The organism is Kitasatospora sp. NPDC051170 (genome assembly GCF_044455705.1).
Classification (GTDB): Bacteria; Actinomycetota; Actinomycetes; order Streptomycetales; family Streptomycetaceae; genus Kitasatospora.
In genome coordinates this window covers 1-56530 of record NZ_JBITFA010000025.1, presented here as the reverse complement: position 1 = coordinate 56530, position 56530 = coordinate 1, and the positions used below count along the sequence as shown (strand labels likewise).

Here is a 56530-nt window from a genome sequence, read left to right as displayed (position 1 = left end):
CGCGCCGCCCGTCCCGGTCCCCACCCAGTCCGACGGCACCGCCACCGCGCCCCCGCCCGTCCTCGCCCCGCACCTGTTCCCCCGGCGCCCGCGCGGATTCTCCGGCCGGGAGGACGAGCTGGAGGCGCTGGACCGGGCCACCTCCTCCCCCGGCGCGCTCGCCGTGATCACCGGCAGCGCCGGCGTCGGCAAGACCGCCCTCGCCGGGTACTGGGCCCACCGGCGCCAGGGCGACTTCCCGGACGGCCGGCTCTTCGTCGACCTCTGCGGCTACAGCCCGATCCCCGCCCGGGACACCGGCGCCGTCCTGCGCGAGCTGCTGCTCGCCCTCGGGGTGCCCGCCGAGCAGATGCCCGGCTCGTACCAGGGCATGAGCGCCCTCTACCGCGAACTCACGTACGGGCGGCGGATGCTGCTGGTGCTCGACAACGCCCGGCACTCCAACCAGGTCCGCCCGCTGCTGCCGGAGGGCGACGGCTGCGTCACCGTCGTCACCAGCCGCGACCGCCTCGCCGGGCTCGTCGCCTCCGACGCCGCCCGGCTGGTGCCCGTCGCCGAGCTGTGCCCGCCGCGCGCCATGACCCTGCTCTCCGACACCCTCGGGCCCGACCTGGTGGCCGCCGAGCCCGAGGCGTCCGCCCGGCTCGCCGCCCTCTGCGACGGGCTGCCGCTCGCCCTGCGCCTGGCCGCCGCGCGGATCGCCAGCTGCCCGACCCGGGGCATCGCCGCGCTGGCCGACGAACTCGCCGACGAGCAGCGCCGGTTGAGCCTGCTCAACGTCGAGGACACCAGCATCGCCGCGACCCTGGGCCTGACCGTCGAGCACCTGGCCGAGCCCGCCCGCCGGATGTTCCACCGCCTGGGCACCCACACCGGCACCACCCTGGACAGCCGCACCGCCGCCGCCATCGCCGGCTGCCGGCTCGACCGCGCCATCGAGGCCCTCGACCAGCTCGCCGCCGCCCACCTGATCACCGAGACCGGCCAGGACGCCTACACCCTGCACGACCTCGTCCGGCTCTACGCCCGCAGCCTGCCCGCCGAGGGCGACACCGACGCCCTGCCCCGCCTCCTCGACCACCTGATGGGCACCCTGCTCGCCGCCAGCGCCGCCGCCGAACCGGGCAGCGAGCCCTGCTGCGTCCTGCCGCCCGGCGCCCGCCGGCCCACCGAGGTGCGGCCGTTCCCGGACCGCGCCACCGCCCTGGCCTGGTACGCCGCCGAGCGGGACACCCTGCGCGGCGCGGTGGAGGCGGCCGTCGCCGTCGGGCTCAACGACCGGGCCTGGCGGCTCGTCCTGCTGCAGTGGCCGCTGATCGTCTGGCAGGTGCGGGACGGCTGGGCGCCGCTGCTCGAACAGGGCCTCGCCGCCGCCGAGGCCGACCACGACCACGGCGCCCAGTCCCGCGCCCGGGCCCTGCTCGGCTGGGTCCTCACCGAGGAGGGCCGGCACGAGGAGGCCCTCGCCCAGCTGGAGCTCGCCCCCGACCTCGCCGCCCGGGCCGGGGACGTCACCGGCGAGGCCGTCGCCCTGATCAACCTGGCCGTGGCGCTCGTCCGGGGCGACCGGCTCGCCCGCATCCACGGCCTGCTCACCCGCGCCCTCGCCCTCACCGAGCGCGGCGGCCGCCGCGACCTCACCGCGCTGGCCCGCCAGCACCTGGCCGAGCACTGCCTGGCCGTCGGCGCCTTCGTCGAGGCCGCCTACCACGCCTCCCGGGGCCTGGCCCTCGCCGAGCCGCCCTTCCCGGCCCTGCGCCACGTCGTGCTGCACACCCTCTACGGCCGCGCCCTCGCCGCCACCGGCCAGCCCGAGCAGGCGCAGCACCACCTCTCCGAGGCCCTGCGCACCGCCCGTACCCACGACTACGCCGAGGGCGAGTCCGCCGCCCTGGCCGCCCTCGCGGCCCTGCCGGCGACGGCCACGGCGGTTTAGGGCGCGTCTTTCGGATCAGGCCGGGCGGGCGCCGCCGGGGCCGTGACGGGCACGACGTCGGCCCCGGCGCCGCAGGAGGCGGTGCCGGGGCCGCTGGTCGCGCGGGTGCTCAGCTCTCGCGGGCCGAGGCGTCGTCGATCAGGAAGGCGGTGGTCGGGCTCGTGCCGGTCTCGTGGGAGACGAGCTTCAGGCCGACCGTGGTACCCCAGCCGAGCTGGCCGATGACCGAGGAGAGGTCGACCGACTGGTACTGGTAGCCGCCGGTCGCGTTCCGGCTGGTCCAGGTCTTCAGCGTGCCGATCGGCTGCGCCGTGTACTGGTTGATCGCCACCAGGGACAGCGTGTCGGGCGCGGAGGCGGAGGTGTTGGTGGACTCGACGTCCAGCCAGAAGGAGAAGGTGGCCTGCCCGTAGCCCGGGTAGGTGTTCAGGTACGTGGTGATGGAGTCGTCGGTCCCGGTGTTCTGGCCGAGCCAGGCGTACCAGGAACCGGAGTGCGGCGCGTGCAGGCTGGACGGGGTGATGGTGTTGTACCCCGACGGGCTCCAGGCGTCCGTCATCACGGTGTGGTTGACGTCGGCCGAGCCGTTCTCGAAACCGGCGTCGGTGAGCTGCTCGATCGTGCCGCAGCCCGACCCGCCGGAGGCACTGAGGCTCTCCCAGAAGCCGGTGGACGCCGTCTTGCCCGCACCGTCCGCCGCCGTCACGGTGATCCGCTGGTAGCCGCTGGTCGCGGCGGCGGTGCCGGAGATCACGCCGCTGTGCGCGTCGATGGCCAGCCCCTGCGGCAGCCCGGTGGCGCTGTAGGTGAGGGCCGAACCGGTGCTGGACGCGCCCACCGCCGGGATCGACAGCGGTTGCCCGGCCTTGTCGGTCCGGTCGCACATGGTGCTCACCGAGACCGGCGGACTGGCGACGATCGGGTCGTCACCGACGCACAGGTGGTCGGAGTTGGACCACAGGGTCTGGAGCGGGAAGCTGCCCGTCGACAGGTTCTCGAAGAACAGTCCGCCGTTGGAGCCCTTCGGGATCCAGGCGCACTTGTCGCCGACCTCCTGGCCGGTGGCGTCGGTCCAGCCGCCCGGGGTGTTCGGGTCGGTCACCGTCTCCGCGTACTCGTGGCCGCCGATGATCCCGTAGCCGTCCAGCCGGCCCCGCGGGGTGTTCTCACCGAACCAGTTGGTGCCGCAGCCCGCCACGTCCGACAGGTACGGCATGTTGGTGTAGGCGAGTTGGCCGTACGGCGAGCGCTGGAAGTCGTGCCAGGCGCAGAAGCCCAGCTCCTTCCACTTGTCCGGGTCGGTGCCCTGCGGCGAGTCGATGATGTACTGGACGTTGCGGTTCTGCGCCTCCGTCAGATTGCCGAAGTGCTTGGCGGCGGCCAGCGCCTCGGCACCGAGCTGCGGCTCGGTGGCGGACTGCGGCGCGGGGGCGGCGTTGTCCACCCAGACGCCCGCGAGCACGCTCCCCGCCTGCGGGTACGGGATGTGCGCGGACCCGGCCGGGCACTGGACGGAACCGGTGGCGATGCCCTCGCAGTACTGGGTCAGGACGGCGCTCCAGCCGTCGCCGGCGCTGCCGAGGCCCTTGAAGAAGTCCTGCTGGTACGGGGCGGCCTGGTCAGGGTCCCCGGTCGTCGTGACGTCACCGGTCGAGTTCGTCGACGGGGTGCCCCACTGGGAGCCCCAGAGCACCAGGTAGACCTTGGGCGCGCCGATCACCACACCGGTCGACTCCTGGCCGCCCTTGTAGGTGACCTGGAGGTCGTACTCGTTCGCGACGTTGCCGTCGCCGTTCTTGCCGGTGCCCGGATCGGCGCCGTCCACCAGCTCGGGAGCCTTCTTGCCCCCGGTGTTCGCGGCGGCGACCGGGCCGGTCCTGGCTGCCTTGGCACGGTGCGGGCCGGACTTCTGCGGGGCTGCGGCCGTCTTCGGGGTGCCCGGCTGGGCGACCACGGTGACGGCCTGCGATGCGTGGGAGTCGGCCATCGCGGACAGCGGGCTGCTCAGCGCGGCGCCGGACAGCGCGGCCGCGAGTGCCACCGCGGCGGTTCGTCGGCCGCGCCGGACCCGTTCGGGCAGGCGGGATCGGAATCTGATCACAGGTCGGGTTCCGTCTCTCGTGACGTGGGGGGAGGAACGCAGAGTGCGGCGCGCACGCGGAGTCGACTGATCGCCGACGGACTGCGGTGGGGGACGGGGAACCGGATCTCACCCGGGCGCCGCTGTGCAATGCGCCATATGATATTTCACTGATGGGCGCGCACAAGGGTGCGCGCGTGACGCCCGACGGCGCCGCCCACCCGCGGGCGGACCGCCCGACCGCGGTCCGGCCACTCCCCCGTACGGCGCCGTGCCTGCCCCACCCGGCCCGGTCGCCCACGCACCGAAGCCGTCGGCGCCGGCGCGCCGACTCCGCGGGCGGGCACGGATTTTAACTGCGCCTTACCCGAGCCGACCTCGTCTTGGCACTCCGGCCCCGGAGGCGCCGACCGCGCTCAGCCGCGCTCAGCCGCGGACGGCGCCCGTGGCGAGACCGGCCGCGATCCGGCGCTGGACGAGGAGGAAGGCGACGACCACGGGCAGGGCGGTCAGGGTGGCGCCGGCCATCAGCCCGCCGTAGTCGGTGCCGAAACTGGTCTGGAAGGAGACCAGCCAGATCGGCAGGGTGCGCTTGTCGTTGCTGGAGAGCAGGACGTACGCGAGGACGTACTCGTTCCAGGCCTGGACCAGGCCGAAGATCGAGGTGGCGACGAGCCCGGGGGCGAGCAGCGGCAGGGTGACGCGCCGGAACGCGCCGAGCCGTCCGCAGCCGTCCACCATCGCGGCCTCCTCCAGTTCCGGGGGGATGGCGACGATGAACCCGCGCAGCATCCACACGGTGAAGGGGAGCGCGAAGGCGAGGTAGGTGAGGATGACGCCGGTCAGGGTGTCGGTCAGGGCGAGGTCGTTGAGCAGCAGGTAGACGGGGATGACCAGGGCGATCAGCGGGATCGTCTGGACGCACAGCAGGACGAGGATCAGCGCCCGGCGCCCGGCGAAGGCGAACCGGGCGACGGCGAAGGCCGCGAGGGTGCCGACGACCAGGGAGATCACCACCGTGCCGGCGCCGATGAGGACGCTGGAGCGCACGTTCTCCCAGAAGGTGTCGGAGCCCATCGCCCGGCGGAAGTTGTCCAGGGTGAACGTGCGGGGCCAGAACTCCGGTGGCACGTGGAGGATCTGGCTCGCGGGCCGGAAGGCCGTCAGGACCATCCAGTAGACGGGGAAGGCCATGACGGCGGCGCCGATCAGCCCGGCGGTGTTCGCGAGGCGGCGGTTGCGGCGGCGCCGGCTGTCGGTGGTCATTCGACCTCTCCCGTCCGGAGGATCTGGCGCAGGTAGACGGCGGAGCCGACGAGCAGCAGCAGCACGGTGAGGATGGCGATGGCCGCTCCCGCGCTGTAGCGGTTGACGGCGAAGGACTCGATGAAGGAGTAGACGCCGAGCAGGTAGTAGTCGCGTTCGGGCTGGCCGCCGCGCATCAGCCAGATCTGGCTGAACACGCCGAAGTCCCAGATCGCTGACAGGGCCGCGACCACCGTGAACAGCGGCCTGATCATCGGGAAGGTGACGTGGCGGAAGATCTGCGCTCCCCGGGCGCCGTCGACCCGCGCGGCCTCCTCCAGCTCGGGCGGCACCTGGACGACGGCCGCGTGCAGGGTGATGGCGGCGAAGGGGATCGCCCCCCAGACCACGACGGCGACGATGACGGCGTAGCCCTCCCAGGGGTTGTTGAACCAGTTGTGGCCGCGGAAGTCCGCGCCGGTGAGTTCGCCGAGCACCCAGTTGGCGATGCCGTAGTCGGCGTCGGTGAGCCAGCGGAACACCGAGGCGGCGACCATGAACGGCATGGCCCAGACGGCGACGAGGACGCCGACGATGATCACCCGCACCCAGCGGGAGACGCTGCGCAGCAGCAGCGCGAAGCCGAGCCCGCCGACCATGGTGAGCCCGGCGCAGACGGCGGCGAAGGCCACGGTGCGGGCGACGACCACCCAGAAGAAGCCGTCGGAGAGGACGGCCTGGTACTGGTCGAGGCCGACCCAGGGCGGAGGCTCGCCGGAGAAGAGCTCCTTGCGGGTCATGTCCTTGAAGGAGAGCAGGACCATGTCCAGCAGCGGGTAGCCGAGGACCAGCAGCAGGGTGCCGATCATGGGCGCGATCAGCAGGTACGGGGTGGCCCGTTTGGCCACCCGCCGCCGGCCGGGGGCCCTGCCCGTGCGCACGGGGGTGCGCACGGCGGGCTCCGCGGCCTGCTCAGTTCTTGTTGATGACGGCATCGATGCGCCCGTCCGCCGTCTTGGTGGCGTCCTCCACCGAGTGCTTGCCGGTGGCGATGTCCTCCAGCATCTCCTGGAGGATGTTGGCCTTCTCCACGGCGACCCAGCCGGGGGCCTGCGGGGTGACCCAGCCGCGGGTGGCGGCCTTGGCGGCGGGGCCGTTGACGCCCTTGGCGTCGACCTCGCCGAGCTGGGCGGTGTTGTTCGGCAGGGTGTTGGCCTTGATCAGGCGCTGCTGGGAGGTGCGGTCGGTGAAGAGCTTGATCCACTCCTGGGCGAGGTCCTTGTTCCTGGACTTCGCGGGCACGGCGAGTTCGGAGCCGCCGAGGAAGGGCGGCAGCGGTCCGCCGGAGGGGCCGGGGAAGGCGAAGGAGCCGAACTTGCCCTTGAGTTCCGGGTTGCCGCCGGACTGCGGGTCGGCGGCGGCGTCGGCCTCCCAGGTGTTGCCGTAGAAGGCGCCGACCTTGCCCTGGCCGACGACGGCGGGCTCGTCGCCGTTGTCCTTGGAGCGGTCGCCGACGTAGTAGGAGTCGATCAGGGCCTTCCAGGCTTTCAGGCCCTCGACGGACTTGGGGCCGGAGAAGGCGCTCTGCCACTTGCCGTCCTTCTTGACGGCGATCTCCCCGCCGGTGTCCTTGACGAAGGCGAGGGCGGCGTACCAGTAGCGGCCGGGCATGTAGAGCGCGGAGAACGCCTTGTCCTCGGCGCCGAACTTGGCCTTGAGCGCGTCGAGGGCGGCGATCAGCTCCGGGTAGGTGTCGGGCGCTTTCGCGACTCCGGCCTGCTGGAACAGGTCCGTGCGGTAGATGCCGACGCGGGCACCGACGTAGTAGGGCACGCAGTAGGTCTTGCCGTTGTACTCGCAGGGTTCACGCAGGGCGCTCAGCCATTCACCCGCGTGGTCGAACTTCGAGGGGTCCACGGGCGCGAAGGCGTCGTTGACGATGTAGTTGACCGTCTCGCTGTTGCCCATCTCGATGACGTCGGGCACGTCGTGGCCGGCCAGGGCGGCGTCCACCTTGAGGTTCTTGGTGGTCCACTGCTGGTACTCGACGGAGACGTCGGTGCCCGGATGCGCCTGCTTGAAACGGGTGTTGACGGATTCCACCAGATCCGGCCAGCTCTCCTGGGCGTCGACGGTCAGCCAGACCGTCAGCTTCCCGGAGCCCTTCGAACTGCCGGAGTCGCTCGAACACCCGGCCGCGGCCGCGAGCACCGCCAGGGTGGAGGCCGCCGCGACGACGCCTCGTAATCTTCTTGTCATGCCTACTCCTCGATCCCGCCGACTGACGGTCGCAATTACCCAAGAGATGGTCAACTCACGCTGCTGGTACCGACTTTCGGCCATCACCGGCATCACCACACGACTGACGACACATCAGTTCAATGGTCTAGACACGTGGGGTTATACCTTCCGAGGCATAGATTGCCGCCCACCCCATCAACCCCGACAATGACGCAAAGGTCACCACCGGCAATCGAGCCACTCTTGACGGTCACCACCCCTGCAGGCACGGTGGCGGCATGACCGAGCTCAGCGCGCAGACCACGGACTCCGACGAACGACCCCTCAAGGTCAACTCCTGGAACGGCTGGGACCCGCTACGGCACGTGATCGTCGGCCGCGCCGACGGCACGATGGTCCAGGCCCCCGAACTCGCCGTCCGCCGGGACTACCCCGACGACGGATTCCCGCTCGGCACCTACGGGCCGATGCCCGAGGACATGACCGCGGCGGCCAACGAAGAGCTCGACAACTTCGCCGAACTGCTGCGCAGGCGCGGCATACGCGTCGACCGGCCCACGCCCATCGACTTCAGCGCCCCCGTCTCCACCCCCGAGTGGACGCAGGACTCCATGTTCGGCTGCATGCCGCCCCGGGATCTCTTGCTCACCGTGGGCAACGAGGTCCTCGAAGCGACCATGTCCTACCGCAGCCGCTGGTTCGAGTACCTCTGCTACCGGCCCGTCCTGCAGAAGCTCTTCGAGGCCGACCCGACGATGCGCTGGGAGGCCGCGCCCAAGCCGCGACTGACCGACGCCTCCTTCAACCCCGGATTCTGGGACGTCTTCAACTCCCAGACCACACAAGAGCAGTTGGCCCGCGTCCGCGACTACGACCTGGTCCTCACCGAGGCCGAGCCGCTCTTCGACGCGGCCGACGTCGCCCGCTTCGGCAAGGACCTCTTCGTCCAGCTCTCCTTCGTCACCAACCGCAGCGGCTACGACTGGCTCAAGCGGCACTACCCCGAGCACCGCGTCCACGCGGTGACCTCCACCAACACCCACCCCCTGCACATCGACTCCACCTGGGTGCCGCTGCGCCCGGGCCTGGTGCTGCACTGCGGCGAGCGCCTCGCCGACCCGGAGCTGATGGAGTTCTTCAAGCTCAACGACTGGGAGATCGTGGAGGCGGTGCAGCCCGCGAGCTGGGACCACCCGCCGAAGCTCTCCTTCTGCAGCCCGTGGCTGGCGGCCAACATGCTCAACCTGGACCACAACACCCTGTGCGTCGAGGAGAACGAGGTCCGCCTCTCCGAGCAGCTCTCCTCCTACGGCTTCGAGATCGTGCCGGTGCCGTTCCGCGCGGTCGGCCCCTTCGGCGGCGGGCTGCACTGCTCGACCGTCGACATCGAGCGCGAGGGCGGGATGGAGGACTACTTCCCCCGGCGGTACGGGAAGTACTGACCAGTGCCTCCGGCAATCGTGGCGCGCACCCGGGGCGTGATCTTCGACTTCTACGGAACGCTCGTCCGCATGGTCGCCCCCCTGCCGCCCGACCACGCGTCGGTCTTCGAGCGGCACGGGCTGGGCGCCCAGGGCGCCCGCTGGGGCGACCAGTGGTCCGTCGGCCCCGCCGACGGGGAGGAGCACGCCGCCCACTCATCCAGCGAACAGGCGTACCACGCCTGGGAGTTGGAGCGACTCAAAGCCAGGGCCAGGGGCTGCGGCGTACCCGCCGAGCAGCTCGACGGCCTCGCGGCCGACCTCGACGCCGCCACCAAGGACATGCGCCTGGCGGTCTACGAGGACGTCCGCAGCACGCTCGCGGACCTTCGACGGCGCGGGCAGACGGTGGCGCTGTGCTCCAACTGGTTCTGGGACCTGGACGGGGCCGTCGCCGCCGTCGGGCTCACCGGACTGTTCGACGTGGTGGTCACCTCGGCGCAGGCCGGGGCCCGCAAGCCGCACCCCCTCATCTACCGTACGGTGCTGAAGAGTTGCGGCCTGCGGGCGGAGGAGGCCCTGTTCGTCGGGGACGCCTGGGGCCCGGACGTCGAGGGCCCGCTGGCCGCCGGCATGCGGGCCGCGCACCTGTGCCGTCCGGATGCCGCGGTGGACTTCGGCGAGGCCCCGCCGCTGCGCGACGGGGCCGCCCGGATCACCTCCCTGCCGGCCCTGACCGCTCTTCTGTAGAGCCGGGTCCGCGATGGCGCAGCCGGTCGAGCAGGTTGCGGGTGACCTGCTCGACCGCCGCGTCCTGCCCCCGGCCGACGACGGTGGGCCAGTCGGTGGTCCCGGCCGTGAAGACGGTGCCGCCGCGGGTGTACAGGCCCATGGTGGCGGCGCGCGGGCCGGTGGTGCCGGGCTCGCGCTCGGGGCAGTTCCAGTGGCTCCACTTCATGGTGTGGAAGTCCTCGTTCACCGGGTTCAGCACGTACAGGCCCAGGATGAGGAAGGAGTCGGGGGTGCCGTCCGCGCCGGTGGGCCGGGCGACGCCGTCGGCGTCGTAGGCGAAGGCGGCGCCGTCGCACTCGTACCCGATGAGCGGGGTGCCGGCGCCGAGGGCGTCGGCGGGGCCGCCGTCGGAGCCGTCGCGCAGGCCCGTGCCCCGGTAGATCCAGTGGTCGGCGTGCTGGACGGTGTACCCGTCCAGGGGCCGGTCGCCGGGCCAATCACCGGGCCACATTCCGCCGCCGCGAAAACTCACCCCGGTGAGGGAATTCTCGGGTTCGCCGACGCCGTCCGGTTTGTCGGCCCACCAGAGGTCGGTCGCCGGGAGGTGGGGGTGGACGCCTGCGACGTGGTGGTCGGTGTCGGAGACGAATGCCGTGTCGTCATCGGTGAGATGAACGCGCCACCAGCAGGTGTTGGCGCTCAGGAAGGCCACGTTTCCGCCGCCCTCGACGAAGGATTCCACCCGGGCGCGCATGGCGGCGCTCCAGTATTCGTCGTGGCCGACGCTCAGCAGCAGATCGTAGGCGTCCAGGAGTTCCCGGTCCTGGTGCAGATCGAGGTCGGTGCAGTATTCGACCGCGTATCCGTTGCGTTCCAGCCAGGCGATGAACGGGGCGTCCCAGTGGGCCAGGTCGATGATGCCGCCGGGGCGGCGCATGCTCAGCTTGTGGCCGCGCGGGCCGCCGTGCACGGGGTCGTCGTAGACGGGATTGTCGTAGAGGCTGGCGGCGCGTTCGGCGGCGGGGTGGTCGGCGCGGTTGTAGGCGTGCCGGGTGAAGCTGGACTTCTTGTACAGGATGCGGGAGCGGCTGCCCGGCCGTACGGGCCTGACCACGAAGAACTCCCGCTCCGCGCCCTCCAGGGTGTCGGCGTCCAGGGCCGGTTCCTCCGCTCCCCGTTCGACGAACAGCGCCACGTAGATGCCCGGCTCCCAGTCCTCGGGGACGGCGTACGCGTACGGCGGCCAGTCCCAGTCCGTCGCCGGGTCGGCGTGGCCGGGCACGCCGTCCGGGTGCGGTGGCGGTGGCCGGTGGACGCCCGTCAGCCAGGGCGTCCGGGCGACGAACTCCACCTCCCGGCCGAGCCGGTGGAAGCTGAGCCGGAAGGCCTCCGCGTCCGTCGAGACGTGGAAGTCCAGCGTTTCCCCCGCGATGACGCTCTCCCTGCCGAAATATCCCTCGATCACACCGTCCCCCAGGATTGTCCGTTCACCCGATTGAGCGGACGGTCACGTTACCCCGCACGCCATCTCCCTTTCCACGGGCCGGAGTTCGGCCAAGGATCACGCCTTTCCGGACAAGCCGTTCCGTAGGCGTCTGCCGCCACCCGGGCCCGGGTAGCGAAAATCGGGTTTCACCGCACGACTTCCTGCCACCTTCTGCCGAGGGGAATCGGATGGACGACCGGATGGACAGTAGACTGCACGTCCGCGAACTGATCCTGGGAATCGAGGGATTGGCGCTCCTGCGCAACGCCGTCGACGGCGACGAGGCGTTCCTGAAGGCCCGCGTCGAGGAGATCCGCAGGTTCGTCACCCAGGACGAGCAGCCGATGCCCGACGCCGAGGCGGCCGTGAGCGAGCTGGACCTCGCCACCGGCTACGCGGAGTGGGCCGAGCGGTACGACACCCTGCCCAGCTCCTTCATCCAGGTCGAGGAGCCGATCGTCCACGGCATCCTCGACGCCCTGCCCGTCGGGGTGGCCCTCGACGCGGCCTGCGGCACCGGCCGCCAGACCGCCGCCCTGCTCGCCCGCGGCCACCGCGTCATCGGGGTGGACCAGTCCCCCCAGATGATCGACCAGGCGCGCCGGCACTCCCCCGAGGCCGAGTACCGCCTCGGCCTGCTGGAGGCACTGCCGCTGGAGGACGACTCCGTCGACCTGGCCGTCTGCTCCATGGCCATGACGCACCAGGAGGAACTGACCACGGCCTTCGGCGAGTTGGCGCGCGTCGTCCGCCCCGGCGGGCGGATCGTCGTCACCGATCTGCACCCCTTCGTCATCGCCCTGCAGGGCCAGTGCGTCTTCGTGCGCGGCCCGGGCAGCCTCGGCTTCGTCCGCAACCGGCTCCACCTGCCCGGCGCGTACCTGGCCGCCGTCGCGGCGGCCGGTCTGACGCTGCGCGCCTGCCACGAGCCGGTGTTCAACGGCAGCCTGGCGCCCGGGGGTTACGAGGAGTTCGTGGCCGACGCCGCCCGCGCCGCCTGGGCGGGCCTGCCGCTGATGGTCGTCTGGGACGCGGAGGTGCCCTCGTGACGAGCCCGCGCTGGACCACCGTGCGCCACAGCGAGCGCCCCGAGCTGTGGGACCGCATCCCGGAGGACTTCGCCGGCGTCGTGCCCGAGTACAACCTCCACGGCGACATCGGCGACCTCTACTGGGACCGGATGTTCAAGGAGTTCCCCGAGTACCAGTTCCTGCTCCACGACGAGGAGGCCGACGCCGTCCTCGGCACCGGCCGCTCGCTCCCCCGCGCCTGGGACGGCACGCCCGCCGGGCTCGGGAACGGGCTGGACGAGTCCATCGCCGCGGCCTTCGCCGAGCGCGAGGCCGGGATCGCGCCCACCGCCCTGTGCGCCCTCGGCGTGGAGGTGTCCCCGGCGCACCAGGGCCGGGGCCTGTCCAAGGTCCTGCTGCGGGAGCTGGCCGTCCTCGCCCGCTCCGCCGGGCTGGACACCGTCATCGTGCCCGTCCGGCCGACCCACAAGGAGCTGTACCCGACGATCCCGATCGAGCGCTACGCCGCCTGGACGCGCGAGGACGGCTCGCCCTTCGACCCCTGGGTGCGCACCCAGGTCAAGGTCGGCGGCGTCCTCGCCCACGGCACGGCGCAGTCCTCGCGGATCACCGGCACCGTCGCCGAGTGGGAGTCCTGGACGGGCCTGGAGTTCCCCGAGGACGGCGACTACGTCTTCCCCCACGGTCTCGCGCCCGTCCACATCGACCGGGCGCGGGACCTGGGCACCTACTGGGAGCCGGGGGTCTGGATCACCCACGACGCCCGGAGCGACTGAGCAGCGAACTCCCGCAGCGGATCGCACTCCAGGCGTACTCGGTGAGCAGCGCCGCCTGGCCGGGGGTCACCCCGGGGCGCTGCTCGGCGGGCAGGCTGGCCAGGCCCAGGGTGGAGACGGCCCGCTCGCGCAGCCGCGCCAGCTCGGGCCCGGCCGAGACGCCCTCCGGCCGGGCCTCCAACCGGCCCTCCAACCCGCCCTCCGGCCGGGCCTCCAGCCGACCCGCGACGGCCTCGGCCTGGGCGCCGAGGAGCACGGCGTGCAGCCACAGCTCCTCGGCGTACCGGTCGCCGAAGGCCTCGGCGACCTCCCGTACGGCCTCGGCCGGGCGGTGGGCCGCCTCGAGCCCGCGCAGCGCCTGCTCGCTCACGCCGGTGTGCGGCAGCGCCTCCCGCCAGGGGATGTGGGCGGAGGGCTCGGTGCCCCAGGACAGCTGGAGGTAGCCCTCGCCGTTGCGCATGTACGGCAGCCAGTCGGGCCGCTCCAGCACCGGGCCGTGGGCGAGCAGCGGCCGGGCGGTCGCCTCGTCGACGGGGCAGGCCGCCTTGCGCACGCCCTGGGAGGCGTGCCCGTTGATGGAGCTGGTGCCGGTGTGCTCGGTCACGTTCGGCACCGCGAGCAGGGCCATCCGCCCGCCCGGGCGCAGGAAGGCGGAGAGCACCTCGTCGTCGTGGCGGTCGCCGCTGCGGTGGCCGAACTCCCGGTAGCGCGCGGCCATCTCGACGGGCAGGCAGACGGCCAGGGTGGGCGTGAACTCCTGCGGCACGCCCCGCACCCAGGCCGCGCCGGCCAGGGCCGCCAGGCGGGAGAGCGCGCCGTTGCGGGCGTGCCAGTTGGTGTAGAAGACCAGCGCGTCCTCGGGGAAGCGGGCCGCCGCCTCCGTCACCAGGCCGACCAGGTCGGCGGGGGCGGCCACGTCGTCCTGGACCATCAGGTGGTGGGTGGCGGTCTCCTCGGCCTGCCCCCAGGCCACCAGCGCCGTGCGCAGCGCGGACGGCGGGCCGGTCGGGTCCGGGTCCACGGCGAGGTTGCCGACGCCGAGCCAGGACGCCAGCTCCTCGGCCTGCGCCCGGCGCACCGGGTGGGTCATCACGGAGGCGCTGACGCGGGGTGGAACGGCGGATGCGGCGCTCATCGGGTGCTCCTTCGTCGTACGGCGGGGTGGCGGGTGAGGGTCGTCCGGTGATCGATCGTGGCAGATTCCGAATGGGCGGTTTGCGTGGGGATTGGGAATCGGCCGGAAAAGGCCCCTCGGAAATCGGCCAGGAACGCAACGTGTCCGGAACTCGACGACTGGTCCCGGCCTTTATGGGCAGGTTAGGAGAAGCCTGTGTGCCCGTCCAACGAAGGAGAACCATGGGTGCCGATCGTCTCGACCTGGTCTCCAAGCTTTACCAACCGTCAAGTTGGCCGAGGATTCTGGAGGTTGCCTCGGGTTCCCGTTCCAGTGCCCCGCTCGTCGTCGATCTCGATCCGACTACTTTCTGCGACCTGGCATGCCCGGAGTGCATCAGCGGAAAACTCCTGAACCAGGGCCGTTTCACCGCGGACCGCCTGTCCGAACTCGCCGGGGAACTGGTGGAGATGTCCGTCCGGGCGGTCATCCTCATCGGTGGCGGGGAACCGCTCGCCCATTCCGGGACCAAGCGCGTGCTGCGCGTCCTCGGGGAGGCCGGCATAGCCATCGGCGTGGTCACCAACGGCACGCTGATCAGGCAGAACCTGGATGAACTGGCCGCCTACGCCTCCTGGGTGCGCGTCTCGATGGACGCCGGAACCAAGGCGACGTACGGCGTTTTCCGGCCCGACCGCAAGGGCGCCAGCGTCTTCGACAAGGTGGTCGCCAACATGCGGCTGCTCGCCGAGGCGAAAAGCGGAGCGCTCGGTTACTCGTTCCTCCTGATGTCCCGCCGGGAAACGGACGGGAATACCGTCAGCAATCACCACGAGGTGCTGACCGCTGCCGAATTGGCCCATGACATCGGATGCGATTACTTCGAGGTCAAGGCCATGTTCGACGACGATCACCACATCGTCCCGGTCGCCGATTCCCTGCTCTCCTCCGTCGAGGACCAGCTGGCGCAAGCCTCCCGTCTGGAGAGCGAAACATTCCAGATCGTCAACTCCTCCACCCTGCATTCCCTGCGCAACCACCGCGGCCCGGTGCAGCCGAAGGACTACGAACGCTGCCGCATCGCCGAATTGCGCACATTGGTGACGCCGTCCGGGGTCTACGCGTGCTCGTACCACCGCGGGAACGAGAAGGCGAAGATCGGCGACGCCGTCACCCAGAGCCTCGCCGAGATCTGGCGCGACTCCGACCGCGGCCTGGTGAACCCGAGCTCCGACTGCCGGTTCCACTGCGCCCGCCACGCCTCCAACCTGGAGCTGGAGAGGATCGGCGAGGGCAACGGCGCCCCCGTCCTCGACTCCGACTACGACCCCTTCATCTGACCCGGGCCGCTTCGCCCGGCCCGCCCATCCCACCCGCACATCCGGGCCGCTTCGCCCGGCCCGCACGCACGACGGCGCCGCCGGTCCTCCCGCGTTCGGGAGGGCCGGCGGCGCCGCCTCGATGCTTCTAGGGCGTGTCTGACAATTCCCGCCGGGCGGTCGCCGCCAATTGTCAGACGCGCCCTAGAGCCTGAACCCCGCCGCCCGTACGGGCATCACCCGCACGTCCGGGTACCCCTCGTAGGCGGTGCGCAGCCGGGCGGCGGTCGCCTCCGCCTCGTCCGCCGGGCAGACACCCACCAGGGCCCCGCCGCCGCCGGCGCCGCTGAGCTTGAGGGGCAGGCCCACGCGGTCGCGGGCGAGGTTCCTGAGGCGCTCCAGGAACGGCGTGGACATCGCCTGGTAGTCCCGCATCGCCACGTGGGCCCGGCCCATCGCGGCCTCCAGCGAGGAGAGGTCGCGGGCGCCGAGGGCCTTCCACACCTCCTCGGAGGCGGCGTCGGCGGTGGCCATGTAGTCGGCGAGCTTCGGGTCCCCGTCGGCGAGCTGCGCGCGGACGACGCGGATGTGGTGGCCGGTGGACTTGGCGGTGGCGGAGTCGACCACCAGGACCGTCCAGTCCGCCGGGAAGAGCGCCCGCTCCCGGATGACGGGCAGCCCGGTGCTGCGGCCCTCCAGCAGCAGCGCGCCGCCCTGGATGACGGCCGTCTGGTCCATCCCGCCGCCGTTGAAGACGAGGAACTCGAAGTGGTACGCCCAGTGGCTGACGGTCTCCACGCCGACCTCGGCCGACCGGCCGACCGCGGCCAGGTACGCCTCGAACAGCGCGACGATCAGCGCCGTGGAGGAGGACAGCCCGCTGGCCGCCGGGGCGTCGCTGCCGACCCGTACGGCGGGCGCCCGCTCCGGCAGGCCGGGGAGCCGGGCGCGCAGGTACTCCCACACCTCCTGCGCCCAGCCGCCGGTGCTCCCGGGCCCGTCCGCCCTGCCGGAGGGGAGCACCTCCACCGTGGTCGTCAGGTCGAGCGCCACGCTGACCGAGCGCCCGCCCAGCCAGTCCAGGTCCTCCCCGGACAGGCAGGCCCGGCAGGGCACGACCGCGCGTATGGGTGGGTGACTCATCGGGCCTGGAACCTCCCCGTCTCGCGGAACACCTCGTACAACTCCAGCACGGCGGCCGTGGCCCGGTACAACGGCTCCGGCGGGTCCTTCGGGTCGAAGAACCCGGCCCGCAGCACCTCGTCGGCCCCGGGGCGGATGCTCCCGGTCCAGCGGTGCGCGGCGAAGCAGAGCGCGAAGCACTGGGCGACGTCGCCGCCCGGGTAGGTGAGGGTGTGCAGTCCGGGGTCGGAGAAGGAGGCGAAGGGGACGAGGTCCGCCTCCTCGACGTGCAGGCCCGTCTCCTCCTCCAACTCCCGTGCGGCGGTGGCGGCGAAGGTGTCCCCCTCCTCGCAGGCTCCGGCGGGAAGCTCCCAGAGGCCGTTGTCGCTGCGCTTCTGGAGCAGGCAGCGCCCCTGGTCGTCCAGGACGAGCACCTGGGCGCCGGGCAGCAGGAGCAGCTGGCTCCCCACCTTCTGGCGCAGCTTCCACACGTACGAGCCGACGTAACTCACGTACTCTCCCTACTGGTTGGGCCCGACCGGCTCAGGCGGACCGGTCGGCCGCGGTGGCGCGCAGCCACTCGGGGACGGCCTGCGGGTTGGCCTTCAGCCAGCGTACGTACCTCTCGACGCCCTCGCGGACGTCGATGCGCGGGGTGAAGCGCAGGAGTTCGCGCATCCGCTCGGTGGCGGCGTAGCCGCCCAGGGGGTCGCCCTCCGGGAGCGGGGTGACGATCTGGCGCGAGCCCGGGTAGTGCGGGGCGATGAGGTCGGCCACGTCGCGCACCGAAGTGGGCTTGCCCGTACCGACGTTGATGATCTGTCCGGCCGCCTTCTCCTCGACGAGGGCGAGCACCGTCGCCGCCGCGATGTCGTCCACGTGGACGAGGTCGCGGACCTGGACGCCGCCGCCGTTGAGGTGGATCGGCAGGCCGAGGTGGGCGTGCATGGACATCCACGCGACCATCCACGAGTGGCTGCCGGGCTTGGGGATCTGCGGATCCCCGTAGACCGAGAAGTAGCGCAGCACGGTGAACTCGGGCCGGTCCGGGGCGGCCAGCATCAGCCGGGCCTGGTGCTCGGCCCACAGCTTGGTGTTGGCGTAGACCGAGACGGGCACGAGGGGCTGGTCCTCGCGGAAGACCTGCGGGCCGGTGACGCCCGGGTCGCCGTTGCCGTAGACGGCGGCCGAGGAGATGAACACCAGCCGGCGCACCTCGGAGGCGGCGATCTCCTCGAGCACGGTCTCGGTGCCGCGCACGTTGGCCTCGAAGGCCACGTCGGGGTGGCGGGTGCAGGCGGCGACGTCGGCGTAGGCGGCGGCGTGGATCACGTAGTCGGCGCCCTTGACGACGCCGCGCACGGTCTCCCGGTCGCAGATGTCCCCGGCGACCGCCTCGGCGCCGAGGCGGTCGAGTCCGAACAGCTCGCGGACGTCCCCCGGGTACGCGTCGAAGCGGTCCAGCACGGTGACGGCGGCGCCGGCCCGGCGCGCCAGGGCGACGACGCGGCTTCCGACCAGTCCCCCTCCGCCCGTGACGACGACGCGGGCGTCCCGCAGCCCGTTCAGGCGTTGCAGTAACGATTCTTCTGATGCGGCGCGGACGGCCGAGCCCTGGGATTCGGACCCCAGGGATGCTGCCTGCACGCTGGGCGCGTTCATCGGTTCCCCTCCGGTTTCTGCGCGGGAGCGGTGGCTCGCCCAGCATGCTTTTGCTGCACAGGGGGCGACAAGAGTGCCTTTTCGGCCCTCCTGACACGTCATCAAGACGCCTTTGTTTCAAGCCCGAAGACGCCTGGTAGCTTCCCTGCGCGCCCGGACGGACGCGGAACGGACGCCTCCGTCCGACCGCCCCGGCGGCGCGCGGCCACCCCACGCCCGAGGAGACGCGGAGCACCGTGATGCCTGGAACCATGCCTGGAACCAGCTCGACCCGCCACCGGATGAGCGGTTCGGTGATGACCCACCCCAAGCGGCTCGACGCGGCCCGCCGGATCGCCGCCGACGCCCCGCCCGGCGCCCTGTCCGTGGTCGTCGACCCGGACCCGACCGGCAGGCCCTCCGTGCTGCGCACCGCCCTGGCCGCCTGGTCGGCGATCGAGGAGGGGGCCACCCACCACCTCGTCGTCCAGGACGACATGATCCTCTCCGACGGCTTCTTCGAGCGCGCCCACCGGGCCGTCGAGGCGATGCCCGACGCCGCCCTCGCCCTCTTCGCCCTCTGGGACTCCCGCAACGGCGCGGCCGCCCGCTTCGCCGCCCTCTCCGGCGCCCGCTGGGTCGGCGCCGTCGGCGAGTACTTCCCGTGCGTGGCCATCATCCTGCCGCGCGCCGTCGCCGCCGGGTACGTCGAGTACGCGAGCCGCCACCTCTTCGCCTGGCCCGACGACATCCTGATGGACCGCTACCTGCGCGCCGCCGGCGTCCCCCGCTTCGTCGCCGTGCCCAACCTCGCCGAGCACGACGACCGGGGCAGCATCTCCGGCAACGCCTTCCGCGGCCCGCGCCGCTCCGTCTGCTTCCTCCCCACCGACCAACCAGGCCATGAGGAACGGCATCTGACGGATCTTCACACCATCCCCTACTTCAAGTACGGCATCGCCCGCTGCGACGTCCGCCAACCCGGCCCCGGCCGCCCCCGCTGGCTGCACATCGACTGCGAGCAGTACCTCGAAGGCCGGGGCATCCCCGTCGCCCCCCTCCGCTCCCGCCTCCCCCGCTCCACCGGCGCCGTCGACCCGCAGACCGCCTGGGGCACCTGGCTGACGGCCTACACCACGGGCCTCGTCCACCACGACCTGCCCGTCCTCGGCGAGCCCGACCCCGCCGTCCTGGACGAGTGCCTCGCCACCCTCGGCATCGGCGGCATCGCCCAGAACGGCACCGCCGAGGAGATCGCCGCCCTGCGCGACGACCTCACCGCACTCACCCGCCAGGGCCTCCTCGCCGGCCGGGCGGACGCCCCCGGCCCCTCCCGCCGCCACCACCGCCACACCCCCACTCCCACTCCCACTCCCACCGTCGCCGTCCTCGGCGCCGACACCCCCCTCGGCGAACACCTCGCCCGGGGCCTCGCCGACCACGGCCACCACCTCGTCGAGGCCACCGCCTCGCCGGACGCCGCCGTCGAACTCCCCACCGCCGAAGGCCCCCTGATCATCCACCGGCCCTCCGCCGAGCCCCTCACCCTCCACCTCGGAGACCTCTACGGCCCGGGCACCTCCCGCCACACCCCCATCGGCCGCATGGTCTGGAGCGCCCTGCGCAGCCACCCCATCACCCTCGACGGCGACCCCGACACCCCCCTCCACCCGCTCCACGTCAAGGACCTGCTCTCCGCCCTCTCCCTCCTCCTCCGGACCCCGCCCGCCACCACCACCCTCACCCTCACCACCGAGAAGCCCCTCACCGCCCGCGACCTCGCCGAAACCGTCCACCGCGTCGTCCGCCCCGTCCCCATCTCCCCCGCCCCCACCAACCACCCCGCACCCCCCTCCCCCACCGCACCACCCGCACCCACCCCCACCGGCTGGCACCCCACCGTCGACCTCGACTTCGGCCTCCACTCCTTCGCCCAGTGGCTCGCCTACGAGGCCATCCACCTCCCCGACGCCGACTGACCCCCGAACGCCCAATGCCCCGCCCCCGACCGCCCGACCGCACCCAACTGGCGCCGCCCACCCGCTTGTTCGCCGAGCGCATCCTCGCCTGTCGCACGCACTTCACCCGAAGGCCCGTCGGCACACGGCATATTGCGGGCTGTTCATCCGGGGCGGTGCCGACGGGCATCGGGCCGCCCGGGACTCGTGCAGGCGGCTGAGGGGCAGACGGAGATGAAGGACCAGGGCACGGAGCACGGGCTGTCGCGGCGGTCGCTGTTCCGGGCGGGCGGGGGCGGCCTGGCGGCGGTGGCCGTCGTGGGGCTGGGCGAGACCGGCGCCTCCGCCCAGCCGGGCACGGCCGGTGCTGCGGAGAAGGCGGCGCCGCTCGGGCCGCTGAAGGCCGCGGGGCCGCACGCCGCCGTCGAGCGCACGCCGGGCTTCGGGGTGCGCGGCGCGACCGGCGGGCCGGTGCGCATCCTCCCGATCGACAACGCCAAGTTCCTCGCGGGCTCGCTGTTCGACCTGCGCGTCGAGGCGTCCCAGGTGGACCCGGCCACGGCGAAGATCCAGATATCGGTGGAGGGCGAGCACGGCCCCGAGGCGATCCTCCACAACGACCCGGTGCGCACCAGCTCCGCCAAGGACAGCCTGGAGGTCACCTACCGGCAGGTGACGTACCCCAACCCGGGCTCGTACACCGTCCGGGTCAAGGTCACCTCCGGCGGCAAGGTCTCCACCGCCGAGGTGGAGCACGAGGTCGTCTCCGCCCGCCACCACGGCCGCAAGGCCGACAACGTCATCTTCTTCCTCGGCGACGGCATGGGCGGCGCCGCGATCACCGGCGCCCGGCTGCTCTCCAAGGGCATGACCCAGGGCAAGTACCGTGGCCTGCTGGAGATGGACCGGATGGACGCCCGCGGCATCGTGGGCACCTCCGGCGCCGACTCGATCGCCACCGACTCCGCCAACTCCATGTCCGCCTACATGACCGGCCACAAGACCTCGGTCAACGCGATGGGCGTCTACGAGTCCAACGAGCCCGACCCCAACAAGCACCCGCGCGTCGAGACGATGGCCGAACTCCTCAAGCGGGCCGCCGGCATGGCGATCGGCGTGGTCACCACCGCCGAGATCCAGGACGCCACCCCGGCCGCCGTCTGGGCGCACACCCGCCGCCGCTCCGAGTACCTGGAGATCATGGACCAGGTGCTGGACCCGGCCCGCACCCCGGACGTCCTGATGGGCGGCGGCCTCGCCTCCCTGCTGCCGAAGTCCCAGAAGGGCTCCAAGCGCAAGGACGAGCGCGACCTCGTCAACGAGTTCCGCCAGAAGGGCTTCACCGTCGCCACCAACGCCAAGGAACTGGCCTCGGCCACGGCCGGCAAGGCGCCGGAGAAGCTGCTCGGCCAGTTCCACACCGGCAACCTCAACGTCTACCTGGACCGCCAGCAGATCAGGAAGCCCGAGGTGCTGGGCGACTGGCAGGACCAGCCCACCCTGCCCGCCATGACCGCCGCGGCCCTGAAGGTGCTGGAGAACAAGCCCAACGGCTTCTTCCTGATGGTCGAGGGCGCCTCCATCGACAAGCAGGAGCACCCGCTGGACGGCCCCCGCGCCCTCTACGACACCATCGAGTTCGACCAGGCCATCGGCGTCGCGAAGCGCTGGGCCGAGGGCCGCGGCGACACCCTGATCGTCGTCACCGCCGACCACAACCACTCGATGAGCATCGTCGGCACCCACGACCGCCGCAAGAACCAGGGCCGCCCCGCCAACGGCATCTACGGCGACGCCGGCTTCCCGACCTACACCGACGGGAACGGCGACGGCTTCCCCGACGACCCGAACCCCGAGGTCGGCCTCTTCTTCGGCTGGTCCAACCACCCCGACCACACCGACGGCTTCACCCACAACCCCGTCCCCGTCCAGCCCTCCCTGATCGACACCGCCTCCGGCAACGCCGTCCCCAACCCCCAGCACCAGCCCGGCGCCGAACTCCAGCAGGGCAACCTGCCGCCCCACGAGACCAACTGCGTCCACACCGTCGACGACGTCTCGATCGTCGCCTCCGGCCCCGGCTCCGACAACTTCAACGGCTTCCTCGACAACACCGAGGTCCACTTCGCCGTCCTCGAAGCCCTCGGCCTCGAAGTCCCCTCCAACGACGGCGAATAACGAGACGACCTTCCCCAGACGATCCGCCCGCCGGCTCACCACCCCGGCGGGCGGATCACCGTCTGCGGGGTGATCAGTCGAACAGGCCGTAGAGGTCCTTCGTGAGCCCGGCCGTCCGGGCGGCGGAGGCCGCAGGGCCGTTGCGTACGGGCGCTGCCGTGGCCGCGCCGCTTCCCACGTACGGGGCGGGCGCCAGCGTGTACTTGTGGGCGCGGACGGCGGCCAGCTCGGCCGAGAAGCAGAAGCCCGGCTGATCCCGGTAGACGTCGCCTCGACGGCGGGCGGAGGGCGTTCCCCGCCAGGACTGGTACGTGCCGGCGATCGTGGCGATGTCCGCGCCTCTGAGCGTGCGGAGGGAGCGAAGGGAGCGGTCGATCGGCACGGCCATGTCCCGCGCGTCCATGAAGAGGATCTGGTTCCTGCGGTTGCTCCGTCCCGTCGCCTCGTACGGTGTCTTGTCCTTCGCCAGCACCCAGAGGCAGGTGGGAATCGAGGTCGACGGGAACAGGTTCGCGGGAAGCGCCACGATGGCGGCGACCAGGTCTGCCTCGATCAGCGCTCGCCGGATCCGGTCCTGTCCACCGGCTCGGGTGTCCACGGAGCTGTCCGTCAGAAGAACTCCGGCCGTGCCGTGTTCACCCAGCTTCGAAACCACGTGCTGGAGCCAGGCGTAGTTGGCGTTCCGTACGGGTGGGACGCCGAATTGCCAGCGCCCGTCACCTGGATCCAGGTCTCCAACTCGCAGGTTGAAGGGCGGGTGGGTCATGATGAAGTCGGCTTTTAGGTCGGGATGCTGGTCAGCCGTCAACGTGTCTGCCGGGCGGGCGCCGAGATCGCCCTCGACACCGTGGATGGCGAGATTCATGGTGGCGATGTTCCAGAACTGCCCGTTCACGTCCTGGCCGAAGAGATCGAGATGGGTGCCAGGCCCTGCGCCTCGGTGGCTCGCCGCGTACTCGGATGCCTGGAGCAGCATGCCTCCGGTACCACACGCCGGATCGTACACCCGGCCGCCCAACGGCTCCAGGAGTTCCGTCACCAACTCGACGACCCACGGTGGGGTGCTGAACTCGCTACCTGACGTGCCTTCCAGATCTGCGAACCCTGCGAGGGCTGCCTCGAACACCATGGGAAGCGACGGGCGCGCGACAATGCCGTCGATGAGGCTGACGAGTTCAGCCAAGCGTTGCTCGTGGATTCCCTGCGGGTCGAAGTCCGCCCGAAGAACGTCCGCCAAGGAGGGGTGCAGGTACCTCACGGCGTCGGCCGCGTCCTTGAGACGAAGACTCAGACGACGCTCGGCCGAAGGATCAATAAACGACGGCCAACGCGAGACGGGCGGAAGCCAGAACCGACCGGGGTCGGTGTCCTCCGTCCCCTGACGCACCAGCTCTTCACGGCGTCCCTCGAACTCGACGTTCAAGTGCTTCAGGAAGATCAGGCCGAGGACCAACTCCTTGTACCGGCTGACGTCCATGACGCCTCGGAAATCGTCCGCCGCCAGCCAGAGAAACTCCGAGAGCTCCAACTGCCGCGACGAACCGTCGGAGTCCCCCTGACGCGGTGGCATGCCTGCTGGTCTCCTCGATCCGTCGACGGGCACTGCCGACCACCGTAGACCTGACTTGACGCCGCGTTCGCGCCAGGCTGTACCGTGACCGGGTACTACCGGCAGTGCGGGGCGCAGGGGGCGGGAAGATGTCGAGCATCGGGCTGGCGGCGGCCATCGAGGAACTGAGGCAGGAGCTCTACCAGGCCCAGGGCCAGGGCGCGGGCGAGCAGTTCGCGTTCACCGTCGAGGAGGCCCAGCTCGAACTGCACCTGGAGCTGCGCAACAGCGGCAAGGGCGACGGCAAGCTGAACTTCGGCGTGGTCTCCGTCGGCGCGGGAGGCGAGCACGCCACCGTCCGGACGCACAAGCTCACGCTGAAGCTGTCGATCCGTGACCGCGCCACCGGCGGGGCCGCGCCGGAGATCAGCGACGACGAGGCCAGGTCCTGGAGCGAGTTCTGAGATGGATCCGCGCAGACTGGCGCTGATCTGCGGTGGGACCTCGGAGGACGTGCGCAGCGTCGGGTCGGGCTACCTGATCGGGCCCCGGCTGGTGCTGACCGCTCGCCATGTGGTGACGCAGAAGGGCCTCGATGCGCCCTGGCCGGCGATCGAGGCACAGGTGGGGCACCCCGGTGAGGTGGTCGTGCGGACCGTCGGGGTCGGCAAGGTCTGGCCGCACCCCTCCGGTCTGGACGTGGCGCTGCTGCTCCTCGACGACGACGTGGCCGTACCGGAGCCGGTGAGATGGGGCCGGCCCACGGGCAGGGGCGTCCTGCAGTACGAGGCCCTCGGCTTCCCGAGGGCCAGCGTGCACCGGGAGAAGCACGAGGTCGAGCACCTCCGGGGGGACCTGCCCCTGTTGTCCTCCGGGACCAGCCGCCACTACGTGCTCGACCAGCGGATCGCGCCCGATCCGCAGCCCGACGGCAGGAAGGCGTGGGCGGGGGCGTCCGGGGCCGCGGTCTTCTGCGAAAGCCGCCTCGTCGGTGTGGTCGTCCAGTACGACCAGGCCCACGGCAACCGCCGGCTGCGTGCCTGCCCGGCGCACGACTTCGCCCGGAACGACGTCTTCGAGAAGGTCCTCGCACGGTACGGCGACGGCACCCCCGACCTCGGCGAGATCAGGGCGTCCCTGCCGGGCGAGCGACCGCCCACCGAACGGAGCTCCTTCGACCTGGAGCTGGAGCAGTCGCTGTGGCAGTGGCTCGGCAGCGACGACCGCTCCGCCTCGCACGCGCGGCCGCTCGCCGAGCGGTTGGGCTACTCGGTGCCCACGGACTACAAGCCCACCACCCGCAACCTGGTCGACCTGGTGGCGACGGACCCGCGCGCGCTGCCCTCCCTCAGCGGCACGCTCGCGGGGGCCCTCACCGCCCCGGACAGTCGTGACCAACTGACCGCGCTGCTGACCAGAGCCCGGGCCACGGGCACGAGCCTCCTGCTCTCGCTGGATGAGCACGAACGGCTCCTGAGCCTCCTGCGCGACACCTGCGGGGGCGACCCCGCGCTGCTCCCCCGTTCGGCGCGTGAGGCGTTGCGGTACGCCGTGCTGCCGGAGCCGGTCTCCCGCCCCGGGTTCTCGGCCGAGGATCTCGAAGCCGCCGTCGAGGCGCTGGAGGAGCTCTCCGACGGCGAACCCGTACCGTCGGGAACGCCGACGGTTCCGGCCCTGCTGCGGGTGATCGAGTACCTGGCGGCGGCGGTCGGGGAGGAGCGCGGCGAGGAGCTCCGCAGATGGTCCAACGGGGTCGCCGGCCGGACGGGCATCCACCAGACGGCGCTGCACGAACGGCGGGAGGACGCCCAGCGGTGGGGGGCCCAGAAGGCGGCGCCCATGTCGCGGGTGGTCCTGGAGCTGACCACCGATCGCGCGGCCGGGGAGGAGCGGTACTTCTGCCGGACGTTCCTCGCCCGCCAGGACGGTACGCACTCCCCGCTCCACGAGTCGATGACCGTGTCCAGGACGCCGGAGGAGGTCGCCCGGTACCTGTGCGAGGTGGTCGAGTCCGTCGCGGGCGAGTGGGACCGCGACGTGCCCTGGGTGAAGGTCCTGGTGGACGAGAAGGGGCTTCACCTCGCCGTCGACGAGTGGAACCCGGGCGCCTCGAACCCCTATGTCCCCGGGCTCCCGATCGGGGCCGAGTTCCGTCTGACGCTGAGCTGTCCGCAGATGAGCGCCACGGTCAGATCCCGCGATGACGACCAGAGGCGCCGGTGGAAGGAGGGTTCGGCGGAGTCGCTGGTCACGGACGGGACCAAGCTCGTCCAGGCCCTGAAGTCGACGAGCCACCGGAACACCAACCGCGTCGTCCTGCACGCGCCCAGGGGCGCACAGCAGGAGCGCCTGCTCGCCATCTGCCTCGCCCTGGGTGTCCCCGTCGTCCTGTGGGACCGGGAGGGCGGCGGCTTCGAGGGTGCGTCGATCCGGCGGCGGCTCGACCCCGCCGGACAGCTGTCCTCGCTTCCCGAGCGCGTACGCGACTTCCGCAACGAGGTGTTCGACGATCCCCCGGCCCACTCCGCCCGGCCGTCCCTGGTCTGGGAGGACGGGAACGAGGGCCTGGAGCCCGCGTCGCTGAAACTGATGGACCCCCGGAAGGATGCCGATCTCCCATGACCACCGCAGGCAGCGACCCCCAGCGCCCCGACGAGACCTGGAGGCTGTTCCGCGGCGACGGCGCCGAGCGCGTGGTGGACTTCCCCCCGGCCCCGCCGTGGCGCCGGTTCTCCTCCGAGGGGACGGACGGCACCACCGCCCCGCGCCCCTACCTGATCGGGGAGGAGGAGGCCGAGGTCGTCAACGCCGCCCTCCACCTGCGCCGCCCGCTCCTGGTGACCGGCCACCCCGGGACGGGCAAGTCCTCGCTGGCCTACGCCGTCGCGCACGAGCTGTCCCTCGGCCGCGTCCTGCACTGGCCCGTGAACTCCCGTTCCGTCCTCCAGGAGGCCCTCTACCAGTACGACGCCGTCGGCCGCCTGCGCGAGGTCGGCCTCCGCCGCGACACCGGCGAGCAGGAGCCCGGGATCGGCGAGTTCATCCGGCTGGGCCCCCTGGGCAACGCCCTGGCGCCCCGGGAGCGGCCGAGGGTCCTCCTGATCGACGAACTGGACAAGGGCGACGTCGACCTCCCCAACGACCTCCTCACGGTGTTCGAGGAAGGGGAGTTCACGATTCCCGAACTCGCCCGGCTGGCCGACACCCACGGCCCGGTCCCGATCCGGACGGACGAGCCCGACGAGCCGATGGCGGTCGAGCGCGGTCGCATCCGGTGCCGGGAGTTCCCCGTCGTCGTGATCACCAGCAACGGCGAACGCGACTTCCCCCCGGCCTTCCTGAGGCGCTGCGTCCGGCTGGACCTGTCCGAACCGGACGAGCGGCGGCTCCGGGAGATCGTCGCCGCCCACCTCGGCCCGGGCGCGCTGGTCGAGGTCGAGGACCTGCTCGACCGGTTCCTCAGCCGCCGGGCCCTCGGCGAGCTCGCGACCGACCAGCTCCTGAACGCGGTCTTCCTGCGGAAGAACGGTGTGAACCTCGACGCGGACCACCTGCTGGAGGCCGTCCTGCACCGGCTCGGCGGAGCGGTCTGACGACATGCTCGGAAAGCTGACGGAGGTCCTGGCCGGGAGCGGGGTGGAGCTCTCCGAGGAGGAGCTCCTCGACGCGCTGTGGCTGGCCCGCACGCTCCCGCAGGGCACCGGGCCACTGGCCCGGAAGGGCGTTCACGTCGAGGCCCGGCGGCCGTCCGACCGAGGTCCCGAGCGCTCCGCAGCCCCGTCGACCGGGCAGGACACCGCAGGCTCCGCCGATCGACCGGATCCGGAGACGTCGGATCGGGGCCCCGTCGAACGGCCGCTGCAAGCGGCTCCCCGGACCGGGGACGACCGGGAGCAGCACGCCCACCACTCCAGCGCCCACGGCGTCCGGGTACCGGACACCCCTCAGGCCGCCGCACGGGCACTGCGGCTGGGAAGGGCACTGCGCCCCCTCCGGCAGCGCTTCCCCGACAACCGCCGTCCGGAGCTCGACCTCGCGCGGACGGTGGAGGCGATGGCCGACTCCGGGCTGCCGGAGATCGCCCTGCGCCCGTCCCGGACCAGATGGCTGTCGCTGGCCCTCGTCGTCGACGACGGCCTCTCGATGGTCCTCTGGCAGCGTCTCGCCTCCGACGTGCGCAGGCTGATGGAGCGCGCCGGCGCCTTCCGCGACGTCCGGATCCACGGCCTCGACACCCGCAGCGCCGAGGCCCCCCGGCTCAGCGCCCGCCCGTACCCGAGCGAGGGGCCGTTCCGGCCGACCACGAGCCTGTACGACCCGAGCGGCGACACCCTCGTCCTGGTCGTCAGCGACGGCGTCGGGGACGCCTGGCGGGACGGCCGGATGCACCGTGCGATCGACCGCTGGGCGCGTCGCGGCCCGACGGCGATCATTCACGCCCTGCCCACCCGGCTCTGGGCGAACTCCGGTGTCTCAGCGCGGAGTTGGCAGGTCACCACCCGCCGTCGCGGCGGGCCGGCCACCGAGTGGCGGGTGGCCGACCCGGTGCTGCCCCCGGATCTGGTCACATTCGACGCCGTACCGGTTCCGGTGCTCGAACCCTCACCCGGCGCCCTCGCGGAATGGGCACGGCTGATCGCCTCGCCGGGCGCGACGACGACGCTCCCCCTCTGGAACGGCGGCCCCGAGCCCATCGGCCGGGCCTTCGCCGGCCCCGGGCGGGAGGACGAGGCGGAGGCCGTGCTCCGGTTCCGCTCCGCCGCGTCCCCGGAGGCGTACCGGCTGGCGGCGCACCTGGCGGCGGTGGCCCCCGTCCCGGTGCCCGTGATGCGCCTGTTCCGCACCGCCCTGGGCGCACCCACGGACAGCGGCCACCTCGCGGAGGTCTTCCTCGGCGGACTGATGCACCAGGTCCGGCCGGAGGCCGACCAGCTGCCCCACCACCGGCTCTACGACTTCCCCCCGGAAACCCGCCGCATCCTGCTGAGCGCACTCGCCCCGAAGGAACTCCTCCGCACCACCAGGGCCGTCACCGACCTGCTGGAGGCCGGCATCGGCCGCTCCCCCGACTTCGCGGCCTGGGTGGGCCACCCCGACGGAACGGCGCTGATCGGGGACGACGGCCGTCCCTTCGGCTCGCTCACGGACCGGCTGCTGACCCGCCTGGGGGTGTCGCCGGCGGGCCCGTCCGCCGCCGGGCCGGGGACGGCCGCGCCGTCCGACGTTCACGGTGTGCAGGCTCCACCGATTCCGACGGGCTGGTCGCCCCTGTCCCCCGCCGACCCCAGGACCCTCGGGCCGTTTCGGCTGTACGCCCGGTACGACCAGGGGTGGGCCGAACTCGCCATGTACCTGGGGCTCGACGAGCACGGCGAAACGGTGTCGCTGCGGGCGCCGGCGCCCCTGGGGGACCTCGACCTGGAGCAATCGCGGGATCTGATCCGGACGGAGACCGAATGCCTCCAGCGTATGGGCGGTGTCTTCGCCCCGAAGCTGCGCGGCGCGGACCCCGGCTACGGGCAGGAGCCCCCGTGGGTGGCGTCGGCCTGCCGCTGGCGAAGCGGTGTCCCCCGCCCGGAGCTCGCGCCCAACGTCCAGGCCCTCCTCGAGGAGACCGAGGAGCCGATCGATGTCACCCTGTTCCACTGGATCGGATACAACCTCGCCTGCGCGATCCGACGTGCTCACGGGCTGGGTCTGGTCCACGGGTCCCTGACGCCGAAGACCGTCCTGATCACCGATCATGACGTCCAGCTGGTCGGATGGATCACCGCGTCCCGGCACGGGGTCCACAGCCGCCACCGGGAGGATTTCCCCCGGGACTTCACCTTCCGCGCTCCGGAGGCCGGCCGGCCCGCGCTCTCGGCGTACGGAGGAGTCGAGGCCCCGACGGCCCCGGGAGACATGTTCTCGGTGGGCGCGGTGCTCATCGCCGCGGCCACGGGCCGGTGGAGCACCAGGCCGCAGACCGAGGTGCGGGCGAACCTCAGGGCCGCGGGCATCTCCGATGCGGTCGCCGATGCCCTCCGAGCCTGCCTGCACCCGGATCCGGAGGACCGGCCGACTGCCGCGGAACTGGTCGACGCCTTCCAACAGGCGCTGCTCACCGCCGGGGCGCCGGACCGGCTGGACCTCGCCCGAGCACAGGAGATGGTGAGCCGCTACCGACTGCTGACGGACCGGGAACCGGAGACCTTCGGCCCCGCGCTCGCCGAGACCGTGGCCCACCTCGGCAACCTCCTGGGCACCTCGGGCCGCCTGGAGGAGGCGTGCGCCGCCCTGGACGAGGCCGCGTGGCTGTACCAGGAGCTGCCGGACGAGTTCCGTCCCAACCTCGCCAGGGTCCTGAACAACCTCTCCGTCCGGCTGGGCGAGCTGAATCGGCTGGAAGAGGCCCTCACGGCGATCCAGGAAGCCGCAGACCTGCTCCTCGCACTGAACCAGGAGAGATCTCTCCCGCCCCTGACGGACGGCTTGGCGCTGACGCTGAACAACCTGTCCAACCGACTGGGCGCGGCAGGCCGGAACGAAGAGGCGCTCGCCGCCATCGTGCAGTCCGTCGGCCTGTACCGGTCGTCGGCCCAGCGCAACGCCCAGATCTTCCACCCCGGTCTGGCGCAGGCGCTGAACAACCTGTCCAACCGACTGGGCGAAGCGGGCCGGAACGAGGAGGCGCTCGCCGCCATCGACGAGGCCACGGTGCTCCACCGCGACCTGGACCATTCCGGCGCCAAGGGAGCCCGCTCCGCCCTCGCCTCCTGCCTGAGCAACCGCGCCGTCCGCCTGGCCGCCCTGGGCCGCCTGGAGGAGGCCCGCACCACCCTGACCGAGAGCACCAGGATCCGGGAGAGCCTGAGCGCCGCGAACCCCGAGGCGTACGAGGCGGATCTCGCCCAGTCCCAAGCGATCGCCACCTGGCTGTCGGACCTGAGCCGCGACAGCCCCTGACGGGCGGGCCGTGCCCTCAGCGCTCGCGCCCCCGCGCCTTCAGCGGGGTCGCCGGGAGGTCCGGGGCAGCCAGCCGTGGCCCGGCGTAGCCGTGGACGGTGCCGAAGCGGGTGCCGGTGGTCCAGTCGGTGCGGGCCCGGGTGATGTCCTCGCCGGTGCGGCCGATGAAGTTCCACCACATGACGATGCGCTCCTCGAAAGGCTCGCCGCCGAGGAGGAGGACGGAGCCGTCCGTGTGGGCGCGCAGGGGGAGGTCGGGGCGGCCGCAGCCGAGGTAGAGCATGGAGCCGGGTTCGACGGGAACGCCGTCGACGTCGATGCGGCCGGTCATGGCGAGGACGGCGTACTCGAAGCCGGGTTCGAGGGGCAGGCGCAGCTCCGTGCCCTCGGTGAGGGCGAGGTCGGCGCCGACGATCGGGGTGTGGGTGGTGCCGGGCGAGGTGGCGGTGTCGAGGGTGCCGAGGATGACGGTGGCGCGCAGGCCGGGGGCGGTGACGACGGGCAGGTCGGGGTGGTGCTCGAACATCGGGTCGGTGTGCCGGTGGGCGTCGGGCAGGGCGACCCACAGCTGCGCGCCGTGGAGGTAGCGGGCGTGGGTGTGCGGTGACTCCTCGGAGTGGGCGATGGCCCGTCCGGAGGTCATCAGCGCGAGTTCGTACGGCCGGACGGTCTGCAGGCTGCCGAGGCTGTCGCGGTGCAGCACCTCGCCCTGGTGCAGCCAGCTGACGGTCTGCAGGCCCATGTGCGGGTGGGGCGGGACCTGCATGCCGGGCTCGTCGGCGATGTCGTCGGGGCCGTAGTGGTCGACGAAGCACCAGGCCCCGACCATCCGGCGGCCGAGGTTGGGCAGCAGGCGGCGCACCACGGTGCTCTCGCCGAGCTGCACCTGCCGCCCGGTCAGCAGGTCCCGCACCGGGCCGGTGGCGGCCTCGCCGCCGCAGGTGGTCGGTGCGGGCTTGCGGTCGAGGTTGCTCATGAGGGGTTCCACCACCGTACGGACGTCGGGACGCGGCACTGGCCTGCGCACCGATCATCCGCCAAACCCTCAGTGCTCGCAGGCCCACCAGGCGTCGGCGGCGGCCTTGTCGGCGAGGTCGCGCAGTCGGCGCACGGCCTCGGCCGGGTCCTCGGCGCCGTACACGGCCGAGCCGGCCACGAACACGTCGGCGCCCGCCTCGGCGCAGCGCTCGATGGTGCTCGCGGAGACGCCGCCGTCGACCTGGAGCCACAGCTCCAGGTCGTGCTTGGCGATCAGCTCCCGGGTGCGGCGGATCTTGGGCAGCATGATGTCGAGGAACGCCTGGCCGCCGAAGCCGGGCTCGACGGTCATGATCAGCAGCATGTCCAGCTCGGGCAGCAGGTCCTCGTACGGCTCGATGGGCGTGCCGGGCTTGAGGGCCATGGAGGCGCGGGCGCCCTTGGCGCGGATCTCGCGGGCGAGGCGGACGGGCGCGGCGGCGGCCTCGACGTGGAAGGTGACGGAGCCGGCGCCGGCCTCGACGTACTGGGGGGCCCAGCGGTCCGGGTCCTCGATCATCAGGTGGCAGTCGAGGGGGGTGTCGGTGGCGCGGGCGAGGGACTCGACGACGGGGATACCGAGGGTGAGGTTCGGCACGAAGTGGTTGTCCATCACGTCCACGTGCAGCCAGTCGGAACCCCGGACGGCCTCGGCCTCCTCGGCGAGCCGGGCGAAGTCCGCGGACAGGATGCTGGGGTTGATCTGGGCCATGGCCGACCACCTTCGTGCTTCGATTCGTGCTTCGAACTGAGTGCGAGGGCTGGGCCCCCCGGGCGCGGGCGTCCCGGGTGCGGGCGCCTCGCTCCATCATCTCGTGCCGCCCGGGCGGCCGCGGACGGCTCCGGCACGCACGTGACGGTCATCACAGGCGGCGGGGGATTACCACGGGCGCCGCCGGGGTCATCAGCTCATGAGCGGTCCAAGCACCAACCGGTCGGCGCGCCCTCGCGCCGGCGCCCGAAGGGCCGTCCGTCCCCTGCCGAGCCGTGCCCCTCCGGCCGGCTCCTTTTCGAGGAAGGCTCCCCGATGGCCGATCTCGTCCACCCCGCCCGCGCGCTCTGGTGGCTCTTCGAGCCGGTGCACGCCGTCACCTACTTCCTCCCCGAGGGCAAGGCCGCCCTCGAGGACGCCGGGCTGAAGGGCGCGTGGCGCGGCTACTTCGCCGCCCGCTCGGCGCCGCTGGGCGCGGTGGACGCTCCGCCGGTGATCGCCGCCTTCTTCAACTTCGCCCCCTCGATGGTCGAGCGGGCGCTGCCGCAGGTGTGGACGTACGCGGGCCCGGAGGAGGCGCTGGCCGCCCGGCTCAAGGGCGCGTCGGCCTCGCTGGCGCGGCTGCTGGAGCACGTGGACCGGGAGCAGGTCGAGCTGGCCACGGACACCCTGGAGCAGGCCGCGGCCCGGCTGGACTGCGCCGGCCGGGTGCTGTCCGCCGCCAACGCGGCCCTGCCGCGCCCGACGGACCTGTACGAGCGGCTCTGGCAGGCCGCGACCGTGATGCGCGAGCACCGCGGCGACGGCCACGTGGCCGCGCTGGTGGCCGCCGGGCTGGACGGCTGCGAGGCGCTGGTGGTGCGCTGCGCGATGGACGTGCGGCGCGAGATGCTCCAGCCGCTGCGCGGGTGGACGGACGAGGAGTGGGAGGGGGCGGCCTCCCGCCTGGTGGAGCGCGGCTGGCTGACCGAGCAGGGCACGGTCACCGAGCTGGGCCGCATCCGCCACCAGGGCCTGGAGGCGGCCACCGACCTGGCGGCGGCCCGGGTGTGGGAGGACTACCCGCGCGCCGAACTCGACCGGCTGGTCGCGGCGTTGAAGCCGATATCGGCGCTGTGTCGCAGCCAGCTGCCGATCAACCCGGCGGGGCTGCCGGACAACACCTAAGCCTCCGCCGAGAGCCTCCCGCACGGCCGTCGGGCCGCACGGGAGGCTCTTCGGTGTCGCGGGCCCCTCAGCGCCGCAGGCCCTCGTCCGTCGCCTCCTGGACGAGGGTCACCTTCCGCAGCAGGTCCGAGAGGGTGCGCCGCTCCTGCGGGGTCAGCACCTCCAGCAGCCGGTGCTCCTCCCGGCCCACCACGTCCAGGGCCTCGTGCCAGGCGGAGCGGCCCGCCTCCGTCAGGGCGATGTCGACCTTGCGGCGGTCCTCGGTGGAGGGGGTGCGGGAGATGAACCCGCGCCGTTCCAGGGTCTCCAGGCGGCCGGTGACGGAGGCCGGGGCGAGGTTGAGGTCGGCGCGCAGGTCGGAGGGGGCGGCGTGGCCGCCGCGGCCGGCGAGGACGTGCAGGGTGTCGAACTCGTGCTTGTGCAGGCCGTAGTCGGCGACTCCCTGCTCACGCACGCGCCCGAGGTGCCAGGTGAGCCGCTGCATCCGGGTGACGGCGCCCTCGATGTCGGGGTCGAGCTCGGGCAGCACCGGCTGCCAGCGGTCGACGTGGCCGTCCGTCCAGTCGCGGGGGGAGGGCTGCTGTTCCTCGGGATGCTCGGCCATGACGGGAAGTCTACAAAGGGTGCTTCTGCCGGAGATCTCCTGGTTGTACGGCGCCAAAATATTCGTTGCCGAAATTTCGGTACCGAAATACATTACGACCCATGCCTCAAGACCCGCCGTCCCAAGACCCGCCGTCCCCGGACCCGCTCGCCCAGCACCCGCTCGCCCAGCACCCCCTGCGCCTGCACGACTTCCGCCTGCTCTTCCTCGGCCGCACCGTCTCCTCCCTCGGCGACGCCGTCGTCCCCGCCGCCCTCGCCATCGCCATCACCCGCGCCACCGGCTCCGCCTCCGCCCTCGCCCTGGTGCTCGGCTGCGCGATGGTCCCCCGGCTGATCCTGCTGCCCTTCGGCGGCGTGGTCGGCGACCGCTTCGACCCCCGCCTGGTCGCCCTCGCCACCGACCTCGTCCGCGCCCTCGCCCAGCTCTTCGTCGGCGTCCAACTCCTGGGCGGCACACCGAGTCTGGCCCAGATCGCCGGCGCCGAGGTGGTCGGCGGCATCGCCTCCGCCTTCGCCATTCCCACCTCCTCCTCCCTGGTGCGCGGCACGACCCCGGAGGAGCACCGGCTGCGCGCCAACGCCCTGCTCGGCTCCGCCAACAGCGCCGCCCGCCTCGGCGGCCCGGCCCTCGCCGGCGTCCTGGTGTACACCGCCGGGCCCGGCTGGGCGTTCGTCCTCGACGGCCTCTCCTTCGTCCTGAGCGCCGCCCTGCTCACCCGGATCACCGTCACCCGCACCGCTCCGAACCGCGCGACCGCCGGGCGGAGCTCCCTGCGCCGGGACCTCGCCGAGGGCTGGAGCGAGGTGCGCTCCCGCGACTGGTACTGGACCAGCCTCATCGGCCACGGCGTCTGGAACGGCGCCAACGCCGTCGCCCTGACCCTCGGCCCGCTGATCGCCACCACCCGCCTCGGCGGCGACGGCGCCTGGGTGGCCGTCAGCCAGGCGTCGGCGGTGGGCCTGCTGGCCGGCTCGCTGATCGCCGGACGGGTACGGCCCCGCAACCCGGTCCTGGCGGGCAACCTCGCCCTCGCCCTCTTCGGGCTGCCGCTGGCCGCCCTCGCCGTCCCGCTGCCCGCGCCCCTCACCGTGGCCGCGTACGCGGTGGCGATGGCCGGTCTCGGCTTCCTGAACCCGGTCTGGGAGACGGCCGTCCAGCAGGAGTTCCCGGCCCACGTCCTGGCCCGGGTCACCTCCTACGACTGGCTGCTCTCCCTGGGCGCCGCGCCGCTCGGCTACGTCCTGGCGCCGCTGGCCGCCGACGCCTGGGGCAGCGGGACACCGCTGTTCGTCTCCTCGGCCCTGGTCGTGGCGGCCTGCGCGGGCACGGCGGCGGTGCCGGGAGTACGGCGCTTCGGCACGCGGGCCGCGGCGCAGCCCGCCGACGAGACTCCCGCCCGGGTCACCGCTTAGGCACCCATCCCCGCCGGCGGCCCGAGAACGATGCCCCGCCCGGAGTAGAAGCCGTCGAAGGAGCGCCACGGCACACGCGCGAAGGACTGCGACTCGCCCGGGAAGCCGGACGGGTTGTGGATCACCACCGCCGTGTCCGTGGCGCCCACCGCCAGCACCAGGTGCCCGCCCCGCCGGACCGGCTCGGGCCCGTACGGCTCCCGGATCGACGGGTGCACCGACACCATCACCAGATGCCCGTCGACCACCTCCCCGGCAATCTCCTCGGGCGTCAACTCCCGTGCCTGCGCGGCCAGTCCCCACCGCTCGCGGGCGTACTCGGCGAAGGGCGTGTGCACCAGCCCGCGCAGGCTCTCCCCGTCGCGGACGTACGCGCCGGCGGCCAGGCACTCCCCGGCCAGCCCGATCGCGGCCGGGGCGACGCCCCACCAGTGGTCCAGGGCCATCCGCAGGCAGGCCACCCCGCACAGCCGCCAGGACCACCAGCCGTACTCCTCCGGGGTGGCCGCGCCGGACTGGCCCCAGCGCGGGTCCGCGGCCGCCTCCAGCCGCCCGTCGACGATCTCGCGCACCAGCTCCGCCGACTCCCACTGCGCGTGGTACGGCACCTCGTGCACCACCGGTGCCACAGCACTCTCCGCCATCCCATGACGCTCTCACGCCGGGCGACGGCCGGGCCCGCGACACTCCACGGGCCCGATCACGCACGGGGCCCCGCGCGGGCGGGGCCCTGCGCGGGCGGGGCCCTGCGCGGGCGGGGCACTGGCGGGCGAGACTCAGACCCCCGCCTCGCCCGCCCCCACCTCGGCTTCTCCGGAGGACCGGAACGCCAGCCGCTGCGCCGCGTGCCGCCCGCGCTCCTCCACCGGCAGCACCCCGGTGGCCCCGGCCAGCCCGAAGGCGGGCATGTCGAAGTAGATCGACTCGTACCCGCCCTCCGGCACGATGTACGTCTCGTGCCACAGCCCCACGTGCCCGCGCAGCTTCCCCTCCCGCACCTTGCGGTTGGCGATGCCCCAGGCCGTGTGGTGGAACCCGTCCGGCGCCGCGGAGTAGCGGTACAGCTTCTCCTTGGACTCCCAGTACTGGACGACGTAGTACGTGCGCGGCGAGGCCGTGAGCAGGACGCGCCCGCGCAGGCCGCGTTCGGGGCTGCGGCGCAGCTCGTGCAGCATCCGGAACATCGCGTACATCACCGGGCCCCAGTGGTGCACGGCCCAGAAGCGGTTGATCCGCATGCCGATGAGCAGGACCACGGTGTCGCCGGTGGCGGCGGCGGTGGTGAAGCCGGGCTGCGGCTTGGCGAACAGCGAGCGGACGAACGCCGATCCGGTGGACATCGTGACCTCCCCCAAGGGCGACACCCGCACCCATGTAATCGGTGATTACATCAATGCGCGGACGACCGGTCAAGGCTCGGCGCAAGCACAATTCGGCTACTGCGGACGGCCGTTGGCGATCCCGTCACGGAAGGTGTCCAGCACCCGCTCGGCCAGCTCCTCCGCCTGCGCGGCCGGCAGGTAGCCGTCCACGATCATCTGCGCCAGCCCGTACACCAGCGCCTGCCCGGCCAGCTTCACCAGCGCCGGATCGCCGGGGCGCACCCGGCCGGCCTCCTGGTCCGCCACGATCAGGACGGTGAACTCCCGCTCGATGAACTCCAGTTGCTCCCGAAGCTCGGGCTCGCGCGGGGGCTCGGGCGCGAACATCCGCGAGCGCACCAGCTCGAAGCGGCGCGGATGGCGCAGCGCGTACCGGACGCACCCGAGGCCCAGCGCCCGCAGCCCGGAGCCGCCCTCGGCGGCGGTCACCTCCGCCTCCTGCCAGCGGACGAAGTCGGCGAGCACCCGGTCCGCCAGGGCCGTCAACAGCGCCTGCCGGTCGGCGAAATGGCGGAACGGCGCCCCCGCCGACACCCCGGCCCGGCGCGCCACCTCCCGCACGCTGACCTTCTCCTGGCCCTGCTCGTCCAGCACCTCGAGCGCCGCCGCCACCAGCGCCTCGGGCAGCGCCCCGTGGTGGTACGCGTCCCGCTCAACCGCCCGCTCCGTCATGCCCGCTTTGCTACCACACATCGGGGGCATCCCCGAGCCGCCCCCGACCCCGGAGGACGACGCCCGACAGACATACGTGCCCGCCCGTGCAGCAGAGCCACGGGCGGGCACGCGGCCCCGTCTACCAGGCGTAGTCCTCCGGGGCCGGGCGGTGCCCGGGGAAGATCTCGTCGAGGCGGTCCAGGGTCTTCCGCTCGAGCTTGACGTCCAGCACCGCCACGGCCGCCTCGAGGTGCTCCACCGTGCGCGGGCCGATGATGGGGGCGGTGACGGCGGGCCGGCTGAGCAGCCAGGCGAGGGCGAGGTCGGCCGGGTCGAGGCCGAGTTCCTCGGCGAAGTCCTCGTACGTCCGGAGCCGCTCGCGGTGGGTGTCGAGGAGCTCGCTCGCGTACGCTGTGGCGCCGCGGACCCGGGTGCCCTCGCGCTCCTTGCGCAGGATGCCGCCGAGCAGACCGCTGCGCAGCGGGGACCAGGGCAGCAGACCCAGGCCGTAGTGCTGGAGGGCGGGGATGACCTCGAGCTCGATCGCCCGGTCGAGCAGGTTGTACAGCGACTGCTCGCTGACGAGCCCGAGGAAGTGACGGGAGCGGGCGGACTCCTGGGCCTGCGCGAGGTGCCAGCCGGCGAAGTTGGAGGAGCCCACGTAGGTGATCTTCCCCTGGGCGACGAGCACCTCCATCGCCTGCCAGATCTCGTCCCAGGGCGTGTCACGGTCGATGTGGTGCATCTGGTAGAGGTCGATGTGGTCGGTCTGCAGGCGCTTCAGGCTCGCGTCGACGGACTTGCGGATGGCGTGGGCGGAGAGCTTGCCCCCGTTGGGCCAGCCGTCCATCTCGCCGTAGACCTTGGTGGCGAGCACGGTGCGCTCGCGCCGTCCGCCGCCCTGGGCGAACCAGCGGCCGATGATCTCCTCGGTGCGGCCCTTGAGGTTGCCCTCGGGGTCGCGGCCGTAGACGTTGGCGGTATCGAAGAAGTTGATGCCGCGCTCGTGCGCGGTGTCCATCAGCCGGTGGGCGTCGGCCTCCTCGGTGTGGGGGCCGAAGTTCATGGTGCCGAGGCAGAGTCGGGACACGGTGAGGCCGGTGCGGCCGAGGTGGGTGTACTCCATGGCGCCCACCCTTAAGCCACACCGACCACGGTGTCCAACACATTTGGCCCCGGCGGGTCACCTGCCGTGGGTGGCGAACTTCCGTACGGCCAGTGGCCCGCAGATCAGGAGCAGTGCGGCGCTCCACAGCAGCGAGGCGAGCAGGGCGTGCTGCATCGGCCAGGCGTCGCCGGGCGCGGAGGGGTTGCCGAAGAGCTCGCGGCAGGCGTGGACGACGGCGCTGATCGGGTTCCAGTCGGCGATGGTCCGCAGCCAGCCGGGCATGCCGCCGGTGGGCACGTACGCATTGGTGATCATCGCCAACGGGAAGACCATGACGGCGAGTTGGCCCGCCGCCTCCTCCTTGCCCACGGCGAGGCCGAGCAGGGTGCCGACCCAGGTCATCACGAACCGGAAGAGCAGCAGCAGCCCGAACGCCTCGACGGCCTCGCCCAGTCCGTTGCGGGCGCGCCAGCCGGCGGCCAGCCCGACGAGGGCGAGCAGCGCGAGGACGAGAACGCTGACCAGCAGGTCGGCGAGGGTCTGCCCGAGCAGCAGTCCGGTGCGGGAGACGGGCATGGAGCGCAGCCGGTCGGTGACGCCGCGCCCGACGTCCCGGGCGGCGCCGACCATGGTGGGCATGATGCCGTTGGTGGCGACCATGGCGAAGAGTCCGGGCATCAGGAACTCCCGGTAGTCCCCGCCGCCGGGCACCTGCATGGCGCTGCCGAAGACGTACCCGAAGACCACCACCATGACCACGGGCACGGCCAGCGAGGCGGCCAACAGGCCCGGCGAGTGGCGGTAGTTGAGCAGGACGCGCAGCATCGACGTCCAGGTGTCGGCGACCATCCGCCCCCCGGCGGAGGGGCGCGCGGCGGTCGCGGCGGTCACGGTCACGGCGGCCATCAGGCGGCCCTCCCCAGGGTCTCGGTCTCGTCCGCGTCGGAGCGGGTGAGCGTGAGGAACACGTCGTCGAGCGAGGGCGCCCGGACGGCGACGTCCTCCGCCTCGATCCCGACGTTGTCCAACTCCCGTACGAGCACGGGCAGGAGGACGTTCTCGCCGGGCGCGGTCAGCACGGTGACCGTCCGCTCGGCCTCGTCCACCCGGGCCTCCCCGCCCCCGGCCATGACGGACAGCACCACGGCGGCGGCGGCGAGTTGATCCGGGTCGGCGAGGGTGACGGACACCTGACCGCCGATCGCCGCCTTGAGCCTGGCGGGCGGGCCGGTGGCGATGGCGGCGCCGTGATCGACGACCACGATCTCGTCGGCCAGGCGGTCGGCCTCCTCCAGGTACTGGGTGGTGAGCAGCACGGTGGTACCGCCCTGCGCCAACTCCCGGACGCTGGACCAGATCTCCTGCCGGCTGCGCGGGTCGAGCCCGGTGGTGGGCTCGTCCAGGAAGAGCACGGGCGGGCTGGTGACCAGGCTGGCGATCAGGTCGAGGCGCCGGCGCATGCCGCCCGAGTAGGTGCGCACCAGGCGGTCCCCGGCCTCGGCGAGGCCGAAGCGCTCCAGCAGTTCGTCGGCGCGCTCGCGGGAGCGGCGGGCGCCGAGGCGGTGGAGCCGGCCGAACAGCCGCAGGTTCTCGCGGCCGGTGATGCCCTCGTCGAGGGCGGCGTACTGCCCGGCGAGGCCGATGGCGCGCCGCACGTCCTCGGCGGCGCGCACCACGTCGTGGCCGTGGACGCGGGCGGTGCCCCGGTCGGGGGCGACGAGGGTGGCGAGAACCCGAACGGCGGTGGTCTTGCCGGCGCCGTTGGGGCCGAGGAGGCCGCAGACGGTGCCGGCGGGGACGGTGAGGTCGAGGCCGGTCAGGGCCTCGGTGGCGCCGAATCGTTTCTCGACGCCGGACATCTCGATGGCGGGGGACGTGGCGGGGGACGCGGTGCGGGACATGGCCCTGCCCTTCTCTAGGTACAGCGTACGTAGAAGTGCGTGCGGGCACATCGTACTACGTACGCCGTACGTATCTAAGATGGGAGGGCGAGGTGATCTTCCAGTGCCGTCCAGCCCGTCCAGCCCGTCCAGCAACACCCCCAGCAGTGCCGAAGAACCGGACAGCGATCCGGGGAACGACAGCCGGCCCGGCAGGCCCACACCCCCCGAGGCCCCCGAACTCATCTGGCTGCGCCCCGAACGCACCGGCCGCGGCCCCCGACCGGCCCACAGCCGCGGCTCCATCGCGGCCGCCGCCATCGGCATCGCCGACGCCGAGGGGCTGGACGCCGTCTCCATGCGCCGCGTCGCCGGCGTGCTCGGCGCGGGCACCATGTCGCTCTACAACTACGTGCCGAAGAAGGAGCACCTGCTCGACCTGATGCTCGACGCCACCGCGGCCGAGTACCGGCTCCCGCCCGAGCCCACCGGGGACGTCCGGGCCGACCTCACCGGCCTCGCCCACCAGCAGCTCGCCATCTTCCGCCGCCACCCCTGGCTGCCCGGCCTGGTCCTGGCCCGCCCCGGCATCGGCCCCAACGCGCTGCGCTACACCGACCACTTCCTGGCCGCCACCGCCCCCACGGGCCTCTCCGGCGGCGAGCGGATGGAGGCGATGGCCATGTTCAACGGCTTCATCTGCCAGTTCGCGCAGTACGAGCAGACGGCCGCCGCGGGCGCCAAGTGGCAGGCGGAGATGATCGGTTACCTCGGCCAGGCGGCGATGAGCGGCGACTACCCCCACCTGGCCCAGGCGTTCGTGAGCCCCGGCCCGCCCGCCTCACCGGAGACCGCCTTCGACCGGACCCTGGACCGGGTGCTCCGCGCCGTCCTGGCGCCCTGACGGTTACGGAACGCAGCTGCTAAGGAGCCACCACCCCCGCCACCCGCCCGTCCACCAGCACCAGCACCGAGCGCCACCCGTCCCGCAGCTCCGCCCGCGCCTCCTCCCGCGAGCACCCCACCCCGACCGCCGGCAGCGGGGGCCCGGCCACCACACCCACCGGGTCGTCCTGCTTCACCGACCCGTCCGCCAGCGCCGCCGCCAGCACCTCGCGGTCCACCGTGCCGACCACCTCCGCCGGGCACACCCCGTACGGCCACGACGGCCGCACCAGCACCACCGGCGCCACCCCGCCCGGCACGGCCCGCAGCACCCGCGCCGCCTCGCCCGCCGTCGCCCCGGCGGGCACGGTGACCAGCGGCCCGGCCGCGTCCAGCAAGGGCCGCAGCCCCTGCCCGTCCTCCTCCAGGAAGCCCCACCGGCGCATCCACTCGTCACTGTGCACCTTCGACAGGTACGAGCGCCCGGAGTCCGGCAGCAGCACCACGACCAGGTCCTCCGGCCCCAGCCGCGCCGCCAGCCGCAGCGCCGCCGCCACCGCCGTCCCGGAGGACGGCCCGGCGAGGATGCCCTCCTCCCGGGCGAGCCGGCGCGCCGTCAGCAGCGACTCCCGGTCCGGGATGCGCTCGAAGACGTCGACGACGCCCTCCCGGTACGCCTTCGGCCAGCGGTCCTCGACGGTCTCGGGGTGCAGGAAGTGGCCGATGCTCTCGACGTACCACGGGCTGCCGTCACCGCCCCCGTACATCGAGGACTCCGGATCCGCCCCGACCACCGTCACCGCGCCGCCCGACACCTCCTTCAGGAAGGTGCCCGTCCCGGTGATCGTCCCGCCCGTGCCCACCCCCGCGACGAAGTGCGTCAGCCGTCCGCCCGTCTGCTCCCAGATCTCGGGCCCGGTGGTGCGCACATGGGCGTCCGGGTTCGCCAGGTTGTCGTACTGGTTGGCCAGCCAGCCCCCGGGGATCTCCTCCTCCAGCCGCTGCACCACGTTGAACAGGTGCCGGGGGTCCTCCGCCGGCACCCCGGTCGGCGCGAGCACCACCTCCGCGCCGTACGCCCGCAGGATGTCCGCCTTCTCCGGCGCCGACTTGTCCGACACCCCGGCGATCACCCGGTACCCGCGCTGCCGCCCGACGATCGTCAGCCCGATCCCGGTGTTCCCCGAGGTCGCCTCGATGATCGTCCCGCCCGGCCGCAACAGCCCGTCCCGCTCCGCCGCCAGCACCATCGACAGCGCCGCCCGGTCCTTGACGCTCCCCCCGATGTTCAGGAACTCCGCCTTCGCGTACACCGGCGCGCCCAGCCCCGCCCCCAGCCGGGCGAGCCGGAACAACGGCGTCTCCCCGATCGCGTCGAGTACGGACTCGTGCACTGCGGCCATCCGGCCCTCCCAGCTGCGCTGACTGATCGTTACGGGGACGAGCCTTCCCAGCCCGGCCGCCCGTCAGACACCGCCCGTCAGACACCGCCCTCCACCCCCGACGCCCACTGAGGCGCGGGCACCGACCGGCCCGCGCCCCTCCGGATTCGACGGTCAGTCCACGCTCCCATAGACGGCCGTGGTGACGTTCCCACCGAAGCCCAGGCCGAGCTGGGCGGTGATGCCGCCCGGGTGGGGCATCGGCCCGCGCGCCAGCTGGGGGTGCGCCTCGGGCTCGGCGGCCGAAGCGGGAAGCAGACCCTCGCTGTACGCCCGTGCCGTGATGACGGCCTCCAGCAGAGGTGCGGTGCCCATGGTGTGACCCAGCATCGGCTTGAAGCAGTAGGCGACCGACTGCTTGCCCAGGTACTCGGCCACGGTGACGTCCGCCTCGTCGCACTGCGAGGTGCCGGTGCCGTGCGCGGAGTAGAAGCCGATCTCCTCCCGGGCCACCTCGGCATGGCCGAGCGCGGTGTCCATGGTGCTGATGAGGTGCTTGAAGGACGGTTCGATGGAGACCGGGTGGAACGCGTCGTTGCCCATCGCGGAGCCCAACAGGCGAACGTGCGCCTCGACGCCCGGCTGCCGCGCCGGCGCCATCACGAGCGCCGCCGCCCCCTCGCCCATGATGAAGCCCCGGGTGTTCTCGTGGAACGGTCGGCACACCTCCTGGGGCGGAGCGTCGTAGACCAGGGCATTGAGATTGGCGAAGGCTCGTATCTCCTCGCCGTCGAAGCCTATGTCGGCCGACACCACCACCACGTCCGTCGCGTCCCCGGTCGCCATCAGGCGCTGCCCCAGGGCCATCGCGTGCAGCCCGGAAGCGCACGCGGCACTGACGACCATGGACGGCCCGTGGAACTGGTGGCGGTTGATCACCCGGGCCGCCGGGGTGGTCCACACCTGCTCGACGAACCAGCGGCGAGGGCTGCCCGGCTCCGGCCCGAGGTACCGCTGCCGCCACAGTTCGCGGTCTGCCCCGGTGGTGGCGTACAGCAGGGCGACCCTCTCCCCCGGCCGCCAACCACGGCCGATCGCGTCGGCGATGGCCTCGTCGGCCGCCGCCGTCACCGCGCGCCCGTACCGCGTGCTCCCCGTCTCCGGGTCGCCGCCCTCGGGAACGCGGGAGAGCCAGCACGGATCCGGGAACTGTCCGCCCAAGCCACTGTGCAAGGCTATGGAAGTGCTGCTCGACCGTAGGCCGGACCACAACTCGTCCATGGACCAGCCGTATCCGCTGACCGCGCCGATACCGAGAATGTCCGCAGGGGGAATACGCATGCTGCCGCCTTGGGGGTAATTGTCATGGGTGCGACGAGGAAGTATATGACCGGCGATCTTGACCGGGACCAGCAGATTCCCGGCCAAGCCTGAGGGCCCGTTCATGGCCCGATGCTCGAACTTCCGGATGGAGAACGGCACACTGGAGCCCGTGGGGCGGTTACTCAGCCCCCCCGACCGTCAAAAAACGGCGCCTGGTGTTCACTTGGGGTCGATAGAACGTCTGTCGAAATTGCCGCATATGAATTCCTGAATGAAAAACGTGGAATACCTTCGACCCCCAGTGGACGAGGATGACACGGAGCGTCGGGGCTGTCCACCCCGAACGAGCCATCACGCAACCGGTTTTCAGCCGACGGCGAAGTCGACCGTATGCCGCCTGACCTGCGGCGACGGGAGATCCCGTCGTTCCATCGCACTTGATCGGCAAAGCAGTTGTGAAATGAGAGGTTCACACGGCGCCGAGGAACCGGCCACCGCCCCGACCGAAACAATCCCGCCACTCGGCCCCTTACCGGGTACGGCGGCCGCCGTGGAGCCGGAGAACTGCACCCTCCACCGGCTTTGCACAACACCCGTGAACAGCAGTGGAGTTCGTTCCCGGTCGCCATTCGGGCCCGTAGCGTCCCCGGCTCGACGACACGGATACGATTTCGGCCAATCTCCCACCGCAGGCTCGGCCCGCCGGTCTCCCTGGCACGCGCGGTGCGGGCCCGCCCGCTGCCGATCGGCGTCCTCGGCGGGCCGACGGCGGCCGCGCCGGCGCTCGGCACCTCACGAGCGGCCACCCTCCTCGTCCTCCCGCTTCACCGCCTGACCGCCCCCACGGGCAGCCCCGACCTCGCCCTATCAGCTGCGTGAGAAGTCGGCCCGTCCGACTTCTCACGCAGCACCACCTCAGCACCAGCTCAGCACCACCTCAGCACCAGCCGGAATACCCACTCGCGCTCGCCGGTTGCAGCGGAACATGCATGATCGCCAGGAGCCGCCCAGCGGCATACACCCGCTGCTTTCCGGGCGGTTCAGCCCCTACCGGTTCGATCCGTCCACCGTGGTCGACGACCACACCCTCGGACTGCTCCTGGAAGCCGCCCGGTGGGCGCCGTCAGCGGGCAACTCCCAGCCCTGGGGCTTCTTCACCGGCAGGCCCGGCGAGCCGGAGCACGACCGGATCCTCCCCCACCTCGCACCGAGCTCCGCCCGATGGGCGACGGACGCGAGCCTGCTCGTCGTCGCGCTGACGCGTCGGCACGTCGACGACTCGGAGCTGCTCTACTCCGAGTTCGCGGACTACGACCTCGGCCAAGCCGTCGCCCACATGACCGTCCAGGCCCAGGCCATGGGGCTGGCCGCCCACCAGTTCCGGGCCTTCGACCTGGAAGGTCTCACCAAGGAACTGGACCCCAACCCGGGCTGGGCGATCGTCTCCATGCTCGCAATCGGCAATCCCGCCGACGAACCGGCACAAACCCGCACCCGGCACAGCATCACGCACCTCCGCTCCGCCCCCTGGTCACGAGCCGAGTAGTCCATCGCGTGAGAAGTCGACCCCGCCGACTTCTCGTGCATCCGAAAATCCGGGTGCCACCACCGGTCGCGCCTCTCTACCCTTCGCCCCATGAACCCCGAAGCCGCCCTGCTGAACGTCATCGATGTGGAAGCCACCTGCTGGAACGGGCAGCCGCCGCCCGGCTCGGTGAACGAGGTCATCGAGATCGGTCTCACCGTCGTGGACCTGTCAGCACGGCTCCGGGTGTCCCGACACCGCATCCTGGTCCGCCCCACCCGATCAAAGGTGAGCGAGTTCTGCACCGAACTGACCGGCCTGACGCAGGCCGAGGTGGATCGGGGCGTCAGCTTCGCCGAGGCGTGCCGGATCCTCGTCGAGGAGTACGGGGCCGGGGTGCGCCCCTGGGCGAGCTGGGGCGAGTACGACCGTCGGCAGTTCGCCCGGCAGAGCCAGGCCGACGGGGTGGCCTACCCGTTCGGCTATCCGACCGAGCGCACCCACACCAACGCCAAGGCCGTGTTCGCCGAAGCCTACGAGCTGCGAAGGAAGCCCGGCATGGACCAGGCCCTGCAGATCGCCGGACTGCCCCTCGAAGGACGCCATCACCGCGGCGAGGACGACGCGTGGAACATCGCCGCACTCGTCCTCGATCTGATACGCCGCGGGGCGTGGCCGGTCACACCGGCAGCCGCCCCACCCAGCGCCGCCCGTGAACCCGGGAACCACCTCTCCTCCGGACCGGCAGCGGATACAGTCTGACCGATCGTCAGCGCTGCACTGGAGGTTGTTCGGTGACCGGGATAGAGATCGCCATCGGATACGTCTTCGCCTGGGCCGTTCGCAAGGCGAAGCGGGTCACCGGCCGGGCGGATGAGGAGGTCGACCGTACGCTGGACGCCGGGATGGACCGGCTCCACGACCTGGTCGGCCGCGCGCTGGGCGAGGACCCGGCCCTCAGGAAGCTCGAGGAGGAAGCCACGGCAGGGCTCGAACAGCCCAGCGAGCGCACCCGGCGGCGGGTGCAGGACGCGCTGGAGGAGGCCGCCGAGCAGGACCCCGGCCTCGCCCAGGCCCTCACCCGGATCGTCGACGAGTTGCAGACCCGGTCCCGCGCCACCGGCGGCGTATCGGCGGTCGACCACGCGGTGGCCGTCGGCGGGAACATCGACATCCGCGCCGACCACGGCTCCGCCGCCGCCCTGCACATGGGCGATGTGACGTTGGGAAACCCTCCTCAGCCGGGCCCGCAGCAGGGCTGAGCGGACCCGGAGCGCCTCCGGCCCCGCCCGTCACCGGGCCCACCGTCGTCACCGCCGACCACCACAGCCTGGCCGTCGGCCACGCCGAGCACGTCCACCACCACACCCCGCCCCGCGCACCGGCCGCCTGGCCCTGCCAGGTCGGCGTGATCCCGCCCCGAGCTGCCTCCTTCCAGCACCGGGCCGCCGTCGACCAGCTGCGGAACGCGGTCGACGGCGGCGGCACCGCCGTACTGAGCCAGGTGCTCACCGGGACCGGCGGGGTGGGCAAGACCCAGCTGGCCGCCGACTACGCCCGCACCGCCTGGCAGCGCGGCGAGGTGGACGTCCTGGTGTGGATCAGCGCGAGCACCCGCTCGGCGATCGTGTCCCGCTACGCCCAGGCCGCCCAGGAGGTGCTGGCCGCCGACCCCTCCTCCCCGGAGCGGGCCGCCCACGCGTTCCTGGCCTGGCTGGAGCCCAAGCCCGGCACGGAGCCGTGCCGCTGGCTGGTGGTCCTGGACGACGTCGCCGACCCCGCCGACCTGCACGGGCTCTGGCCGCCGGACAGCCCGCACGGGCGGACCCTGGTCACCACCCGCCGCCGCGAGGCCGCCCTGACCGGGGCGGCAGGCCGACGCCTGGTGAACGTGGGCCTGTTCACCCCGCACGAAGCCTCCGTCCACCTCACCTCCGTCCTCGCCGGACACGGCCGCCACGAACCCGCCGACCAGATCGCCCTCCTCGCCGCCGACCTCGGCCACCTCCCCCTCGCCCTGACCCAGGCCGCCACCTACCTCACCGACGCCGCCCTCACCTGCGCCGACTACCGCCGGCTGCTGGCCGACCGGGTCCGCACACTCGCCGACCTCCTGCCCGAACCCTGCTCACTGCCCGACGGCCACAACGCCACCGTGGCCGCCACCTGGTCGCTGTCCATCGAACGCGCCGACCGCCTCCGCCCAGCCGGCCTCGCCCGGCCGATGCTCCAACTCGCCTCCATGCTCGACCCCAACGGCATCCCCACCGACGTCCTGACCAGCGGCCCCGCCCTGGCCCACCTCACCGCCACAGCCGGGGATGAGCCCCCGATCACGGCCGCCGACGCAGCAGGCGCACTACGGGCCCTGCACCGCCTCAGCCTCATCGACCACACCCCCACCAGCCCCCACCAGGCCGTCCGCATCCACCAACTCATCCAGCGCGCCACCCGCGACGCCCTCACCCCCGACCAGCACGAACGCACCGCCCGCACCGCCGCCGACGCCCTGATCGACGCCTGGCCCGAGGTCGAACGCGACACCGGCCTCGCCCAGACCCTGCGTGCCAACACGGCCGCCCTCACCGGCCACGCCGAGGACGCCCTGTACCGGCCGAACGCGCACCTCGTGCTGTACCGCATCGGCCGGAGCCTCGGGACGTCCGGCCAAGTCATGGCCGCCTGCGACCACTTCCACCAACTCGCCGTGCAGACAGCGGATCGCCTCGGCCCTGACCACCCCAGCACCCTCACCACCCGGAACAACCACGCCCACTGGCGCGGGGTAGCGGGTGACGCGGCCGGCGCCGTCAACGCCTACGCCGAACTACTCACCGACCGGCTACGGATCCTCGGCCCCGACCACCCCGACACCCTCACCACCCGGAACAACCTCGCCCAGTGGCAGGGGACGGCGGGTGACGCGGCCGGCGCCGCCGACGCTTACACCGAACTACTCACCGACGTGATGCGGGTCCTCGGCCCCGACCACCCCGACGCCCTCGCCACCAGGGGCAACCACGCCTCCTGGCGCGGGGGGACGGGCGACGCGGCCGGTGCCGTCAGCGCCTACACCGAACTACTCTCCGACCAGCTACGGATCCTCGGCCCCGACCACTCCGACACCCTCACCACCCGGAACAACCTCGCCTACAGCCGGGGGGCGGCGGGTGACACGGCCGGCGCCGCCGACGCTTACACCGAACTACTCACCGACGTGATGCGGGTCCTCGGCCCCGACCACCCCAGCACCCTCACCGTCCGGAACAACCTCGCCCAGTGGCAGGGGACGGCGGGTGACGCGGCCGGCGCCGTCAGCGCCTACACCGAACTACTCACCGACCGGCTACGGATCCTCGGCCCCGACCACCCCAGCACCCTCATCACCCGGAACAACCTCGCGAACTGGCGCGGGGAGACGGGCGACGCGGCCGGGGCCGTCAGCGCCTACGCCGAGCTACTCACCGACCGGCTACGGATCCTCGGCCCTGACCACCCCGACACCCTCATCACCCGGCGCAACCTCGCCTACTGGCAGAAGCAGGCCGCCACCGGGGAATCGGCCGTCGAGTGACGACCGTCCGGTGACACCGCCTGCGTGGGAAGTCAGCCCCGCCGACTTCCCCTTCACGTCACCCACCAGCCCCAGGAAGCCCGGCACCTCCCCGTACCGGGTGATCGGAAGCGTCTTGAACCCCTCGAACGCCTCACCGATCCCGTCGTACTGCTGGCCGCCCGCCGTCCCGCTCCCCCTTCGCCGTTGACCACTGCCGGGAAGTCTCCCCCTCCCCGCCCCGCTCCCCGAACTGGCGAAAGCCACGAACCTGACCGCCTGTTAGCGTGGCTCGGATGGAAGATCTGGGAACCGTCCCCTGGCCGCCCGCGCCCATCAGCACCGCGCGTCTCGTCCTTCGCGCGCCCGAGCCCCGCGACCGCGCCACGTACATCGACCTGCTCGCCTCCCCCGAGGTGCACACCTACCTCGGCGGCCCCCGCCCCCGCGAGGAACTCTCCCGCGAGCTGCCCGAGGTGCCCGAGCAGCGGCCCGGAAGCTTCGTCGTGGAACTCGACGGTTCGATGATCGGTGTCGTCCTCCTCCGGAGGGCGACGGGCCACAGCCGCCCGGCCGCCGCCGGAAAGCTGGACCTCGGCTACCTGTTCCTGCCCCGCGCCTGGGGGTCCGGCTACGCCACCGAGGCGTGCACGGCCGCCCTCGACTGGCTCGCCGACGCCCTGCCCGGCGAACCGGTGGTGCTCACCACCCAGAGCGCCAACAGCGCCTCCCTGCGCCTCGCCGCGAAGCTCGGCTTCGCCGAGGTGGAGCGGTTCGAGGCGTGGGACGCCGAGCAGTGGCTCGGCCTGCGCCCGGCGGAGGCGGCCTGAAGAACTCCCCTCCAAAATATTTCAGAACAAGAAATATTCAGGTCCCCACCCCTGTTCCCCCAGTATCACCGCGGGAGAGACCCGCGCGATTGGAAGGAGCGCGGCGCCGTGCGCGTGGAGATCTGGACCGACATCAACTGCCCGTGGTGCTACATCGGCAAGGCCCGGTTCGAGCAGGCCCTTGCCGCGTTCCCGCACCGCGCGGAGGTGGAGGTCGTCCACCGCTCGTTCGAGCTGGACCCGAACGGGCCGCGCGACGCCCGTCCGGTGATCCCGCTGCTCGCCACGAAGTACGGGATGAGCCTGGAGCAGGCCGAGGCGGCGGAGGCCCGGATCGCCGAGAACGCGCACGGCGAGGGCCTGCCGTACCTGGCCGGCCGGCGGGACGCGGCGAACTCCTTCGACATGCACCGGCTGCTGCACTTCGCGTTGGAGCACGGCCGGCAGTCGGAGCTGCTGGACGTGCTGTACCGGGCCAACTTCGCCGAGGAGCGCTCCGCGTTCGGGGCCGACCGGCTGCTGGAGCTCGCCGTCGAGGCCGGGCTGGACGGCGGGGCGGCGGGCGCGGTGCTGGCCGATCCGGAGGCGTACGCGGAGGCGGTGCGTGAGGACGAGGCCACGGCGAGCGCCATGGGGGCGACGGGCGTGCCGTTCTTCGTCCTCGACCGGCGGCTCGGGGTGTCGGGCGCCCAGCCTGCGGAAACGTTCACCCGGGCGCTGGAGCAGGCATGGGAGAGCCGCGTGCCGACCCCGCTGATCCAGGTCGGGGCGGCGGGCGACGCGGCGGGCGACGCGGAGGCCTGCGGCCCGGACGGCTGCGAGCTGCCGCAGCGCTGACGGACGCCCCTGCCCGACCGTTCGAACAAAAAGGGGTGGGGACGAGCAGCTCAGCCCGTCCCCACCCCGTCACCCTCGCGCTCTCCGCTACGCGGACGGGTCCCAGTCCGCGATCCGGCGCAGGATCTTCAGGTCGCCCTCCGCCTCCAGGTCCTCCACCGGCAGCCGGCCGTAGAGGGTCAGGACCAGCTCCGAGGCCCCGGCCACAGCCGTGACGTCGCCCGGCTCCGAGCCGATGGCCGACACCCGCACGCCGTCACCCGACAGCGACAGCCGCCACGAACCGCCCTCCTTCACCCGGTAGTCGAGCAGGGCGGGCTCGAACGGCCACGCCACCGAGGTCGGGCAGCAGGTGTGCAGGAACTCGTCCACCCCGTCCAGCGCCACCTCCAGCGGCAGCGGCTCCGCCGCACCCACCGCGAGCTGCGCGTCGTACGTGTGGACGGCGATCTCCTGCAACTGGTGCCGCGCGACGGCCCCGACGGTCAGCGGCGACTGCGAGTCACCCCACCACGCCCAGCTCGGGCTCTCCGGCCCGGCCTCGCGCAGCGCGGCGGCCATCAGCCGCACCCCCTCGGCCACCCACTCCACCAGCTCCGCACGGTCCTGCGGCGCCTCCGTCTGCTTCACCGCGAACGCCTCGGCCGACGGCGCCTCGGCCTCACCGGCCGCGATGTTCATCGCCCAGAAGCGCCGGCTCTGCCCGATGTGCTGCGCGAGGTCGAACAGCGTCCACTCCGGACACGTCGGCACCTGCACCCCGAGATCGGGCGCGCCCTCGACGACGGCACAGAAGACGGCCGCCCTCTCCTCGATCAGACGCACCAGGTCAGAGAATTCCAAAGTCTTTTCCACGTCGCGTTTTCTATCACCCCACCCCACACCCCGCACCTGCTTTTATCTCCGCAGGCCACCCGCCCCTTGCCCACCCCACCACGCCCCTCCTGGAGTCCCGCCCATGCCCCGCCTGAAGATCGAGACCTCCGTCCCCGAATCCCACCTCCAGCAGGTCCTCGACGCCCTCCACACCGCCGGTGCCGGCCGCACCGGCCCGTACGAACGCTGCGCCAGCACCTGGCCGATCACCGGCCACTGGCTCCCCACCGCCGAGGCCCGGCCCTACGACGGCACGGTCGGCCGGGTCCAGCAGGCCCGCGAGTACCGCATCGACACCTTCTGCGACCAGGACCAGGCCCCCGCCGTCCTGAAAGCCGTCCGCGAAGCCCACCCCTACGAGGAGGTCGTGATCAACTTCCTCCCCCTCCACGACCCCACCACCGACCCCACCACCGACTCCACCGCCACCGCCACCGCCACCGCCTGACCACGCCTCAGAACCCCTGGGGATGCCTCGACAGCCAGTCGGCGTGCCGCTCCCGCAGCCGGTCCCGCTCCTCCACCGACGCGAGGAACACGTCCGCCCCGCCGTCGTACGGGTGGTAGAGCCGCCGCAGCCCGGTGTCGGTGACGATGACGCCCGCTTCCTCCTCGTCGGCGACCCGCCGCAGCAGCCCGTCCAGGCAGCCGCGCCGCCACGGCCGCCGCTCCAGGAAGACATGGCAGTGGGAACGGAACTCCGGCTCGGGATCGTCACGGTCCAGCCAGCTGCGCCAGCGGACGGACCCGGCCGGAACCTCGACGGGAGCATCGGGGGACACCGTCCACCTCGGCACGAGCACGTACACCTCGCCGCCCTCGAACAGCCGGTCCAGCACGGTGTTGTGCCGCTCCAGCACGATCGCGTACTCGCGCTCGTCGTCCGGGTACCGCTTCGACTCCGGCAGGCTGTGGAAGCGCACCCACACCTCCCGGGCCCGGCCGTCGATCTCGTGCCCGACCGGTGTGCTCCCCGGCCACCGCCGTTCCCAGAGCGCCGTCAGCGCCGTCGACTCCACCAGGTCCACCCCAGCCTCCCTCTCCCCGACCGCCCCCACCCTATGCACGAGAAGTCGGCCCGGCCGACTTCCTGTGCACAACGCCACCCCTTCTTCGTGCACATTCGCCCCACCCGTTTCATCCCGGCGCAAACCGGCCGTGGGGGGCGCCGGAAGCCCGTAGCGTGGTCGTCCGGTCGACGATCTTGGGGCCGAGGGCCGAGGGCCGAACGGAGCGGTACACGATGACGACGGAGTTCCTGCGGCGGATCGCCGCCCTCGCCTCGACCGGGGACTTCGCCGGTCTGCACGTGGGGGCCTCGCTGCCCGAGTTGGCGGCGCGGCACGGCGATCCGTGGGACTGCGGCGGGCTCCACAAGGGCCACCGGTGGCCGCACGCGTTCGGGTGGGGTGACGCCTGGACGGTGTTCTGCTCCTGCCGCCGGCTGAGCTCCTTCTCCCTCCCGGCCTGGCACGGCGAGCTCGAACTCCCCAGGGAGTCAGCCGGGTTGGAGACGCTCGACACCCGCATCGGCGAGGCCGCGCTCACCAAGGCCCTCGCCGAGGCCGGCTGCCACTGGGAGACGGTCACCTACTCCCACGTCCCCGGCCAGCGCACCCTGGAGCTGGAGCCGGTGCCGGAGAAGCGCGTCGGCCTGGTGCTCGTCGAACGCCTCGACTTCGACGAACCCCCGTTCGAGGACTGGCTGTTGTACAGCGTCGGCCTCTGGAGCTACGACCACCCGGACTGCCCGAAGCCCGGCCGCACCCTCCCCGACGACGGGTGGGGTGCGGCCGGGCCGTAGGCCGTGTCCTTCGGCTCACGCCGGGCGGGCGCCGAAAGACACGCCCTGATCCCCGGCGGCGGGTCCGTTCCGTCCCCTGTTCGGAACGGACCCGCCACCCGGGAAGCGCGGTCACCCAGCAGGAATCACCGGAGCAGGAAGTCGTACACCGCCTGCCGTCCGAGCGGGTTCGCCGCGCGGGACTGCACGGAGTGCGAGGCCCCGGGGACGATCACGATCTCCGGCTTGTGGACGAACTCGGCCTCCTGGAACAGGGTTTCGTACGGCGTCGACAGGTCCCGGTCCCCGGCGATCATCAGCACCGGCACGTTGGGCAGCTTGCGGTGCTGCGGCGGCGCGGGCGGCACCGGCATACGCGGCCAGTCCAGGCAGACCAGCAGGCTGCCGGAGCCGGTGGCGGTCGCCGCGTCGTACGGCCAGGTCAGCTCGGACTCCTCGGCGAGCGAGCGCCGGGTGCGCTCCAACGCGGCGGCCCGGCCCGCGACCGGGGTGTCCGCGCTGCCCCACGGGTACGTCCCGTCGGCGCACATCGTGGCGGCGTGCAAGCCCTGGCTGAGCCATTCGGCCGGCGTGTCGTCCCCCTTCGTCACCGAGTCGATGAACGCCTGGAGCTTCTCGGGCTTGCCGTTCGCCGCCTCGTGCAGGGCTTCGGGCACAACCCCGTAGTCGGGGTCGACGAACTCGTAGGTGGTGATCGCGTCGAGGACGGCCACGCCGTTGTGGTACCTGCGGACGGTGGCGGCGAGGTCCTCGGCCGGGTCGGTGGTGCAGCCGGTGGCGGCGCAGGCGGCGCGCAGCACCCGGGCGGTCGCGGTGAGCCCTGCGAGGTCGAGCGGGTCGTAACCCTGCTGCGGCACCACGGAGTCGAGCACCAGCTTCGCCACGTGCGCGGGCTGCGCGAGGGCGTACCGCTCGGCGACGAAGGTGCCGTACGAGACGCCGTCGAGGGTCAGCCGCTTGTCGCCGAGGGCCCGACGCAGGTCGTCGATGTCGGCGACGGTGTCGGCGGTGCTGTAGTAGCGGGCGTTGGGGCCGAGGACGGCGGCGCACTCGGCGATGGACTCCTTGCGCGGCACGGCGAGGTCGGAGGAGCCCATGTCCGCCTGGAGGCCGGGGCACCGGATCGCCCGTTCGCCGGTGCCCCGCTGGTCGTACATGACCAGGCGGTAATCCTTGAGGACCGGCTCCATCTTGCTCGCGAGGCGCCGGATGAACGGCACGCCGGGCTGGCCGGGGCCACCGGTGAGGAAGAGCAGGTCCCCCTTGGGGGCGTTGGTGTTGCCGGTCATGGCGACGTCGAGCGTGAGCGTGCCGGGGGTGGCGCCGCTGTGGTCGAGCGGGACGGTGATGCTGCCGCAGATGAACTCGGGCGCCCCCTGACAGGGCGCCTGCCCGGCGACCCCTCCCGCCGGCGACGACTCCGGCGACGGCGCCGACGCCGGGTCCGCCACGGCCGGCGTGGCCAGCGTGGTGCCGGCGATCACCACGACCGCGCCCAGCAAGGCGGCGAGGCGGCCTCGCGTGCTCGTCATGTTCGTCCTCCCGTTCGAGCCGCGCCCTGCCTGGCGCGGCCACGGGAAGAAGCTTGTGCCCGGAGGTGCTTCGAAGGCGAGCATTCGTGCCAGGATTCGACCAGCGTCGAATCCTGGGCCCTTCGAAAAGGAACAGACCGGACGATTCCACGCCACCGGAAGCCGACCGACCAGGGGAGGACGGGCCGTGATCCGGCTCACCATCGACTCGACGGGGCTGGCCCGCACCCGCTTCGTGGTCTCACCGCTGCACGAGGCCGTCAACACCCTGATGGCCTCCGCCCTCAACCCCCGCGGCGGCCCGTACGCCTGGGTCGGCCGCACCCGCCGGGTGCTGCGCCGCGAGGGCCTGGACCTGCTGGCCGGGCTGGCCCTGGACCAGGCGGGCGGCTACATCCCCGACTTCCTCACCCCGCACCCCCTGGGCCCGGCCCCGACGGTCGCCGAACAGCTGGAGGCGGTGCGCCGCACCCCGGAGGACCGGGTCCACGCGGAGATGGCCACGGCCCGACACGGCCTGTCACAGGCGAAACTGAACGGCCGTCAGCTCTCCGACACCGTCCTGCGCACCCTGGAGCGCGGCCCCCGCCACTTCGCCGAACGCGTCGCCGACGAGATGGGCCGGTACTGGGAGGCGGCCCTCGCCCCGTACTGGCCGGACGCCCGCTCGGTGCTGGACTCCGAGGTGGACCAGCGCGGCCGCTTCATCGCCCGCCACGGCACCGGCGCGCTCTTCAACTCCCTGACACCGCAACTGTCCTGGACGGACGGGGTGATCCGCCTGGAGAGCCGCTTCGAGGTGGACCTGCCGGCCCGCGCGGTACTGCTGATGCCCACGCTGGTCTGCCGGGACGTGCACGTCATCCTGGACACCGTCGACGGCATGCACCGCGCGCCCACCCTGATCTACCCGATCACCCTGCCCACCGCCGTCCCCCGGACCCCGACCCCCGCCCTGGCCCAACTCCTGGGCCCCACCCGGGCGGACCTGCTCTCCTCCCTGATCGCCCCGTCCACCACCGCCGCCCTCGCCGCCCGCCACTTCCTCAGCGCCGGCACGGTCTCCCACCACCTGGGCGTGCTCCACCGCTCGGGCCTGGTCGTCCGGGTCCGCAACGGCCGCGAGGTGCTCTACCACCGCACCCCGCGCGGCGAGGAGATGGCGCAATCGGCCTAGGGGTCGTCTTCAAAGCTGATCAAGTGATGAGGGATCATGTCCGCCATGGTGCGTCGTCATGAGCTTTCGGATGCCGAGTGGGCTGTGCTG

Annotated in this window: 48 protein-coding genes and 1 pseudogene (1 of these 49 cut by a window edge); 24 read left to right on the top strand and 25 right to left on the bottom strand. The window is 72.5% G+C overall.

Annotation, left to right across the window (positions count from 1 at the left end):
- Positions 1 to 1936, top strand: the 3' portion of a protein-coding gene (locus ACIBCA_RS35135; protein WP_396287178.1) for an AfsR/SARP family transcriptional regulator. It extends 773 nt beyond the left edge of the window; the window shows 1936 of its 2709 coding nt (coding positions 774-2709); the start codon falls outside the window, past its left edge; it ends in the stop codon at positions 1934 to 1936.
- Between the two features lie 109 nt (positions 1937 to 2045).
- On the opposite strand, the gene ACIBCA_RS35130 is transcribed toward ACIBCA_RS35135, so the two are convergent.
- The 4 genes from ACIBCA_RS35130 to ACIBCA_RS35115 all read right to left on the bottom strand — a co-directional run bounded on the left by ACIBCA_RS35130 (position 2046) and on the right by ACIBCA_RS35115 (position 7520).
- Complete coding sequence (locus ACIBCA_RS35130) at positions 2046 to 4037, bottom strand: Ig domain-containing protein (RefSeq protein ID WP_396287176.1); 1992 nt, start codon at positions 4035 to 4037, stop codon at positions 2046 to 2048.
- 405 nt (positions 4038 to 4442) lie between these two features.
- Positions 4443 to 5282 (bottom strand): carbohydrate ABC transporter permease, encoded by an 840-nt coding sequence (locus tag ACIBCA_RS35125; RefSeq protein ID WP_396287174.1) that lies wholly within the window; start codon positions 5280 to 5282, stop codon positions 4443 to 4445.
- Entirely contained in the window at positions 5279 to 6256 is a 978-nt protein-coding gene (locus ACIBCA_RS35120; RefSeq protein ID WP_396287172.1) for a carbohydrate ABC transporter permease, read from the bottom strand. The genes ACIBCA_RS35125 and ACIBCA_RS35120 overlap by 4 nt, the downstream gene beginning before the upstream one ends.
- Positions 6234 to 7520: an extracellular solute-binding protein gene (locus ACIBCA_RS35115; protein WP_396287171.1), complete on the bottom strand. Its 1287-nt coding sequence runs from the start codon at positions 7518 to 7520 to the stop codon at positions 6234 to 6236. Before ACIBCA_RS35115 ends, ACIBCA_RS35120 begins: the two co-directional genes overlap by 23 nt.
- 260 nt (positions 7521 to 7780) lie before the next feature.
- On the opposite strand from ACIBCA_RS35115, the gene ACIBCA_RS35110 reads away from it, so the two are divergent.
- Entirely contained in the window at positions 7781 to 8944 is a 1164-nt protein-coding gene (locus ACIBCA_RS35110; RefSeq protein WP_396287170.1) for a serine/threonine protein kinase, read from the top strand.
- A 3-nt stretch (positions 8945 to 8947) separates the two neighbouring features.
- The gene (locus ACIBCA_RS35105) at positions 8948 to 9673 is read left to right on the top strand and encodes an HAD family hydrolase (protein ID WP_396287169.1); all 726 of its coding nucleotides are present in this window, start codon (positions 8948 to 8950) and stop codon (positions 9671 to 9673) included.
- Here the strand turns inward: ACIBCA_RS35105 and ACIBCA_RS35100 are convergent.
- Entirely contained in the window at positions 9639 to 11120 is a 1482-nt protein-coding gene (locus tag ACIBCA_RS35100; RefSeq protein WP_396287168.1) for a N,N-dimethylformamidase beta subunit family domain-containing protein, read from the bottom strand. The two genes, ACIBCA_RS35105 and ACIBCA_RS35100, sit on opposite strands and share 35 nt — an antisense overlap.
- Positions 11121 to 11341: 221 nt before the next feature.
- Here ACIBCA_RS35100 and ACIBCA_RS35095 point away from each other — a divergent pair, with 221 nt between their 5' ends.
- The gene (locus ACIBCA_RS35095; RefSeq protein ID WP_396287167.1) at positions 11342 to 12190 is read left to right on the top strand and encodes a class I SAM-dependent methyltransferase; all 849 of its coding nucleotides are present in this window, start codon (positions 11342 to 11344) and stop codon (positions 12188 to 12190) included.
- Positions 12187 to 12948 (top strand): GNAT family N-acetyltransferase, encoded by a 762-nt coding sequence (locus ACIBCA_RS35090; RefSeq protein WP_396287166.1) that lies wholly within the window; start codon positions 12187 to 12189, stop codon positions 12946 to 12948. Before ACIBCA_RS35095 ends, ACIBCA_RS35090 begins: the two co-directional genes overlap by 4 nt.
- Here ACIBCA_RS35090 and ACIBCA_RS35085 read toward each other — a convergent pair.
- Positions 12923 to 14083 (bottom strand): hypothetical protein, encoded by a 1161-nt coding sequence (locus ACIBCA_RS35085; RefSeq protein WP_396287164.1) that lies wholly within the window; start codon positions 14081 to 14083, stop codon positions 12923 to 12925. The genes ACIBCA_RS35090 and ACIBCA_RS35085 overlap by 26 nt on opposite strands.
- A 221-nt stretch (positions 14084 to 14304) precedes the next feature.
- On the opposite strand from ACIBCA_RS35085, the gene ACIBCA_RS35080 reads away from it, so the two are divergent.
- Complete coding sequence (locus ACIBCA_RS35080; protein ID WP_396287163.1) at positions 14305 to 15402, top strand: radical SAM protein; 1098 nt, start codon at positions 14305 to 14307, stop codon at positions 15400 to 15402.
- Positions 15403 to 15585: 183 nt separating this feature from the next.
- Here the strand turns inward: ACIBCA_RS35080 and ACIBCA_RS35075 are convergent, their stop codons facing one another.
- Genes ACIBCA_RS35075 through ACIBCA_RS35065 form a run of 3 tightly spaced genes read right to left on the bottom strand, consistent with a single transcriptional unit; the run spans position 15586 to position 18165 of the window.
- Complete coding sequence (locus tag ACIBCA_RS35075) at positions 15586 to 16524, bottom strand: mevalonate kinase (RefSeq protein ID WP_396287162.1); 939 nt, start codon at positions 16522 to 16524, stop codon at positions 15586 to 15588.
- Positions 16521 to 17015, bottom strand: a complete 495-nt coding sequence (locus tag ACIBCA_RS35070; RefSeq protein WP_396287161.1) for an NUDIX domain-containing protein — start codon at positions 17013 to 17015, stop codon at positions 16521 to 16523. The genes ACIBCA_RS35075 and ACIBCA_RS35070 overlap by 4 nt, the downstream gene beginning before the upstream one ends.
- A 31-nt stretch (positions 17016 to 17046) precedes the next feature.
- Entirely contained in the window at positions 17047 to 18165 is a 1119-nt protein-coding gene (locus ACIBCA_RS35065) for an NAD-dependent epimerase/dehydratase family protein (RefSeq protein ID WP_396287160.1), read from the bottom strand.
- Between the two features lie 251 nt (positions 18166 to 18416).
- Here ACIBCA_RS35065 and ACIBCA_RS35060 point away from each other — a divergent pair, with 251 nt between their 5' ends.
- On the top strand, positions 18417 to 20123 hold the full coding sequence (locus ACIBCA_RS35060; protein WP_396287159.1) for a hypothetical protein: 1707 nt from the start codon (positions 18417 to 18419) through the stop codon (positions 20121 to 20123).
- 213 nt (positions 20124 to 20336) lie between these two features.
- Positions 20337 to 22280 (top strand): alkaline phosphatase, encoded by a 1944-nt coding sequence (locus ACIBCA_RS35055; RefSeq protein WP_396287158.1) that lies wholly within the window; start codon positions 20337 to 20339, stop codon positions 22278 to 22280.
- Between the two features lie 73 nt (positions 22281 to 22353).
- Here the strand turns inward: ACIBCA_RS35055 and ACIBCA_RS35050 are convergent, their stop codons facing one another.
- Positions 22354 to 23850, bottom strand: coding sequence for an N-6 DNA methylase (locus ACIBCA_RS35050; RefSeq protein ID WP_396287157.1), 1497 nt, complete (start codon positions 23848 to 23850; stop codon positions 22354 to 22356).
- A 128-nt stretch (positions 23851 to 23978) separates the two neighbouring features.
- Here ACIBCA_RS35050 and ACIBCA_RS35045 point away from each other — a divergent pair, with 128 nt between their 5' ends.
- The 4 genes from ACIBCA_RS35045 to ACIBCA_RS35030 are packed head-to-tail and all read left to right on the top strand — an operon-like array spanning position 23979 to position 30777.
- Entirely contained in the window at positions 23979 to 24293 is a 315-nt protein-coding gene (locus ACIBCA_RS35045; RefSeq protein ID WP_396287156.1) for a trypco2 family protein, read from the top strand.
- Position 24294: 1 nt separating this feature from the next.
- On the top strand, positions 24295 to 26451 hold the full coding sequence (locus tag ACIBCA_RS35040; RefSeq protein ID WP_396287155.1) for a trypsin-like peptidase domain-containing protein: 2157 nt from the start codon (positions 24295 to 24297) through the stop codon (positions 26449 to 26451).
- Positions 26448 to 27422 carry an AAA family ATPase gene (locus tag ACIBCA_RS35035; protein WP_396287154.1) on the top strand — a complete coding sequence of 325 codons (975 nt, stop codon included), beginning with the start codon at positions 26448 to 26450 and terminating at the stop codon, positions 27420 to 27422. The genes ACIBCA_RS35040 and ACIBCA_RS35035 overlap by 4 nt, the downstream gene beginning before the upstream one ends.
- A gap of 4 nt (positions 27423 to 27426) precedes the next feature.
- A complete protein-coding gene (locus tag ACIBCA_RS35030; RefSeq protein ID WP_396287153.1) occupies positions 27427 to 30777 on the top strand; it encodes an SAV_2336 N-terminal domain-related protein in 3351 nt (1116 codons plus the stop codon).
- A gap of 16 nt (positions 30778 to 30793) precedes the next feature.
- Here ACIBCA_RS35030 and ACIBCA_RS35025 read toward each other — a convergent pair whose 3' ends face one another.
- Both ACIBCA_RS35025 and rpe read right to left on the bottom strand, forming a co-directional pair.
- Positions 30794 to 31753 (bottom strand): pirin family protein, encoded by a 960-nt coding sequence (locus ACIBCA_RS35025; RefSeq protein WP_396287152.1) that lies wholly within the window; start codon positions 31751 to 31753, stop codon positions 30794 to 30796.
- Between the two features lie 69 nt (positions 31754 to 31822).
- Positions 31823 to 32506, bottom strand: coding sequence for a ribulose-phosphate 3-epimerase (gene rpe / locus ACIBCA_RS35020; RefSeq protein ID WP_396287151.1), 684 nt, complete (start codon positions 32504 to 32506; stop codon positions 31823 to 31825).
- Positions 32507 to 32821: 315 nt separating this feature from the next.
- Here rpe and ACIBCA_RS35015 point away from each other — a divergent pair, with 315 nt between their 5' ends.
- Positions 32822 to 33673: a hypothetical protein gene (locus ACIBCA_RS35015; RefSeq protein WP_396287150.1), complete on the top strand. Its 852-nt coding sequence runs from the start codon at positions 32822 to 32824 to the stop codon at positions 33671 to 33673.
- A 67-nt stretch (positions 33674 to 33740) separates the two neighbouring features.
- On the opposite strand, the gene ACIBCA_RS35010 is transcribed toward ACIBCA_RS35015, so the two are convergent.
- A complete protein-coding gene (locus ACIBCA_RS35010) occupies positions 33741 to 34277 on the bottom strand; it encodes a MarR family winged helix-turn-helix transcriptional regulator (RefSeq protein WP_396287149.1) in 537 nt (178 codons plus the stop codon).
- 101 nt (positions 34278 to 34378) lie between these two features.
- On the opposite strand from ACIBCA_RS35010, the gene ACIBCA_RS35005 reads away from it, so the two are divergent.
- Positions 34379 to 35692 (top strand): MFS transporter, encoded by a 1314-nt coding sequence (locus ACIBCA_RS35005; RefSeq protein ID WP_396287148.1) that lies wholly within the window; start codon positions 34379 to 34381, stop codon positions 35690 to 35692.
- Here the strand turns inward: ACIBCA_RS35005 and ACIBCA_RS35000 are convergent.
- From ACIBCA_RS35000 to ACIBCA_RS34975, 6 genes are all read right to left on the bottom strand, one after another.
- Positions 35689 to 36336, bottom strand: a complete 648-nt coding sequence (locus tag ACIBCA_RS35000) for a C39 family peptidase (protein ID WP_396287147.1) — start codon at positions 36334 to 36336, stop codon at positions 35689 to 35691. The two genes, ACIBCA_RS35005 and ACIBCA_RS35000, sit on opposite strands and share 4 nt — an antisense overlap.
- Positions 36337 to 36468: 132 nt before the next feature.
- A complete protein-coding gene (locus ACIBCA_RS34995; RefSeq protein WP_396287146.1) occupies positions 36469 to 37032 on the bottom strand; it encodes a DUF4188 domain-containing protein in 564 nt (187 codons plus the stop codon).
- A 96-nt stretch (positions 37033 to 37128) separates the two neighbouring features.
- Positions 37129 to 37746, bottom strand: a complete 618-nt coding sequence (locus ACIBCA_RS34990) for a TetR/AcrR family transcriptional regulator (RefSeq protein ID WP_396287145.1) — start codon at positions 37744 to 37746, stop codon at positions 37129 to 37131.
- A 121-nt stretch (positions 37747 to 37867) separates the two neighbouring features.
- A complete protein-coding gene (locus ACIBCA_RS34985) occupies positions 37868 to 38854 on the bottom strand; it encodes an aldo/keto reductase (protein WP_396287144.1) in 987 nt (328 codons plus the stop codon).
- Positions 38855 to 38911: 57 nt separating this feature from the next.
- Positions 38912 to 39742, bottom strand: coding sequence for an ABC transporter permease (locus tag ACIBCA_RS34980; protein WP_396287143.1), 831 nt, complete (start codon positions 39740 to 39742; stop codon positions 38912 to 38914).
- A complete protein-coding gene (locus ACIBCA_RS34975) occupies positions 39742 to 40737 on the bottom strand; it encodes an ATP-binding cassette domain-containing protein (RefSeq protein WP_396287142.1) in 996 nt (331 codons plus the stop codon). Before ACIBCA_RS34975 ends, ACIBCA_RS34980 begins: the two co-directional genes overlap by 1 nt.
- Before the next feature lie 103 nt (positions 40738 to 40840).
- On the opposite strand from ACIBCA_RS34975, the gene ACIBCA_RS34970 reads away from it, so the two are divergent.
- A complete protein-coding gene (locus tag ACIBCA_RS34970) occupies positions 40841 to 41620 on the top strand; it encodes a TetR/AcrR family transcriptional regulator (protein WP_396287141.1) in 780 nt (259 codons plus the stop codon).
- A gap of 19 nt (positions 41621 to 41639) precedes the next feature.
- On the opposite strand, the gene ACIBCA_RS34965 is transcribed toward ACIBCA_RS34970, so the two are convergent.
- Positions 41640 to 43004 (bottom strand): pyridoxal-phosphate dependent enzyme, encoded by a 1365-nt coding sequence (locus ACIBCA_RS34965; protein WP_396287140.1) that lies wholly within the window; start codon positions 43002 to 43004, stop codon positions 41640 to 41642.
- A gap of 153 nt (positions 43005 to 43157) precedes the next feature.
- On the bottom strand, positions 43158 to 44204 hold the full coding sequence (locus tag ACIBCA_RS34960) for a beta-ketoacyl synthase N-terminal-like domain-containing protein (RefSeq protein ID WP_396287139.1): 1047 nt from the start codon (positions 44202 to 44204) through the stop codon (positions 43158 to 43160).
- 1087 nt (positions 44205 to 45291) lie between these two features.
- On the opposite strand from ACIBCA_RS34960, the gene ACIBCA_RS34955 reads away from it, so the two are divergent.
- The 4 genes from ACIBCA_RS34955 (at position 45292) to ACIBCA_RS34940 (ending at position 49405) form a co-directional block, all read left to right on the top strand.
- Positions 45292 to 45852 (top strand): nitroreductase family protein, encoded by a 561-nt coding sequence (locus tag ACIBCA_RS34955; protein ID WP_396287138.1) that lies wholly within the window; start codon positions 45292 to 45294, stop codon positions 45850 to 45852.
- Positions 45853 to 45942: 90 nt separating this feature from the next.
- Positions 45943 to 46593, top strand: a complete 651-nt coding sequence (locus ACIBCA_RS34950) for an exonuclease domain-containing protein (RefSeq protein WP_396287137.1) — start codon at positions 45943 to 45945, stop codon at positions 46591 to 46593.
- Positions 46594 to 46625: 32 nt separating this feature from the next.
- The gene (locus ACIBCA_RS34945) at positions 46626 to 47093 is read left to right on the top strand and encodes a hypothetical protein (RefSeq protein ID WP_396287136.1); all 468 of its coding nucleotides are present in this window, start codon (positions 46626 to 46628) and stop codon (positions 47091 to 47093) included.
- A 146-nt stretch (positions 47094 to 47239) separates the two neighbouring features.
- Positions 47240 to 49405, top strand: a complete 2166-nt coding sequence (locus ACIBCA_RS34940; protein ID WP_396287135.1) for a tetratricopeptide repeat protein — start codon at positions 47240 to 47242, stop codon at positions 49403 to 49405.
- A 42-nt stretch (positions 49406 to 49447) separates the two neighbouring features.
- Here ACIBCA_RS34940 and ACIBCA_RS34935 read toward each other — a convergent pair.
- A pseudogene (locus ACIBCA_RS34935) lies at positions 49448 to 49546 on the bottom strand (class I SAM-dependent methyltransferase); the annotation flags it as partial.
- A gap of 134 nt (positions 49547 to 49680) precedes the next feature.
- Between ACIBCA_RS34935 and ACIBCA_RS34930 the strand changes: the two are divergent.
- Together ACIBCA_RS34930 and ACIBCA_RS34925 are read left to right on the top strand one after the other, a co-directional pair.
- Positions 49681 to 50214, top strand: a complete 534-nt coding sequence (locus ACIBCA_RS34930) for a GNAT family N-acetyltransferase (RefSeq protein WP_396287134.1) — start codon at positions 49681 to 49683, stop codon at positions 50212 to 50214.
- Between the two features lie 108 nt (positions 50215 to 50322).
- The gene (locus ACIBCA_RS34925; RefSeq protein ID WP_396287133.1) at positions 50323 to 51051 is read left to right on the top strand and encodes a DsbA family oxidoreductase; all 729 of its coding nucleotides are present in this window, start codon (positions 50323 to 50325) and stop codon (positions 51049 to 51051) included.
- An 87-nt stretch (positions 51052 to 51138) separates the two neighbouring features.
- Here the strand turns inward: ACIBCA_RS34925 and ACIBCA_RS34920 are convergent, their stop codons facing one another.
- A complete protein-coding gene (locus tag ACIBCA_RS34920; RefSeq protein WP_396287132.1) occupies positions 51139 to 51894 on the bottom strand; it encodes a maleylpyruvate isomerase family mycothiol-dependent enzyme in 756 nt (251 codons plus the stop codon).
- Positions 51895 to 52009: 115 nt separating this feature from the next.
- Here ACIBCA_RS34920 and ACIBCA_RS34915 point away from each other — a divergent pair, with 115 nt between their 5' ends.
- Complete coding sequence (locus tag ACIBCA_RS34915; protein ID WP_396287131.1) at positions 52010 to 52375, top strand: hypothetical protein; 366 nt, start codon at positions 52010 to 52012, stop codon at positions 52373 to 52375.
- Positions 52376 to 52382: 7 nt separating this feature from the next.
- On the opposite strand, the gene ACIBCA_RS34910 is transcribed toward ACIBCA_RS34915, so the two are convergent.
- Positions 52383 to 52955 (bottom strand): hypothetical protein, encoded by a 573-nt coding sequence (locus ACIBCA_RS34910; RefSeq protein ID WP_396287130.1) that lies wholly within the window; start codon positions 52953 to 52955, stop codon positions 52383 to 52385.
- 215 nt (positions 52956 to 53170) lie between these two features.
- On the opposite strand from ACIBCA_RS34910, the gene ACIBCA_RS34905 reads away from it, so the two are divergent.
- Positions 53171 to 53731, top strand: a complete 561-nt coding sequence (locus ACIBCA_RS34905; RefSeq protein WP_396287129.1) for a hypothetical protein — start codon at positions 53171 to 53173, stop codon at positions 53729 to 53731.
- 125 nt (positions 53732 to 53856) lie between these two features.
- Here the strand turns inward: ACIBCA_RS34905 and ACIBCA_RS34900 are convergent, their stop codons facing one another.
- Positions 53857 to 55263 (bottom strand): alpha/beta fold hydrolase, encoded by a 1407-nt coding sequence (locus ACIBCA_RS34900; protein WP_396287128.1) that lies wholly within the window; start codon positions 55261 to 55263, stop codon positions 53857 to 53859.
- Between the two features lie 187 nt (positions 55264 to 55450).
- Between ACIBCA_RS34900 and ACIBCA_RS34895 the strand changes: the two genes are divergently transcribed.
- Positions 55451 to 56440, top strand: a complete 990-nt coding sequence (locus ACIBCA_RS34895; protein WP_396287127.1) for a hypothetical protein — start codon at positions 55451 to 55453, stop codon at positions 56438 to 56440.
- Positions 56441 to 56530: the final 90 nt, after the last annotated feature.

Bases quoted from the DNA above. Each gene is read 5' to 3' on its own strand.
- ACIBCA_RS35125 (WP_396287174.1), bottom strand. From the start codon at position 5,282: ATGACCACCGACAGCCGGCGCCGCCGCAACCGCCGCCTCGCGAACACC.
- ACIBCA_RS35120 (WP_396287172.1), bottom strand. From the start codon at position 6,256: ATGCCGTCATCAACAAGAACTGAGCAGGCCGCGGAGCCCGCCGTGCGC.
- ACIBCA_RS35115 (WP_396287171.1), bottom strand. From the start codon at position 7,520: ATGACAAGAAGATTACGAGGCGTCGTCGCGGCGGCCTCCACCCTGGCG.
- ACIBCA_RS35110 (WP_396287170.1), top strand. From the start codon at position 7,781: ATGACCGAGCTCAGCGCGCAGACCACGGACTCCGACGAACGACCCCTC.
- ACIBCA_RS35095 (WP_396287167.1), top strand. From the start codon at position 11,342: ATGGACAGTAGACTGCACGTCCGCGAACTGATCCTGGGAATCGAGGGA.
- ACIBCA_RS35085 (WP_396287164.1), bottom strand. From the start codon at position 14,083: ATGAGCGCCGCATCCGCCGTTCCACCCCGCGTCAGCGCCTCCGTGATG.
- ACIBCA_RS35080 (WP_396287163.1), top strand. From the start codon at position 14,305: ATGGGTGCCGATCGTCTCGACCTGGTCTCCAAGCTTTACCAACCGTCA.
- ACIBCA_RS35075 (WP_396287162.1), bottom strand. From the start codon at position 16,524: ATGAGTCACCCACCCATACGCGCGGTCGTGCCCTGCCGGGCCTGCCTG.
- ACIBCA_RS35065 (WP_396287160.1), bottom strand. From the start codon at position 18,165: ATGAACGCGCCCAGCGTGCAGGCAGCATCCCTGGGGTCCGAATCCCAG.
- ACIBCA_RS35060 (WP_396287159.1), top strand. From the start codon at position 18,417: ATGCCTGGAACCAGCTCGACCCGCCACCGGATGAGCGGTTCGGTGATG.
- ACIBCA_RS35055 (WP_396287158.1), top strand. From the start codon at position 20,337: ATGAAGGACCAGGGCACGGAGCACGGGCTGTCGCGGCGGTCGCTGTTC.
- ACIBCA_RS35050 (WP_396287157.1), bottom strand. From the start codon at position 23,850: ATGCCACCGCGTCAGGGGGACTCCGACGGTTCGTCGCGGCAGTTGGAG.
- ACIBCA_RS35045 (WP_396287156.1), top strand. From the start codon at position 23,979: ATGTCGAGCATCGGGCTGGCGGCGGCCATCGAGGAACTGAGGCAGGAG.
- ACIBCA_RS35040 (WP_396287155.1), top strand. From the start codon at position 24,295: ATGGATCCGCGCAGACTGGCGCTGATCTGCGGTGGGACCTCGGAGGAC.
- ACIBCA_RS35035 (WP_396287154.1), top strand. From the start codon at position 26,448: ATGACCACCGCAGGCAGCGACCCCCAGCGCCCCGACGAGACCTGGAGG.
- ACIBCA_RS35030 (WP_396287153.1), top strand. From the start codon at position 27,427: ATGCTCGGAAAGCTGACGGAGGTCCTGGCCGGGAGCGGGGTGGAGCTC.
- ACIBCA_RS35025 (WP_396287152.1), bottom strand. From the start codon at position 31,753: ATGAGCAACCTCGACCGCAAGCCCGCACCGACCACCTGCGGCGGCGAG.
- rpe (WP_396287151.1), bottom strand. From the start codon at position 32,506: ATGGCCCAGATCAACCCCAGCATCCTGTCCGCGGACTTCGCCCGGCTC.
- ACIBCA_RS35015 (WP_396287150.1), top strand. From the start codon at position 32,822: ATGGCCGATCTCGTCCACCCCGCCCGCGCGCTCTGGTGGCTCTTCGAG.
- ACIBCA_RS35010 (WP_396287149.1), bottom strand. From the start codon at position 34,277: ATGGCCGAGCATCCCGAGGAACAGCAGCCCTCCCCCCGCGACTGGACG.
- ACIBCA_RS35005 (WP_396287148.1), top strand. From the start codon at position 34,379: ATGCCTCAAGACCCGCCGTCCCAAGACCCGCCGTCCCCGGACCCGCTC.
- ACIBCA_RS35000 (WP_396287147.1), bottom strand. From the start codon at position 36,336: ATGGCGGAGAGTGCTGTGGCACCGGTGGTGCACGAGGTGCCGTACCAC.
- ACIBCA_RS34995 (WP_396287146.1), bottom strand. From the start codon at position 37,032: ATGTCCACCGGATCGGCGTTCGTCCGCTCGCTGTTCGCCAAGCCGCAG.
- ACIBCA_RS34990 (WP_396287145.1), bottom strand. From the start codon at position 37,746: ATGACGGAGCGGGCGGTTGAGCGGGACGCGTACCACCACGGGGCGCTG.
- ACIBCA_RS34985 (WP_396287144.1), bottom strand. From the start codon at position 38,854: ATGGAGTACACCCACCTCGGCCGCACCGGCCTCACCGTGTCCCGACTC.
- ACIBCA_RS34980 (WP_396287143.1), bottom strand. From the start codon at position 39,742: ATGGCCGCCGTGACCGTGACCGCCGCGACCGCCGCGCGCCCCTCCGCC.
- ACIBCA_RS34975 (WP_396287142.1), bottom strand. From the start codon at position 40,737: ATGTCCCGCACCGCGTCCCCCGCCACGTCCCCCGCCATCGAGATGTCC.
- ACIBCA_RS34965 (WP_396287140.1), bottom strand. From the start codon at position 43,004: ATGGCCGCAGTGCACGAGTCCGTACTCGACGCGATCGGGGAGACGCCG.
- ACIBCA_RS34955 (WP_396287138.1), top strand. From the start codon at position 45,292: ATGCATGATCGCCAGGAGCCGCCCAGCGGCATACACCCGCTGCTTTCC.
- ACIBCA_RS34950 (WP_396287137.1), top strand. From the start codon at position 45,943: ATGAACCCCGAAGCCGCCCTGCTGAACGTCATCGATGTGGAAGCCACC.
- ACIBCA_RS34930 (WP_396287134.1), top strand. From the start codon at position 49,681: ATGGAAGATCTGGGAACCGTCCCCTGGCCGCCCGCGCCCATCAGCACC.
- ACIBCA_RS34915 (WP_396287131.1), top strand. From the start codon at position 52,010: ATGCCCCGCCTGAAGATCGAGACCTCCGTCCCCGAATCCCACCTCCAG.
- ACIBCA_RS34905 (WP_396287129.1), top strand. From the start codon at position 53,171: ATGACGACGGAGTTCCTGCGGCGGATCGCCGCCCTCGCCTCGACCGGG.
- ACIBCA_RS34900 (WP_396287128.1), bottom strand. From the start codon at position 55,263: ATGACGAGCACGCGAGGCCGCCTCGCCGCCTTGCTGGGCGCGGTCGTG.